The following is a 55,807-nucleotide window of genomic DNA, read 5'->3' on the forward strand; positions in this document are numbered from 1 at the left end:
GCACCGTGCCCTCGGCGAAGGCCGTGGAGCTCGCCTCGATCACCTCGGGCGACGCCCCACCGACGGAATCGCAGGTCACGTCCACGGTGACGGTGCCTCCCGGCTGAACGGCCGCAGGCGCGACCTCGGCGTCCGGTTCCGCCGAGGCAAGGGGAACGCCCCCGCCCAGAGCGACCCCGGCTATGACGACCACGGACAGAACACGGACGCTGCGCCACATGAGAAGGGCTCCTTAAGACCGACGAGGAGGCACGAAAGCCGCACCCCCACAGCCATCACAGCCCGCAGCCATCACAGCCGCCCGTGCCCGGGCCCCATTAGCGGGAACCACACACCCAACCAGGTGAACAACGCCCCTCAGGGGCGCGGGGAACTGCGCGACCAGCCACAACGCACCCGCACCCGGCAACGCACAAGCACCCCCTACGCGGCCCCCCGCATCACTTCCTCCCGCACCCGATCACACGACCGACTGATCAACCGAGACACATGCATCTGCGAAATCCCCAACTGCTCCGCAATCCGACTCTGCGTCATGTCCCGAAAGAACCGCATATACAGAATCGCCCGCTCCCGCTCCGGCAACGCCGCCAGCCCAGGCTTCACCGCCTCCCGATCCACCACCGTGTCCAGCGCGGGATCGGCGGACCCGAGCGCATCGCTGAGCGAGTACCCGTCCTCACTGCCCGGCAGCTCCGCATCCAGCGACAACGCGCTGAAACTCTCCAGCGCCTCCAGCCCGGCCCGCACGTCCTCCTCACTCATGTCGGCGTACTCGGCGATCTCGGCCACACTCGGCTGCCGCCCGGAAGCACCGGCACCGGCACCCTGAACGCCCGCCGACAGCTCCTGCACAGCGATCCGCACCCGATTCCGCAGATCCTGCACCCGCCGCGGCACATGCAACGTCCACAGGTGATCCCGGAAGTGCCGCTTGATCTCGCCGGTGACCGTGGGCACGGCATAGCTCTCGAACGCGTTGCCACGCGCGGGGTCGTACCGGTCGACGGCCTTGACCAGCCCGAGGGCAGCGACCTGGCGCAGGTCGTCGTAGCTCTCGCCGCGGCTGCGGAACCGGCCGGCCAGCCGCTGAGCCATGGGCAGCCAGGCCTCGACGATCTCGTCGCGCAGTGCGTCGCGCTCGGGTCCGTCGGGCAGTTCGGCCAGGCGGCGGAAGGCGTCGGCGGTGTCGGGGGCGTCGTCGTGGGGGTGGTGCTTCGCGCTCGCTGGGGTGGTTCGCATGATGCGTCGCAACTCCCTTGGAAGTGCTCTGCTTTGGACGGTCACCGTGGGAGCGCGTGCACGGTCCGGACAGACACACGCGGGGTCGGTTCGGGCCGCTCCCACGGACGTGCCTCCTGTCCGAAGCACTGACTCGCGCCTGCCCCCACCCCCTGGGCGCAAACACCCGTACCGGGGTTTTCCGGGTGCCCGGAGGGTGACTCGGAACGGGAGCTGCCCATCTCGTTCGTCACGTCCTGGAGGTCACTCCATGAGCACCAAGGTCTCCGACCACGTCCTGCAGCGGCTGCGCGAGTGGGGGGTGGAGCACGTCTTCGGCTACCCCGGTGACGGGATCAACGGCCTGCTCGCCGCCTGGGGCCGCGCCGACGACCGGCCGCGCTTCATCCAGTCCCGGCACGAGGAGATGTCGGCGTTCCAGGCGGTCGGTTACGCCAAGTTCAGCGGCCGTCTCGGAGTGTGCGCGGCGACGTCGGGACCGGGTGCGATCCACCTGCTCAACGGGCTGTACGACGCCAAGCTCGACCATGTGCCGGTGCTGGCGATCGTCGGCCAGACGCACCGTACGGCGATGGGCGGCTCGTACCAGCAGGAGGTGGACCTGCACTCGCTGTTCAAGGACGTCGCCTCGGACTTCCTGGAGACGGTGACGGTGCCCGAGCAGCTGCCGAACGTGCTGGACCGGGCGATCCGCACCGCGTACGCGCGTCGCGCCCCCACCGCCGTCATCATCCCGGGGGACGTGCAGGAGCTCGACTACTCGCCGCCGACGCACGAGTTCAAGATGGTGCCCTCCAGCCTGAACCGCAGCGCCTGGACGGCGATTCCCTCCGAGGACGCCCTACGCCGGGCGGCGGAGGTCCTCAACGCCGGTGACAAGGTGGCGATCCTGATCGGTCAGGGCGCTGCCGGGGCGCGCACGGAGGTGGAGCGGATCGCCGAGCTGCTCGGCGCGGGCGTGGCCAAGGCGCTGCTCGGCAAGGACGCGCTGAGCGACGAACTGCCGTACGTCACCGGCTCGATCGGCCTGCTGGGCACCCGTCCGTCGTACGAGCTGATGCGCGACTGCGACACGCTGCTGACCATCGGCTCCTCGTTCCCGTACACGCAGTTCCTGCCGGAGTTCGGGAAGGCGCGCGGGGTGCAGATCGACATCGACCCGCACATGGTCGGGATGCGTTATCCGTACGAGGTGAATCTCATCGGCGACGCCAAGGAGACCCTCCAGCGGCTCATCCCGCTGCTGGACACCGACCGTGGGCGCGAGTGGTACGAGACGGTGTGCGACAACGTGCAGCACTGGCGGCAGGTGATGGAGCGCCGGGCGGAGCTGTCGGCTGACCCGATCAACCCGGAGTACGTGGCCCACGCCCTGGACCCGCTGCTGCCCGAGAACGCGATCGTCACGTCCGACTCGGGTTCGGCGGCCAACTGGTACGCCCGCCATCTGACGATGCGTGGCAGCATGCGCTCCTCGCTGTCCGGGACGCTTGCGACGATGGGCTGCGGGGTGCCGTACGCGATCGGCGCGAAGTTCGCCCACCCGGACCGGCCCGCGATCGCGCTGGTCGGCGACGGGGCGATGCAGATGAACGGGCTGGCGGAGCTGATCACGGCGGCGAAGTACCAGGGCCGCTGGCAGGATCCGCGGCTGGTGGTCGCCGTGTGGAACAACCAGGACCTGAACCAGGTCACCTGGGAGATGCGGGCCATGGAGGGCGCGCCGTCCTTCCTGCCCTCGCAAGCGCTGCCGGACGTGCAGTACGCCGCTTTCGCCCGCTCGCTCGGCCTGACCGGGGTCCGGGTGGAGAAGCCGGAGGACGTCGAGGCGGGCTGGCGGGCCGGTCTGGAGGCCGACGGTCCGGCGGTGATCGAGTTCCTGACCGACCCTGCGGTGCCGCCGATCCCGCCGCACGCCACGTGGGAGCAGATGGAGGCGACGGCCGCGTCGATCCTGAAGGGCGACGCCGACCGGGGCTCCATGGTCAAGCAGGGGTTCAAGGCGAAGGTGCAGGAGTTCCTGCCCGGACGGGAGAAGAAGTAGCCCTGTGTCGCCGCCCGCCCTTCGGGTACGCGGTGCGCGACCCCGAAGATCTGGAGCACAACATGCAGCGAGGCAGTGACCGGCTCAGCGTCCACCGGGACGAGGAGATGAAGCACGAACTGCAGGGGCTGCTCAGGTCGGGCCACCCCACCCGCACGGAGGAGTGGCACGACCCCGAGCCCACCGCCGAGGACGACCCGCGCATCGCGGGCGGCCCGGTCATGCCGGGCTCGCTGGCGGAGGTCCGGCTGGAGCTGGGCCGGATCCTGGGGCGCAGCGCGTTCCCCGCGGGCCCGGGCGAACTGATGAGCGCCCTGCGCCGGCGCAACACGCCCGACGCCCTGATCGAGCCGTTGCGGCGGCTGCCCCGCTCGGCCCGCTACGTCAACGTTCAGGAGCTGGCCGAGGCCCTGACCCGCGGTGAGCGGGGGAGGGAGACGTGATGATGGCCGACTATGTGCGCGAAGTGATGACACCGGGGGTGGTGGCCGTCCGTCCGGACGCCTCGCTGGTGGAGGCGGCGCAGCTGATGCGCTCCCAGGACATCGGCGATGTCGTGGTGGCCGACGGGCAGCACGTGGTCGGGGTGCTGACCGACCGGGACATCACCGTGCGGGCGATCGCCGAGGGCATCGACCCGCTCACGGTGAGCGCCGCGTCGGTGTGCACGCCTGATCCGGTGGTGGTCGGGCCCCAGGACCCGGTGTCGACGGCGGTGGCGCTGATGCGCGAGAAGGCCGTACGCCGCCTCCCGGTCGTCGAGGACGGCCTGCCCGTCGGGATGGTGAGCCTCGGGGACCTGGCGATGGCCCAGGACCCGGACAGCGCCCTCGCCGACATCAGCAGGGCCGCACCGGACGCCGCCACACGCCCCGCACCCGACATCCGGGGCCCGGTGTGAGGCCCGTCAAGCACACGGAAGGACGCTGAGGCATCATGCGTATCGCGTTTCTGACCGCGCCCGAGGGAGTCGAGCAGGTCGAGCTGACCGACCCCTGGAAGGCGGCCGCCGACGCCGGGCACGAACCCGTGCTGGTGTCGACGAAGAGCGGCGAGATCCAGGCCTTCGACCACCTCGACAAGGCGGACAGGTTCCCAGTCGACGAGGTGGTGGGCGAGACCTCCGCGGACTCCTTCGGCGGCCTGGTGCTGCCGGGCGGGGTCGCCAATCCCGACTTCCTGCGGATGGACCCTAAGGCCGTGGCGTTCGTCCGGGACTTCTTCGAGCAGGGCCGCCCGGTGGCGGCGATCTGCCACGCGCCGTGGACGCTGGTGGAGGCCGACGTCGTAAGGGGCCGGGAGCTGACCTCCTGGCCGAGCGTGCGGACCGACATCCGCAACGCGGGCGGCACCTGGGTGGACGAGCAGGTGAAGGTGTGCGAGCACGGCACCAACAAGCTCGTCACCAGCCGTAAGCCGGGCGACCTGAAGGCGTTCTGCGAGACGTTCCTGGAGGTGTTCGCGAAGGAGACCGCCGCGTAATCGGGCAACCGGACGGACCGGGCCGGGTTCCGCGGCGCGGAACCCGGCCCGAGCCGTGTCAAGCGCGCGGGGCTGCCGTCCGGGCCGGACTCACGGGCCGCCTGCGCGACCCGAGCCCCACTTGCCCACAGGAGTCTGCTCACCGCGGGAGCCGCGTGAGCCACGTGAGTCGGTGGAATCACGGGAGTCGTGGGAGTCGCAGACCCCGTCCCCGGCGCGCTCCCGGGCGCCGTCGCGGGTGCGGCCGGGGGCGACGAAGCGGCGCGGGTTGCGACGCAGGTACTCGCCCTCCAGCTGGGCCATGCGTTCGTTGTGCGCGCGCAGCGCGTCGTTCGAGCCGTACAGCAGGGTGTCGTGGCGCGTGCGGTGGATGGTCTCCAGCTCTTTCATGAGCTGCTGGTCATCCAGCCGGCCCGGGTCGACTCCGGTCATCGTGGTGCCCCGCTCGTCGTGTTCTCTCATGCGGTACGGGTACCCGCCCGGCAAGCAAAACCCCCAAGCGGCAACCGGGAGGGAGCCATGGATCTCGCGTTCCTGCATCCACTCTACGAACATCCGGGCCCCTGGGCCTCCGTGTACGTGGACTTGTCACGGCACACGGAGGACACGCCCCACGAGCGGCATCTGACGGCCGAGGCGATGTCCCGGGAGCTCGCGGGGCAGGGCGGCGACGAGGCGACCTGCCGTGCCGTGCTGGACGCGATCGAGGAGCTGAAGCACTCGCCGGAGCCGCACGGCCGGGCCCTGTTCGCCCGTGCGGGTCACGTGGTCCTCGACCCGCCGCTGGCCCGCGCCCCGCAGGGCGGCTGGGCCGAGTGGACGTCGCTGCCCCGGGCCACCCCGCTGCTGGACCTGACCGGCGAGGACGCGGTGGCCGTGGTGGCGTACATCGACCGTCGGGGCGCCGAGTTCGAGCTGCGCAGCGCGCTGGCCCGGGAGACGGCCGGTTCGGTCACCGGACGCCAGTGGCCCGTGCACCGAACCAGCACCGTCGACTGGTCGGAGCGGCACTTCCAGCTGCGGGTGGAGAACACCTGGGAGCACAACGCGGCGGAGATCGCCGACGCGCTCGCCGTCTGCCAGGAGGAAACCCGCGCCGACCTGCTGATTCTCGTCGGGGAGGACCGGGAGCGGCGGGCCGTGCACGAGCGGCTGCCCAAGCGGCTGCACGACCGTGTGGTGGAGGCGCCGCACGGCGCGGGCAGCCGGCTGCTCGACGCGGACGTGGAGGAGGCCCGCGCCACCCATGTGCGCCGGCATGCCGAGGCGGAGCTGGAGCGGTTCCTTGCCGCCCGCGCACCGGACGACGAGGGCCGCGCCGGGGCGGCGGAGGGCGTGCCCGCGCTGATCGAGGCGGCGCGCGAGCACCGTATCGACGAGCTGGTGGTCCGCCCGGACGGCGGCGACACGCACCGCGAGGTGTGGATCGGCGAGGACCCCGACCAGCTGGCGGTCCGCCGTACGGACCTGAAGATCCTCGGCGAGCAGCACTCGTGGTCCGCCCGCGCGGACGACGCCCTGATCAGGTCGGCGGTCGCGACGAACGCCCCGGCGATCTCCCTGGCCCCCGCCGAGGCGGCCCGGGAGCAGGACGTGCCGACGGGCGGCCTTGGCGCGCTGCTGCGCTGGACCGAGCCGGACTAGCGCCGCGGCGCTAGCGCGCCCGCTCCACCCGCCGCTCGTCCCACACCGGCTCCGGGGTCTCCCGGACCCGGCCGTCGCTGCCGAAGACCAGGAAGCGGTCGAAGGAGCGGGCGAACCAGCGGTCGTGCGTGACCGCGAGGACCGTGCCGTCGAACGCCTCCAGGCCCTCCTGGAGCGCCTCGGCGGACTCCAGGTCGAGGTTGTCGGTCGGCTCGTCGAGGAGCAGGGCGGTGACGCCCTGGAGTTCCAGCAGCAGGATCTGGAAGCGGGCCTGCTGGCCGCCGGAGAGCCGGTCGAAGCTCTGTTCGGCCTGGCCGGTCAGCTCGTAGCGCCGCAGCCTGGACATGGCGGCGCCGCGGTCCTGGGCGTGCTCCCGCCACAGGATGTCGAGCAGGGAGCGGTCCATGAGCTCCGGGTGGGCGTGCGTCTGCGCGAAGTGGCCGGCCACGACCCGCGCCCCGAGCTTCCACTCGCCCGTGTGGGACACGTCGTCCCCGGCGAGCAGCCGCAGGAAGTGCGACTTGCCGGAGCCGTTGGAACCGAGGACGGCGACCCGTTCGCCGTAGAAGACCTCCAGGTCGAACGGCTTCATCAGCCCGGTGAGTTCGAGTCCCGCGCAGGTGATGGCCCGTACGCCGGTACGGCCGCCCTTGAGCCGCATGGTGATGTCCTGCTCGCGCGGCGGCTCCGGCGGCGGTCCGGCCTCCTCGAACTTGCGCAGCCGGGTCTGGGCCGCCGCGTACCGGGACGCCATCTCGTGGCTCACCGACGCGGCCTGACGGAGGTTCAGCACCAGCTTCTTCAGCTGGGCGTGCTTCTCGTCCCAGCGTCTGCGCAACTCCTCGAAACGGGCGAAGCGTTCCCGCCGGGCCTCGTGGTAGGTGGCGAAGCCGCCGCCGTGCACCCAGGCGTCGGCGCCGGCCGGGCCGGGTTCGACGGAAACGATCTTCTCCGCGGTGCGGGCGAGCAGTTCGCGGTCGTGGGAGACGAAGAGCACCGTCTTGCGGGTCTCGGTGAGGCGCTCCTCCAGCCAGCGTTTGCCGGGTACGTCGAGGTAGTTGTCGGGCTCGTCGAGCAGCAGCACCTCGTCGGTGCCGCGCAGCAGCGCCTCCAGGACGAGCCGCTTCTGCTCGCCGCCGGAGAGCGTCCGCACCTGCCGCCACTGCGCCTTGTCGTACGGCACCCCGAGCGCGGCCGTGGTGCACATGTCCCACAGCGTCTCCGCCTCGTAGCCGCGCGCCTCGGCCCAGTCGGCGAGCGCCTGCGCGTACGTCAGCTGGGCGGCCTCGTCGTCGACCGTCATGATGGCGTGCTCGGCCGCGTCGACGGCCTTTGCGGCCTCGCGGATGCGGGGCGGCGCCACCGACACCAGCAGGTCGCGTACGGTCGTGTCGTCCCGTACGGATCCCACGAACTGCCGCATCACGCCGAGCCCACCGCTCACGGTGACGGTGCCGCCGTGCGGTTTCAGCTCACCGGAGAGCAGCCGGAGCAGAGTGGTCTTGCCGGCGCCGTTGGGCCCGACGAGGGCGACGACGGCGCCCTCGCCCACCCGGAAGGACACATCGCCGAGCAGGGTCCTCCCGTCGGGGAGGTGGTACCCGATGTGCGCGGCTTCCAGATGTCCCATGGGGCCGCATTCTGCGGGCGGGCGGCGAAGCGCGGCAAACCGTTATCGCGCCGGGCGCGCTCCGGGGCGGCTACTGGGGGTGTCCCGTCTCGTCCACCCGGTGCCCCGTGGGTCCGCCCTCGCCCGTCGGTGTGACCGTTGCGCCCGCCCAGGTCAGGGCCTTCCAGCCGTCGGTCGGGGAGCCTTCGAGGATCACGACGCCGGTGTTGTCGAGGGGGTGGGCGGCGGCGAAGGCGACGTCGACGTTGTCGGCGCGGGCGGCCGTCCACATACGGATCGCGGCGCCGTGGCTGACCATGGCGACGGCCCCGGCGCCGCTGCCTGCGACCTCCGCGACCACGGCGTCGTACCGCGCGAGTGCCTCCACGCCGCTCTCCCCGCCCGGCATCCGCAGATCGGTCTCCCCGGCCGCCGAGGCGAACACGATCCGCATGTACTCCTCGCCGCGCTCCGAGTCGCCCCGCAGCATCTCCAGCTCGCCCGCCGACACCTCACGGATGCCGTCGCGGACGATCACGTCGAGGCCGCGGGCCGCCGCGAGCGGCGCGGCGGTGAGCTGGGTGCGCACGAGCGTGGAGGCGTAGACGGCCTCGATGTCCTCGTCGGCGAGCGCGGCCGGCAGGGCGGCGGCCTGGCGTTCGCCCAGCTCGGTCAGGCCGGGGCCGGGGACGGCGGTGTCCAGCACGTAGGCGACGTTGGACGGGATCTGGCCGTGACGGACGAGCAGCAGGCGCATCTATGGATTCCTCCGAGAGCCGGTCACCACCGGACAGAAACGGCCACTTCAGGGTACCCACCCCTACATGAGCCCAGACGTCGACCTCACCGCCCCGAAACCCGGCCGCCACGCCCTGCGCGACCGGCTGCTCGCACTGGACTACCGGCTGTTCGAGTTCGCCGCCGTACGGAACTGGCCGGCCGCCGAACCCGTCCTGCCTCGGCTGAGCCGCAGCGCGAACCACGGTCTGCTGTGGTTCGCGACCGCCGGCGTCATCGCGGCGAGCCGCACCCCGAGGGGCCGCCGGGCCGCCGCACGCGGTGTGGCCTCCCTCGCCCTGGCCTCGGCCACCATCAACACCCTCGGCAAGCGCAGCGTGCGCCGCCCCCGCCCGGTCCTCGACCCGGTGCCGGCCGTCCGCCATCTGAAGCGACAGCCGATCACCACGTCCTTCCCGTCCGGCCACTCCGCCTCCGCCGCGGCCTTCGCGACCGGCGTGGCCATGGAGTCCCCCACCTGGGGTGCCGTTGTAGCCCCGGTCGCGTTCTCGGTGGCGATGTCGCGCGTCTACACCGGCGTCCACTTCCCCAGCGACGTGCTGGCGGGCGCGGCCCTCGGCGTGGGTGCCGCGTTCGCCGTTCGAGGGCTGGTGCCGACCCGCGACCAGGTCACGCTGCCGCCCCGGCCGCGCGCCGACGCCCCGGCGCTGCCCGAGGGCGAGGGGCTGGTTGTCGTCGCCAACACGGCGGCGGGCAGCTCCGACCGGGTGCGGGCGCTGCGGGACGCGCTGCCCCGGGCGGAGGTCGTCGAGTGCGTGCCGGAGGACATGCCGGACGAGTTGGAGAAGGCGGCCGCCCGGGCCCGGGTGCTCGGCGTGTGCGGGGGCGACGGCACGGTGAACGCGGCCGCCGAGATCGCCGTGCGCCGCCGTCTGCCGCTCGCCGTGCTGCCCGGCGGCACCCTGAACCACTTCGCCCACGACCTCGGCGTGGAGGACGTCCGGGCGCTGGGCCGGGCCGTCCAGCAGGGCGACGCGGTCCGCGTCGACGTGGGCCTCTTCGTGTGCGGCGAGAAGCAGGGCGTCTTCGTCAATACGTGCAGCCTGGGCGTCTATCCGGAGCTGGTGCGCGAGCGGGACCGCTGGTCGCACCGGATCGGCAGCTGGCCCGCCGGGGTGCTCGCGGCGCTGCGTGTCCTGCGCGCCGACCGGCATCCACTGGAGGCCGAACTGGGCGGCAGGGCAAGGCCGTTGTGGCTGCTGTTCGCCGGGAACGGCACCTACCACCGGATGGGGCTCGCACCGGCCCGCCGCAAGGACCTCGCGGACGGCCAGCTCGACGTACGGGTCGTGCACGGCGGACGGCGGCCCGCGCTGCGGCTGCTCGCCGCCGCCCTCGCCGGTCCGCTGACCCGCTCCCCCGCCCACGCGGCCGTCCAGGTCCGCCGGTTGCGGCTGTCCGGCGTCGCCCCGGGCACGCTCCTCGCCTACGACGGTGAGGTCATCGAGGTGGCGGGCGAGGTGACGCTGCAGAAGGTACCGGAGGCGCTGGTGGTGTACCGCCCGCTTCCCTGATGCAAGCTGACACCCCGTCAGTCCATATGGCAGAACCATCTGTCTCATCATTCGGCCGACGCGTACGGTGGCGGAGGACGCCGACCGGTCGGACAAAAGGGGTACCGCCATGCCGAAAGCGCAGGAGACCGCCGTCTACACGCACGGGCACCACGAGTCCGTGCTGCGTTCGCACACCTGGCGGACCGCCGCCAACTCGGCGGCCTACCTCCTCGGCTCGCTGAAGCCGCACATGCGGATCCTGGACATCGGCTGCGGGCCCGGCACGATCACCGCCGATCTGGCCGCGCTGGTCCCGGACGGGCACGTCACCGGCGTCGACCGGGCGCCGGAGATCCTGGACCGGGCGCGCGCCACGGCCGCCGACCGGGGACTGACCAACGTGGACTTCGCGGTCGGCGACGTGCACGCCCTGGACTTCCCCGACGACACGTTCTGCGTGGTCCACGCCCATCAGGTGCTCCAGCACGTCGGTGATCCGGTGCAGGCGCTGCGCGAGATGACACGGGTGACCAGACCGGGCGGTCTGATCGCCGCCCGCGACGCGGACTACGCCGCGATGACCTGGTATCCAGCCTCACCCGGCCTGGACGACTGGCTGGAGCTGTACCGGCGGGTGGCCCGCGCCAACGGGGGCGAGCCGGACGCGGGGCGGCGGCTGAAGGCCTGGGCGCTGCGGGCGGGCATCGGCGACATCACGGCCACGTCGAGCACCTGGACCTTCGCGACGCCACAGGAGCGGGAGTGGTGGAGCGGCCTGTGGGCGGACCGGACGCTGGCGTCCGCCTACGCGCGACAGGCCACCGAGGGCGGTCACGCGACCGAGGAGCAGTTGCGGGCCATGGCTCGGGCCTGGCGGGAGTGGGGGAAAGCGGCCGACGGCTGGTTCGGCGTTCTGCACGGAGAAATTCTGTGCCGCAAGGAAGGCTGAAAAAGCGATTTAGGGAAACTCGGACGGCAGGAGGTTCATTATGGTTCCCATCCTGCTCGTACTGCTTCTCGTGCTGATTCTCTTCGGTGCCGGGTTCGCCGTCGAGGTGCTCTGGTGGATCGCCATCGCCGTGCTGGTCCTGTGGCTCCTGGGATTCCTGCTCCGTGGCACGACCGCGGCGGGAGGCAGGGGACGCTGGTACCGGTGGTGAACTGACCCGGGGGGTCACTCCCGGGGCAGCAGAGGTCCGAGCGGCCCGAGGTCCAGATTCAGGTCCTCGGGCCGCAGTCCGTAGCGCTCACGCAGCTCGGTCATACGGTCGTCGAGCAGCATCAGCGTGAGCCCGATCCGCTCCTCCTGCTCCTCGCTCAGGTCACCTTCGTCGAAGCGGCGCAGCGCCTGCCGTTCCATCAGCCGGCGCAGCAGTTCCACCACGGTCAGGACGAGCTTGACCAGGTCGCGTTCGACCGTGTCGGGCTCCAGGTCGAGTCGCTTGCGGGGAGCTGTCACGTCGAATCACCCCAGGGGGCCGGGACCTGCGCGTTCACGGAGCTGATCAGTGCGTTGAGGTCGATGCGGACGAGGTCGACGTCCGCGATGCGCAGGGTGATGTCGCCGGTGATCACCACGCCGCCGGCCAGCAGCCGGTCGAGCAGGTCCACCAGGGCGATCTCACGGCGTTCGATCACCGTCACGGCTTTTCCCCCGCGAAGGAATAGGCCGCCCAGGGGCCGGTGAGTTCCACTCGGATTCCCGGCATCTCGCCTTTCGTGCGGTCCACGATTTCCACGAACTCCTCGGACTGCGCGCGCGGCACCAGATAGGCCGCGTTCAGCACATTACGGCCCGAGGTACCGGACAGCTGGGCGCTCTGGGGCGCGTGCAGCCGGGAGTCCTCGGCGTGCGCGGCAAGCATTTCGTGCAGCCGCTCCGCGAACTCCTCGGCTTTCCTCAGTCCCGACTCGTGTTCTTTGACGCGCTGGCTGCGGCGCCGCAAATAGTCCCGCCCGGACATGGCCTTTCCGGCCGCCCAGCCGTTTTCTGTATCCGGGCCCTGTGGGGACTCCGCGGATTCCCCGGCCGCCGATTCGACGTACACCTTCACGCCCCATTCCACCCGGCCCGCCAGCCGGTCCAGAGTGCGCAGGAAATCGCCCTCGCGGGCCTCCAGCATCATCCGCACGCCGCTGTCGTCCCGGAAGACCGTGCCCAGCCGGAGCGGCAGCGGCGTCGTCACCGTGGTGAGCGCGTCGATCACGCCCTGGTGGGCCCTGGCGGTGGCGGTGAGCCAGTCGAGGTCCTCCAGATGGGCGCGCAGCGGCTCCTCGGCGAAGTCCCGCTCCGGCACCGCGCTGACGACCGCGACCAGGCCGCGGTGGTGCAGCAGCTTGGGCGGCGCGCCCGCCACGCCCGTCAGCTGGGACTGCAGGGCCGCGTCGAAGGGGCGGCAGACGGCGTACACGTACCGCAGTCCGGTCATGGGCTCTCCTCCTGTGCGCGGCCGGTCTCCAGCGCCGCCAGTCGCTCGCGCAACTCGGCGTTCTCCCGGGCGAGTTCGTTGCGGCGAGCGCCCGACGACAGGGCCGGGTCGTCCTCCCACCAGTCGATACCCATCTCCTTCGCCTTGTCGACGGAGGCGACGATGAGCCGCAGCTTGATGGTGAGCAGTTCGATGTCGAGCAGGTTGATCCGGATGTCGCCGGCGATGACGACGCCCTTGTCGAGCACCCGCTCCAAGATGTCGGCGAGGTTGGCGCCCCCGCCGTTGCCGTAGGGCTCGGGCAGGCGAGTCGGTGACGTCATCGACGGCTCCGGGTGTCGGCGTACTCGTCCCGGTACTCGTCGTCGATCTCCACGGGCTCCTCGGTGTGATCGGTTTCCTTCTGCGGTCCGGGTTCCCCTTCCGCGCGGGGTTCCTCGTGGTCTTGCGGGGTCAGGTTCAGCCGCTTGCCGGCGACTGTCCCGTTGCCCGTTCCCGCGCTGCTGCGCGAAGCGATCTCCAGCCGGTCGAGGAGTTCGTCCTCCGCCCGGTCGAACTCCTCCTCGCTGATCTCCCCGGCCTCCAGCCGCCCCTCCAGCCGGGCCAGCTCGGCCCGGATCGTGGCGGGGTCGTAGTAGATCCGCTCCGCCTCGTGGAGCACCTGCCCGATGACCCAAGCGCTGCCGCGCACCGGCGCGAACGGCAGCAGCAGCACCTCCGAGATCAGGCCCATGCCCTCACCCGGCCCCGGTGTCCACGCCGCCCGCCGTACTGCCCGCCGGCTCGGTGGGGCCGGGCTCGACGAAGCTGTACGGGGGCAGCGGACCGTTCACCCGGATCTCCAGGTGCGGCAGGTCCTTGCGGGCCCGCTCCACGGCGGCCAGGAAGTTCTCCGCTGACCGCCGGTCCACCAGGAACGACACGTTGGCGAGCCAGCCGGTGGACTCCGGGCCCACGCCGACCGCGTCCGCGTCCGGCTCCAGGGCCCGTCGCAGCGCGAGCGCGTCCTCGGCCTCCTTGGCCTTGACCGCGGCCGCGACCATCTCGCCGAGCCGGATCTTGTCCTCGTAACCGCCCCCGTCCGCCTTCCGGTTGGCCTCCGCGAGCGTGCGGATCTCGGGGCTCTCGGCCATCACATGGTGCAGGACGGCTTCCTCGACGTGGTTGGCCTTGACGTTGTACTCGATCCGGCCGTCCAGCGCCGTCAGGCGTTCCTCGTAGTGCTCGGCGCGCTCGGCCAGCACGCCCATGACCGCCGCGTCGTCCGGGGCGACGCTGCCGAACCGCATCGGCAGCACACACCCGGTCGATCCGGCCTCGGCGAGCACGTTCTGGTGGGCCAGCAGATCCTTGCGCTTGGGGCGCAGCCCTTCAGGCGCGTCGCTGACGATCGCCGCCAGGTCGCCCTCCTTCAGGATGCGCACGGGCCGGGCCGGGTCGCCGACGCCGCCCATGCCGTCGGGGAGGGCGGGATGCGAGCGCGCGGCGATGCCGTAGACGTACGTGCTCACTCCTGCTCCTCCTTCCGGCGCGTGGACGTGGCCTTGCGGGCGCGCGGCCGGGACTCGCCCTCGCCTTCCCCACGCGCCTGCTTGAAGGCGTCGGAGACGGTCTGCGCGGCGCCGGCCAGCGCGCCCTTGGACTTTCCGCGCGCGCCGGACTCGGTGACCTCGCCGACGACGTCGGGCAGGCCGGGGCTCTTGCGCGGCCCGGCCTCCAGGTCGAGCCGGTTGCACGCCTCGGCGAAGCGCAGATAGGTGTCGACGCTGGCGACGACGACCCGGACATCGATCTTCAGGATCTCGATGCCGACCAGGGAGACGCGGACGAACGCGTCGATCACGAGCCCCCTGTCGAGAACAAGTTCAAGCACGTCGTAGAGGCCGCTGCTGCCGCCTCCACCGCCGGTCTGCTGTGCCGGTACAACGGTCATGCCGGCTGTTCCTCCTTGTCGGTGGGTGTGGCTCCGGGTGGGCGGCCTAACGGCCGCCCGGCCTGTGTGAGTCGGCCCGCCCGCGTTCGTAACGGCGAACGCGCCGGTAGCCGGTCAGTTGTCCGTCGGGGTCGAGATCGACCTGGTAGCTCGCCATCAGGCTCATCGTGTCGGGCACGCGGGCGAGTTCGAGGACCTCGACCTCCAGGGACCAGCCGTCCTCGGTCTGTTCGAAGGACGACACAGTCTCGGCGGCCATACCGGTGAGCTCCGCCAGCTGGGTGCGCGCCTGGCGCAGCACCTGCATGGGGCTCGGCCGGTCGTCCGCCGTACTTTCTTCCGCGTTGCGGGAGTTACGTGAATCCTGTGAATCGGACGGGTTCTGTGTGTTCGTCATGGCCACCTCGAACTCCGGGTGGCCTGACGGCCCTTGGCCAAACCTTCAGCCACGCAAAGCGTTGAGCCGGCGCCGGGCCGGGCCGAGGGCGCGGCCGCGGCTCAGCACGCCGGCCCAGGGGTTGGTGCGGGCCTGGTCGACGGCGTCGGCGATGGTCCAGCGGCGCGGCCCGAAGTCGGGGTGGTCGAGCTGGTCCCAGGCGACGGGCACGGCGACGGGCGCGCCGGGCCTGGCCCGTACGGTGAAGGGGGCGACGGCGGTCTGGGCGTAGGCGTTGCGCTGTACGTCGAGGTAGAGCCGGTCGCCGCGGTCCTTCTTGCGGGCGGCGGTGGTGAGCCGGTCGGGGTGCGCGGCGGCGAGGGTGTCGGCGACGTCCCTGGCGAACTCGCGCACCTCGTCGAAGTCGTGGTGCCCGTTGAGCGGCACGACGATGTGCAGGCCGCGCGAGCCGGTGGTCATCAGCGCCGAGGGCAGCTTCAGTTCGTCGAGCAGTTCCCCGAGCTGCCAGGCCGCCTCGCGCACGGGCGCGAAGGAGTCGCCGGACGGGTCGAGGTCGAACACCATCCGGTCCGGCCGGTCGAGCCGGCCGGTCCGGGAGAGCCAGCGGTGCAGGGTGAGGCACGCCTGGTCGGCGAGGTAGACGAGGGTGGCGGCGTTGTCGCAGACGGTGTGGCAGACGGTGCCGCCCTCCTTGGGGACCTCGACGCGGGTGATCCACTCCGGATAGTTCTCCGGCGTGTTCTTCTGCATGAACTCGGGGCCGTCGAGGCCGTCCGGATGCCGCTGGAGCATCAGCGGACGGCCGCGCAGGTGCGGCAGCATGAACGGCGCGACGGCCCGGTAGTAGTCGACGAGGTCCCGTTTGGTGTACTCCTTGGCGTCCCCGCCGCCGGGGAAGAGCACCTTGTCCGGCCGATGCACCTCCACCGTGCGCCGCCCGGCCCGCACGGTGTGGACGTCGTCACCGCTCACCGTACGACCGCCTGTTCGACCAGCAGTTGTACGGCGGCGGCGATCGACTCGGCGTCGATGCCCGCGGCGTGCAGCTGCTGGTCGGGCGCCGCCGAACCCGGCATCGTACGCACCGCGAGACGCACCAGGCGCGGCATGGGGCGCCCGTCGAGGAAGGGTTCGAGGACCGCGTCCCCGAGACCGCCCTCCTGGTGGTGGTCCTCGACGGTCACCAGGCAGCCGGTCTCCTCGGCGGCCTGGCGCAGCGTCAGCCGGTCGACGGGCTTGACCGAGTACAGGTCGATCACCCGCACCTGGATGCCCTCGCGGTCCAGCGCGTCGGCGGCGGCCAGCGCCTCCGGCACGGTGACGCCTGCGGCGACGAGGGTCAGCCGGTCGGTCCCGGACGACCGCAGCACCTTGCAGCCGCCCACCGGGAACTCCTCGTCGGGGCCGTAGATCACCTGGCTCTTGCCGCGCGAGGTGCGCAGATAGCGGATGCCGTCCAGGTCGGCCATGGCGGCGACGAGATGCGCGGTCTGGTTGGCGTCGCACGGGTACAGCACGGTCGAGCCGTGCACCGCCCGGAACATCGCCAGGTCCTCCAGGCCCATCTGCGAGGGCCCGTCCTGGCCGATGGCGACGCCCGCGTGCGAGCCGACCAGATTGATCCCGGCCCCGCTGATCGAGGCCATGCGGATGAAATCGTACGCACGTGTGAGGAAGGCCGCGAACGTCGAGGCGTACGGCACCCAGCCGCGTGAGGCGATGCCCACCGCGCCCGCGACCATCTGCTGCTCGGCGATGTAGCACTCGAAGAACCGCTCGGGGTGCTCCTTGGCGAAGGCCTCCGACCGCGTGGAGTCGCTCACCTCGCCGTCGAGGGCGACGACATCGCCGCGTCCGGTGCCGAGTGCGGCGAGCGCCTTGCCGTAGGCGTCCCGGGTCGCGACCTCGTCGCCCCTGTCGAAGCGGGGCAGCTCGACGTGCTCCTCACGGACGGCGTGCAGCAGGCGTGCGGTCGGCGGCTCCTGCACATAAACACGCAGGTTCCGGGGGCCGCCGAGTTCGGCGATGGCCTCGTCGGCGTCGGGCAGCGGCTTGCCGTGCAGCCCCTCGCGGTCCTGGACGCCCTCGACGCCCTTGCCCTTGAGGGTGCGGGCGAGGACGGCGGTCGGCTGTCCCCTGGTCGACAGGGCCTCCCCGTACGCCCGGTCGATCGCGTCCACGTCGTGCCCGTCGACCTCGATGGTGTGCCAGCCGAACGCCTGGAAGCGGCGGGCGTAGGCGTCGAGGTCGTGGCCGTGCCGGGTGGGGCCGCGCTGGCCCAGCCGGTTGACGTCGACGATCGCGGTGAGGTTGTCGAGATGCTCGTACGAGGCGTGCTCGGCGGCCTCCCACACGGAGCCCTCGGCGAGCTCGCTGTCCCCGCACAGCACGTACACGCGGTAGTCCGTCCGGTCGAGCCGCTTCCCGGCGAGCGCGATCCCGACGCCGACCGGCAGTCCCTGCCCCAGCGATCCGGTGGCCGTCTCGACCCACGGCAGCCGCGGTGTGGGGTGCCCTTCGAGCCGGCTGCCCAGCTTGCGGAAGGTGAGCAGCTCGGCGTCGTCGATGGCACCGGCCGCCTTGTAGGCGGAGTACAGCAGGGGGGAGGCGTGTCCCTTGGACAGCACGAAGCGGTCGTTGCCCGGGTGGTCCGGGCGGTCGAAGTCGTAGCGCAGGTGGTTGGCCAGGAGTACGGCCATCAGATCGGCGGCGGACATCGACGACGTCGGATGCCCGGAGCCTGCGGCGGCGGAGGCCCGCACGCTGTCCACGCGCAACTGCTGGGCCAGCTCGACGAGTTCGCGGCTGTTCATCGGTCTCCTTCGTCGGGGATGTCGCTGCGCTTCACGGGGCCTGGGGAGGGGTGGTGCTCGCCGGACTGGGGGGCGGGTTGGTTCTTGGCGGGTTCACCGCCGGGCTGGTTCTTCGCGGGCTCACCGCCGGGCTGGTTCTTCGCGGGCTCACCGCCGGGCTGGTTCTTCGCGGGTTCGCCACCGGGTTGGTTCTTGGCCGGTTCCCCGCCCGGCTGATTCTTCGCGGGCTCGCCACCGGGTTGGTTCTTGGCCGGTTCACCACCCGGCTGATTCTTCGCGGGCTCGGCACCCGCATCGGAGGCGGCGGCAGCCCCCGGGCCGCTCCTCGCCCCGGGTCCCGTATCCGCCGCCCCTGCACGCGCATCCGTCTCCGCCCCCGCCTGCGCCTCCGCCCCACCCGGCACCCGCGCCAGCTCCGGCGACGCCGTGTCCAGCGGTACCGACCAGGACCGTACGAGCCCCAACTGCACGGCCTGCCGCGGCAGTACGGCGTCCAGCAGCCAGTCGGCCGCCACCCGCACCCGGTTCCCCGGCATGGCGGCGAGGTGGTAGCCGCGGGTGACCGCCCCGGCGGCGATCCCGGACAGCGGCACACCCAGCGGATTCGCCGCCGCCTTGGTGCCGCCCAGGTCCACCACGAACCCCATGTCCCGGTGCCGGTAGGCCCGCCGCTCCCCCGCGCCGAACGACGCGGCGATGTTGTGGGCGCACACCTTGCCGTGCCGCCAGGCGTGCTGCGCGGTCATCGGCGTGTACTGCCCGGGACGGTCGAGGTCGGGCACGGCGGCGGCGTCCCCGCAGGCGAACACCTCGGGGCGGCCCGGCACCTGGAGGTGCGGGTCGACGAGCAGCCGCCCGCGTTCCATGGGCATCCCGAGGGAATCGACGAGGGGATCGGGCCGTACGCCCACGCACCACACCAGCGTGCGGGTGTCGACGTACTCCCCGTCGGTCAGCAGCACCCCGCCGTGCATGGCCTCCTTCACGGAGGTCCCCATCCGCACGTCGACGCCCCGCTGCCGCAGCACCCGGTCGGCGGTGCGGGACAGCCGTTCGTCCAGCTCGGGCAGGACCCGCTCGGCGATGTCCAGCAGCATCCAGCGCGGCCGCATGCCCTCGCGCAGAGGGTGCTTGCGCACCTGGGAGTCGGTGAACATCTGCCCGTGCGCGGCCACCTCGGTCCCGGTGTAACCGGCGCCGACCACCACAAAGGTGCAGCGCGCGGCGCAGCTCTTCGGGTCGTCGGCGGCGGCCGCCAGCTCCACTTGCCGGGTCACGTGGTCGCGCAGGTAGAGCGCCTCGGGCAGGCCGCGGAAGCCGTGGGCGTGCTCGGCGACGCCGGGGATGGGCAGCAGCTTGTTGACGCTGCCTGCGGCGAGCACCAGCCGGTCGTACTGCAGCGTGCCGCCCCCGCCCTCGGGGTCGGAGTAGTGCACGGTCCGCGTGTCGAGGTCGATGCCGTCGGCCTCGCCGAGGACGAGCCGCACCCGGGGCAGGGTGCCGGAGAGGGAGACGGTGACCCGGCGTGGCTCCAGGATCCCGGCGGCCACCTGGGGCAGCAGCGGCAGATACAGAAAGTAGTCGGTCGGGTTGAGCAGGGTGATGTGGGCCTTGTCCCGGGCCAGCCGCGACAGGACGCGGGCCGTCCGGTAGCCGGCGAAGCCGGCACCGACGATCACGATGCGGGGTCGACTCACGGTTTCGCCTCCGGCGGTCGTCTCGTACGAGGTTTACGAGGTTTTCCGCGTCCCCCTGGTCAGGGCGCCCAAACCCGGACGGACCCCGTTCGGCCCGGCGTTTGGTGCCCGGGCGGCCGGATACCCGGCCGATGACCCACCCCCACCCCCCGGACGCGGAGGTGTCCCCCATGCCCGAGTACGGCTATTTCCTGGCCTGTGAGGAGTTCGGGCCCGCGGATCTCGTCGAGCAGGCGAGGATGGCCGAACAGGCCGGATTCCAGACCCTGTGGATCTCGGACCACTACCACCCCTGGAACGACGCCCAGGGACAGAGTCCCTTCGTGTGGTCGGTGATCGGCGCGATCTCCCAGGCGGTGTCCCTGCCGATCGAGACCGCGGTGACCTGCCCGACGGTCCGGATCCACCCGGCGGTGGTGGCGCAGGCCGCCGCGACCAGCGCGGTGATGACGAACGGCCGTTTCCGCCTCGGTGTGGGCACGGGTGAGGCACTCAACGAGCACATCGTCGGCCACACCTGGCCGCCCGCCTCCGTCCGGATGGACATGCTGGAGGAGGCCATCCAGGTGATGCGCAAGCTGTTCACGGGCGAGGAGATCAGCCACTACGGCACGCACTACAAGGTGGAGAACGCCCGCCTGTACACCGTGCCCGACGAGCCGGTCCCGATCGACATCTCCGGCTTCGGCCCGCAGGCGACGGCACTCGCGGCCCGCGTCGGCGACGGCTACATCACGATGACGCCCGAGCAGTCGATGGTGGAGCAGTTCCGCAAGGGCGGCGGTGGCGCGAAGCCGGTGGGCGGCGGCACGAAGGTCTGCTACGGCGCCGACCGCGACGAGGCGGTCCGTACCGTCCGCCGGTTGTGGTCGAACCAGCTGCTGCCCGGCGAGATGGGCCAGGTCCTGCCCTCGCCGCGGCACTTCGAGCAGCTGGAGCCGCTGATCACCGAGGAGATGATCCGCGAGAACACCGTCTGCGGCGACGACGTCGACGAACACGTCTCCGCGCTCAGCGCCTTCGCCGAGGCGGGCTTCGACCGGATCTACGTCAACCAGATCGGCCCCGACCAGCGCGCCTTCTTCGACTTCTACCGCACGAAGGTGCTGCCCCAGCTCACGACGTAGAGGTACGGGTCAGTCTGCGTGCGGCCAGGACGCCGACGCCGGCACCGACGGTGAGCGCCTTGGCCACACGTCCGCGATTCCGCGATGCCCACCCCTGCGAGCTGGCAGGATACGCCTCCCCGTCGAAACGCCCGTGCGCGCCGAAGTCCCGTCCGCGCGGCCCGTCCGCCGGGCTCCACAGGTTCCCGGTCCCACCGTGCTCCCCGGGATCCTGCTGGGCGTCGAACCCAGTGCGGGCGAGATACCGCTCCAGCAACCCGGGGGCGACGGCGTTGGCGATCAGGGTGCCGACCGTCGAACCCCCCACCCAGTACTCCCGTCGCCGCCCGTGCCCCGCCGCGTGCACGATCGCCCGCGCCGCGACCTCGGGCTGATACACGGGCGGCATCGGCCGGGCCCGCCCCGGCATCCGGTTCAGCACCCAGTCGAACTGCGGAGTGTTGAGCGCGGGCAGCTGCACCATCGTCGTCCGCACCCCGCTGCCCTGGTGCAGCAGCTCGCAGCGCAGTGACTCGTTGAACCCCTGGATCGCGTGCTTGGCCCCGCAGTACGCCGACTGCAGGGGGAGCCCCCGGTACGCCAGCGCCGAGCCGACCTGCACGATCGTGCCCCGGTCCCGGGGCAGCATGTGCCGCAGCGCCGCCCGCGTACCGAACACATAGCCGAGATACGTCACTTCCGTCACCCGCCGGTACTCGTCCGGCGTGATCTCGGTGAACGGCGCGAACACTCCGGCGAAGGCATTGTTGACCCACACGTCGATCCGCCCGAAGGCGTCCACGACCTGCTCGGCGGCGTTGTCGACGGCCTTGGCGTCGGCCATGTCGACCGGCACGACGAGCGCCTCACCGCCGGCGCGCTGCACCGCGTCCGCAGCCGCGGCGAGCCCCTCGCGCCCGCGGGCCAGCAGAGCGACCCGGTCACCCCGCGCGGCGAAGGCCACCGCCGCGGCCCGGCCCACGCCGCCGCTGGCGCCGGTCACGACGACGGCCCTGCCCCGTCCGATCGATGTGCGCACCCCGCATCACGCCCGGTGGTGCGGGTTCTCGGGGTCGATACGGTCCGGCCGCGGCAGCGTGCCCGGCGGGGGTTCGCCCGGCCCCGGCATGCCCGCGCCCGGTGCCTCGGTCGGTTCGGTGGCCTGTCCGGGCGGCGTCGGCGGAACGGGCGGCACCGACGGGTACGGCGCGTTGCTGAGTCCGCCGGGCGGTCCGGCGGCCGGGGCGGCGCCGTGCGCGCGGTCCTGCTCCGCCGCGAGCTCGGCGCGCCCGTGCGGCGTCCCTGCGGCGTGCGGATGGGCGGCGCCGCGCAGCAGGTAGGCGACGACACCGAGGATCGCCGCGGTGATCAGCGCGGCGGCCCAGCCCGGCAGGACGAGGGCGAGCGCCAGGCCGACCGCGAGGGCGACGGCCGCGCCCGCGTACAGGGCGACGGCTCCGGACGCGGCGTACAGCGTGGCCTTGCGGCGCTGCTTGCGCGTCTGCTGCCGCAGTTCGTCGCGGATCGTCTCCCGCGCGACCTGTGCCAGCTCGTCGACCAGATGCTTGTCCAGGTGCTCCAGATGATCCATGCGGTCCATGCCCGCCGGGTACCCGTGCGCAACCCCGCATAACGCCACGTCCCGCCGCGTCTCCGTCAGGATGACGCGAAGGCGTCCACGACGATGTCCGCGAGCAGCGCGCCCGCCGTGCCCTCGGGGTCGAGGTCGGGGTCGTAGATGGTGACGTTCAGGCCGACGCAGTGCGGTGAGGCGAGCAACGGGTGCAGCAGGGCGACGAGTTCGGCGGGGAGCAGCCCGTCCGGGTCGGGGCTGTCGACGGCGGGCATCACACTCGGGTCGAGCACATCGGCGTCCAGGTGTACCCAGAAGCCCCGCACTTCGGCGACCTGGAAGGCCTCGGCGGTGGCCCGTGCGAGCGCCTCCGCGCCCCACTCGCGCACGTCCCCGACGGTCACGACCGGGATCTTCAGCGCGGCCAGCTCCGTACGCTCCGGATCGGCGTCGCGAATCCCGAAGAGCCGCACGTCCTCGTCCCGCAGATACGGCTTCAGCCCCTCCAGGTTCGTCAGGTCCTCCTGTCCCCGCCCGGTGGCCAGCGCCAGCTCCTCGCCGCCCGCCGCGCCCACGTGGTCGGAGTTCCCGGGGTGCCGGAAGTCCGCGGAGGCGTCGACGGCCGCCAGCCCGTACCGGCCGATGCGGCGCAGCGCAAGGGACGCGCCGAGCTGGATGGAGCAGTCGCCGCCGAGCACGAGGGGAAAGTCCCCAGCGCGCACATGGTGCTCGATCCGGTCGGCCAGCCTGCGGGTGTACGAGGCGATGGCGGCGGCGTTGAACACCCCGTCGCCCTCCTTCCAGTCCCCCCGGTCGTAGCGCGGCGGCACGACCACCCCGCCCTCCAGCGCCCGCAGCCGCTGCACGATCCGCTGCTCGCGCAGCGCCCCGGCGAGCTTGTAGCAGCCGGGCACGGTGCCGGGAGCGGGCGGGCGCAGGCCCAGGTTGGAGGGGGCGTCGATCACCACGATATTCCGCATGCGCGGCATCCTTCCCGACGTAGAGTCGGGCCTTCAACGGCTTTGACACAAGGATGAGACGAACAGATGAGCGAGCAGCACACGTACCGGGTCATCGTCCGGGGCACCTGGGACGGGCTGACCGACGAGGCCCGGGCCCGGCTGCTGGCGGAGGCCACCGACCACGGGATGCCGAGCATGCGGTTCACCGAGGAGGGCACGCTGTCGTACGAGGCGGCGCCGCTGAAGCACTTCTCGATGCGGTACGTGGTCGTGTCCGACGCGGAGGACGGCGAGGAGATGGCGGCCGCGCTCGCGGAGGAACGGGCCGAGGCGACCCTGCGCGGGCTCGGCTACGGCTTCCGGGAGCTGCGCTCGACGGTCACCGACCTCGACACCATGAAGATCAACTACAAGCCCGCATCTCGACGGTGAGCGCCCAGCGCTCGTGGTCCCGCCAGGCGCCGTCGATGTAGAGCATGTTCGGCGAGAACCCCTCCAGGCGGAATCCGCAGGCGCGGGCCAGGGCGATGGAGGCGGCGTTGCCGGGCTGCACGTTGATCTCCAGCCGGTGCAGCCGCATCGGCCCGAAGGCGTGGTCGATCACCAGGTTCAGCCCTTCGCGCATCAGGCCCCGCCCGGCGGCGTGCGCGAAGGCGCCGTATCCGAGGGCACCACTCTGGAAGGCGCCGCCGACGATGTTGTTGATGTTGATGTATCCGGCGAGGGCGTCCGTGGCCGTCTCGCAGACCAGGAACCCCGCCTTCGTCGGGTCCTCGATCAGCCGGCCCGCATAGCGGGCGTACGCCGCGGCGGTGTCCGGCGGGAACAGCCACGGGTGGTGCAGATCCTTGCTCTCCCTGACCCGCGCCGTGAACTCGGCGCCGTCCTCGTGGGTGAAGTGGCGTATGCCCACGCGGGGGCCCTCGGCGAGGTAGCGGGACGCGATGTGCGGCATCCCGCCACCCTACGACCGGCCGCGACCGGCGTCAGTCGCGGACCACCGGCAGCTGGAGCACCCCGGTGTCGCCGGGCGCGCTCACCACGGTCACCGGCTTGATCCCCCGGTTGCCGAAGTACGCCCCGTCACTCGCCGCGATCACGAACCGCAGCCGGTGCCCCTGCTCGTAGCGGTGCACGATCCCCGGCAGCGTCACGGTGAACGGCCTGCGCACATCCGGCACCCGGACCGGCGCGACGAGCCGGTGCGCCAGCGTCTGTGTGCCGTCGGGGGCGACGTCGTACAGCTTGGCGAACAGCACCAGCTTGTCGGCGGCGTCCCCAGAGCCCTGCGTCCGCGCGGCCTTCGGCGAGACGACCTTCAGCGTGGCCCGGGGCTCGCCCACGACGTCCACGGCCCGCGCGAGCGGCTCACTGGTCCAGCCCAGGTGGGTGCCCTTGGTGTCGTACGGCGCCGGGTCCGCCAGCCCCAGCGTTCCGGCCAGGGAACTCTCCGAATGGCTCGTGGGGAACAGCCAGTTGGTGTACGTCCGGCTGCCCCGCGCCACCTTCCTGCGGTTGTCGACGAGTTTGCCGTCGCCGGAGAGATACAGCTTCTGCCCGAGCGCGGGCAGCCGGTCGGCGGTGGCGTACCGGCTGCCGGGATCGCTGACCCAGTCCCGGTAGTAGGCGAAGGCGGGCCCGGTGTCGACGCCGGTCTGCTTGTGCAGATAGCGGTCGAACCAGGCCAGGATCCGCCTGCCGACGTAGCTGGTCTCCAGGTTGCCCGCGCCGAGGTTGAGCTCGCCGTCCGCCGGGTCGCTGGTGCCGCCGCTGTGCCCCCACGACTGCCAGATCATCTTCACCGGCGTGCCCTGGGACTTGAGCGTCTTGTACGTCTTCGTCGCCTCGTTGAGATTGAACAGGCTGTCGGCCTGTCCCTGCACCAGCAGCGTCGGGGCCTGGACCCGGTGCAGATACGACACCGGGGAGACGCTGTGGGCGTAGTCGAGCAGCTCCTCGGTCCGGTCGGCCGGGTAGCGGCCGGAGTTGAGGGTGCGCACGGTGGCGCAGGCCTTGGTGACGAAGTGCAGGCAGGCCAGGGAGTTGATGCGGGACGGGTCGAGGCTCGGCTGGAGCAGCGGCTGGCTCTCGCCGATGAGGTAGAAGCCGTTGGTCCACTGCCACTTGAAGGCGCCCGGCACCCGGCCCGCGCCGACGGCGTTGTTCGGGTCGAGCGAGTACGCCAGGTCGTGCCAGGTGATCATCGGCACGAGCGCGTCGACGCGGTGGTCGACGGACGCCGTGGCGAGCTGGATGGCCCCGCCGTAGGAGCCGCCGATCATCCCGACACGCGGGTCGCCCGGCCGGTCCAGGGTGACGAAGTCGGCGCTGGTCCCGTCGTCGGCGGCGCGTTTGCCCGCGAGGAAGTCCAGCAGCCGGGAGGCGGCGTGGCCGTCGATGGCCGGGTCGTCGAGCGAGATGAGACAGCCCGTGCGGCCGAAGCCGAGTCCGGAGTAGACGAGCCCGACATAGCCGCGCTGCGCGAAGTTCCTGCCGATGGCGTCGGTGGAGCCGTCGTTCTTGCTGCCGCCGAAGCCGTTGGTGGCGAGGACGGCGGGAGCGGGATGGGCGCTGTCCACGCCCGCGGGCCGGTAGAGGTCGGCGTCGATCGTGCAGGTGCGGCCGCCCGCCTGGACGGTGAACTTCAGGCCGGTGACGGTGTACTGGCCGGTCGCGGCGGTGGCGGGGGCGGTGAGGGCGAGGGGTGCGGTGAGCGCGGCGCCGAGAGCGGCGGCGAGGACGGCACGGGATCTGGGCACACGTCGGGACACAGGACCTCCACGCTGAGGACAACCCGGATACCGGCCAGTAAGTACTGGCCGGTTGTCATGCTGTGACCTGTGTCATGCGCGGTCAATCACTCCGAGGGAGGTTTCTTGACGGAGATTCAGTGCAACTCTCTCAGCGCAGGGCCGGAGCATCCAGCGTCAGCGTCCCCGCCTCCGCGTCCAGCTCCGCCCGCACCCCGAACGGAATCGTCAACGCCCCTTCGCAGTGCCCGAACCCGAACTCCTCCACCACCGGCACCCCGAGCCCGCCCAGCCGGTCGGCGAACACCCGGCGCAGCTTGTCGTACGAACCGCAGTCGAGCCACGAGCCGAGGGCGATCCCGGCGACCCCGTCGAGCCAAACGGCGCGCAGCAGTTGGGTCAGGATCCGGTCGAGGCGGTACGCCTCCTCCCCCACGTCCTCAATCATCAGCAGCCCACCACGGGCCCCGCCGCGGGCGTACGGCGTGCCGAGGTCGGCCGCGAGCAGGCTCACACAGCCCCCGAGCGTGACGCCCCGCGCCCGCCCGGGCACCAGCGCACCGCCACCGGAGGCGATCGTGCGGACCGTCTCCGGCGCGAACAGGGTGGCCTTCAGATGGTCCTGTGCCCGGGCGTTCTTGATGAAGTCGACACCGGCCGCCATCGGCCCGTGCAGGGTGACCAGGCCGAGCCGGGTGGCGAAGGCCTCGTGCAGCGCGGTGATGTCGCTGAAGCCGACGAGCACCTTCGGCCCGGCCGCCCGCAGCGCGTCCCAGTCGAGCAGATCGACCATCCGCTGCGCCCCGTACCCGCCGCGGGCGCACAGCACGGCGGCCACGGACGGATCGCACCATGCGGCCTGGAAGTCGGCAGCCCGGTCGGCGTCCGTGCCCGCCAGGTAGTCGAACTCGCCGTGCCGGTCCAGCACATGGGGCGCCACCACCGGGTCGAGGTCCCAGCCGCGCAGCACGTCGAGCCCGGTCTGCAACCGCTCCTCGGGCACCGGCCCGCTCGGCGCGACGACGGCCACCCTGGCCCCGGGGGCCAGCCGGGGCGGTCGAACCAGCTCTTTCACTTGGCCAGCTCCAACGTCGGGACACCGGGCGCATTGAGCCCGAACACCTGGGCGTACAGGGAGAGTTCCGCCTCCAGCGCGCGGATCATGGTGTCGGCCCGCCGGAACCCGTGCCCCTCGCCCTCGAACGCGATGTACGCGTGCGGCACGCGCCGCCCCTCCATCCGTGCGAGGAACCGCTCGCACTGGGTGGGCGGACAGATCACGTCGTCCAGGCCCTGGAGCAGCAGGAAGGGCGCGGTGATCCGGTCGGCGTGCTCGGCGGGCGAGCGCTCCGCGTACCGGCCGGGCACCTCGGCGAGCGGTCCGACCAGGCTCTCCAGGTACTGCGACTCGAAGTCGTGGGTCTCGCCCGACGCCCAGCCGGTGAGGTCGAGGATCGGGTAGATGATCGTGCCGCAGGCGTAGACGTCGGTCATGGCGAGCGACGCGGCCGTGGTCCAGCCGCCCGCGCTGCCGCCGCGCACGGCGAGCCGGTCTCGGTCGGCGGTGCCCTCCTCGGCGAGGGCCAGCGCGACGGCCGCACAGTCCTCGACGTCGACGACGCCCCAGTGCTCGCGCAGCCGGTTCCGGTACTCCCGCCCGTAGCCGGTCGAGCCGCCGTAGTTGACCTCGGCGACCCCGATGCCGCGCGAGGTGAAGTAGGCGATCTGGAGGTCGAGGACGAGCGGGGCGCGGCCGGTCGGGCCGCCGTGCGCCCAGACGACGTACGGCGGCAGCTCGGCGCCGGGCGGGGTGCAGCCGGGGTGGTGCGGCGGGTAGACGTGGGCGTGGATCTCGCGTCCGGCGGGTCCGGTGAAGGTGCGGATCTGCGGTTCGGGGTAGTACGCCGGGTCCACCGCGTCGTCGTGCTCGGCGCCGATCACCCTCGCGCGGCCGGTACGGGCGTCCAGTTCGACCACCTCGTAGTCGCTGCGCGGGCTGGCCCCGACGGCCACGACCCGCTCGCCGTGCACGGCGAGGGCGGGCGCGAACTCGGTCCAGGGACCGGCCGCGTCGACGACCTCGCCGGTCTCGGGGTCGAGTATGCCGAGGGCGGTGGCACCCCGGCCGTGCACGACGGCGATGAGGCCGCTGTCCAGCGGCGCGAACCAGCGGGAGCCGATGCGCCACAGCGGCCCACCGAACTCCTCCTCGCGCGGGCACAGCGGCTCACCGTCGCGGTACAGGTTCCACCAGCCGGTGCGGTCGCTGACGTACAGCAGGGAGCCGTCGGCGGCGAACTCCGCCTGCGCGATGGCCTCCTCGGGGCCGCCGGCGACCGTGCGGGGCGCGGTGAGCGTGCCGTCGTCCGTCACCTCGGCGCGCACCAGTTCCGTACCGTCCCACGGCATCCGGGGATGGTCCCAGGCGAGCCACGCCGCGTGCCGCCCGTCGGGCGAGAGGCGGGGCCCGGTGACGAACCGGTGCCGGGCGCCGGTGAGTTCCCGCACGGCGTCCCGGTCCTCGGCGGCGGAGCCGTCCAGCGGTACGGCGGCCAGGACGCGCCGCAGGTCGGTGGGTCCCTCGCCGGTGAACTCCTCCAGCACGCACCACACTTCGCCGCGCTCCACCCGCAGCTGCGGATCCACCCACCGCAGCCCGCCGCCCACCGGCGACACGGGCGTCAGCGGACGCGGCTCGGCGCCCTCCTCGTACCGGTACAGCCGCTGGTCGGCGAAGTGCACGAACACCACGACCGGGCGCCCGTCGACGAGGGCACCGGCCCAGGGCTGTCCGCCGTACTCGATGACCCGGCTGCGCACGTTCCACGGCGCGGGCAGCACGGACTCCTCCCGGCCGTCGGCGTGCCGCCGCACCAGCGTGCGCCGGCCGCCCTCGGTGGGCCGTGGCTCGGTCCACCACGCCTCGTCGCCGACGAAGCCCACGAACTCCGGGTGCCCGTCGTGCGCGGCGGCGAGGGCCGCGTCGATGGGCGACGGCCAGGAACCGTACGGCAGGGTCTGCACGTTCTCCCCCATGTGGTCAGGCGTCCCGCAGGAAACGGTCGAGGACGCGGACGCCGAAGTGCAGCGCCTCGACGGGCACGCGCTCGTCGACGCCGTGGAAGAGGGCCTGGTAGTCGAGGCCCTCGGGCAGCTTCAGCGGCGCGAAGCCGTAGCCGGTGATGCCGAGCCGTGAGAACTGCTTGGCGTCGGTGCCGCCGGACATGCAGTACGGCACGACGTGCCCCTCGGGCGCGAACGCCTCGACGGCGGCCCGCATCCTGGCGTACGTCGGCGAGTCCACCGGCGCCTGCAGCGCCACCTCGCGATGGTCGAACTCCCAGTCCACGTCCGGCCCGGTGAGCAGGTCGAGGGTGTCGCGGAACTCCTGCTCCCCGCCCGGCAGATAGCGCCCGTCGACGTACGCCACGGCCTCGCCCGGAATGACGTTGATCTTGTAACCGGCGTCCAGCATGGTCGGGTTGGCGCTGTTGCGGACGGTGGCCTCGACGAGCTTGGCGGCCGGGCCGAGCTTCTCCAGCAGCCGGTCGACGTCCGCGAGGTCGGTGTCGATGCCGTACAGCGCGGCGAGTTCGGTGAGCGCCGCCCGTACGGTCGGGGTGAGCCTCAGCGGCCACTCGTGCGCGCCGATCCGCGCGACGGCGGCGGCCAGCCGGGTCACCGCGTTCTCGCGGTTGACCTTGGAGCCGTGCCCGGCCCGGCCGCGCGCGGTCAGCTTCAGCCAGCCCGTGCCGCGCTCACCGGCCGCGATCGGGTAGATCTCGCGGCCCGCACCGTCGTGGAAGGTGAACGCCCCGGACTCGCTGATGCCTTCGGTGCAGCCCTCGAACAGCGCGGCGTGCCGGTCGGCGAGGAAGCCGGAGCCGTCCTCGGCGCTGGCCTCCTCGTCGGCGGTGAACGCGATGACGAGGTCCCGCCGGGGCCGTACGCCCTCCCGGGCCCAGGACCGCACGACGGCGAGGATCATCGCGTCCATGTTCTTCATGTCGACCGCGCCCCGGCCCCAGACGACCCCGTCGCGGACCTCTCCGGAGAACGGGTGCACGCTCCAGTCGGCGGCCTCGGCGGGCACGACGTCGAGATGCCCGTGCACGAGCAGCGCGTCGGCGGCGGGGTCGGTGCCCTCGATACGGGCGACCACGTTGGTGCGGCCCTTGGTGCGCTCCAGGAGCGTGGGCTCAAGGCCCGCCTCGGCGAGCCGCTCCGCCGCGTACTCGGCGGCGGGCCGCTCCTGGCAGTCGCCGCCACCCCGGTTGGTGGTGTCGATGCGGATGAGATCGGAAGTGAACTCAACGACCTCGTCCAGCGCGCGCTGATCAGCCATACTGCTCCTCCACGGCGGCCGAGACGACAGTGGTGACCGCCTTGAAGGTGCGGATCCCCTCGTACATGGTCGCGCAGGTGTACGCCACCTTCCGCTCCCCGGTCCGGTCGACGCCCGGCACCACGGTCGCCGCCATGGCCAGGTGCTCGGCGTCGAACTCGACGGCGACGGTGTGCGGGCCGGCGGCGACCGGCTCGTACCGCACCGCCAGCGAGGCCGCCTCCTTCGCGGCGGCCCGGATGTCGGCGGAGGTCCTGGCCGGCGTACGGCACACGGCCGCGTACCGCGACACATGGTCCTTGACGGCGACCTTCAGCGCCTCGGGCGCGTACCCGAGCGCGTCCTCGCAGGCGATGTCGTCGCCGGTCACCAGCACCACGGGCACCCCGTACTCGGCGACGACATGGGCGTTGAGCAGCCCCTCGCTGGCCCGTACGTCGTTCAGCCAGACGCCGGTGATGGAGTTGGCGAGGTAGGTGTGCGCGAGGACGCCCTCCGCGCCGGCGCCCGCGTGGTAGCCGACGAATGCGATCCCGTCCACGTCCCCGTGCTGCACGCCCTCGACCATCGACAGCGATTTGTGCCGCCCGGTGAGCATCTGCACCCGCTCGTCGAGCTCCTCCAGCAGCAGGTTGCGCATGGTCCAGTGCGCCTCGTTGACGAGGACCTCGTCGGCGCCGCCGTCGTAGAACCCGAGCGCGGCGGCGTTCACGTCCGAGGTGAACATCGACCGGCAGCGCTCCCACTGGGGTGTCCCGGGCAGTACGTCGGCCGGCCAGGTGACACCGGTGGCGCCCTCCATGTCGGCACTGATGAGGATCTTCATGGTGCGCCACGTTACGCGGAGATACTACGGCCGACCAGGATACGGGACACGCACCGGCCGCTCCGTCGGTGCCGGTCGCCGCGACCCCAGTCAGGCTCGCCCGCGTGGCCGCCCCCGTAACGGCGCGAGCAGGCCCGCAATGTCGTGATGCGGCGTAAGTGGGCGGGCGCGTCCCCGCCGGAGACGGGCCGCGTCAGCTACTCGACGCGGCCCACCCCGGGGTCGCGGCATCCGCCATGTCCGGCACGCCAGCGTACTGGCACACGCGCCCCAGCCCGCTGCCGTGCGGAGCCCGCGTCACCCGGTGCGGCCCGCCACCAGCCACTTCGACGGCAGCTCGATCGGGGTGCCGTCCGGACCGGACTCCGTGGTCGTCAGCGGCAGCTCGCCGCTCGCCAGCACGGTGAGGCCCGCCGCGGTCAGGAACTCGGGCACCGCGGCGTCGGCGACCTCGCCGGGCGCGATGCCGTGCCGGAAGACCGGGGCGAGCTTGGCGGGCGGGCCGTCCGGGCTCTGCGCCAGGCCGCGCAGGACGAGCCCGGCGGCCTCCGCGAGCTCGACGAGGAAGACCCGGCCGCGCTCGCCGACCAGTGTCGCGATCCCGTCCACCAGAGGCTGCCGGTCGGCGGGCTCGCACTGGTGCAGTACGCCGCGCATGTACACGTTGGCGTCGCCGAGCTGCGCGTGCAGGGCCTCCGTCTCGGTCTTGTCGGCGGCGTCCAGCACGCGGTACGTCGCCTGTCCCGCCGGGTCCGCCTGCTCGGCGTGCGCGAGCGCCGCCGCGGCCAGGTCGGCGCCGAGGACGCGCGGGAAGTGACCGGCGAGGAAACGGGTCTGGGTGCCGTTGCCGCAGCCCAGGTCGACCATGGGCAGCCCGGGGTCGGCCAGGTGCGGCTCGAACAGGGCGACATGCCGTCCGGCGGTCAGCGCGGGCTCGGCGTCCCAGAACACGGAGCCCTGCTCGCCGGGCGCCTCGCGCCAGAACCCCTCCCAGGCCTCCCGGTACCGACTCGTCACGCTCATGGCCAACTCCCCAGGTCCGACGCCGTTCCCGCCACAGGTGACGGGCCAGTACGGTCTATCGCGTTCCGTGGCGCGGTCACAAGCAACACGGCGCACACACCGCGCATTCCTTCACGGCTCGTTCGACCGGCGTACGCCGCCCCGGCCGGGCGAATCAGCGGCGCGGCAGCGTGAGTTCGAACCAGACGGTCTTGCCCGCCCCGGTACGGCTGGCGCCCCACTCGCGCGCCAAGGTGCTCACCACACGCAGTCCGCGCCCGCTCTCGTCGCCGGGCCCGGCGCTGAGCAGCGTCGGCAGGTCGTGATCGTCGTCGTCCACCTCGCACAGCAGGGTGTCGCCACGCACGAGGCGCAGTTCGACCGGCCCGCGGTGGGAGTGCCGTACGGCGTTGGTGACCAGCTCACTGACCATCAGCTCGGCATTGTCGGCCAGCTTCACCAGACCCCACTCGTGCAGCTGCTCGCGGACCACGGCGCGGGCCCGGCCCACCTCGGCCGCATCGCGGGTGAACCGCCATTCGGCGACGTCGTCGGGCTCAATGCCGTTGAGGCGGGCCATCAGCAGGGCCACGTCGTCCTTGCGGCCGCCGCGGGGGTTGAGGGCGCGGATGATCGTGTCGCAGGCGTCGTCCATGGACGCGGCCGGGTGAGCGGCCGACTCGCACAGCGTGGCCAGTCCGACGCCGATGTCCTCGCCGCGCACCTCGACCAGCCCGTCGGTGCACATCACCAGCCGGTCACCGGGCTCCACGCGCACGCGTACCGCCTCGAACGGCACCCCGCCGACGCCGATCGGCGCACCCGTGGGCAGGTCGAGCAGGTCGCTGCGCCCGTCCTCGGCACGGACCAGCACCGGCGGAATGTGGCCCGCGTTGGCGATGCGCAGTTCGCTCGCGATCGGGTCGTACACGGCGTACAGACAGGTCGCGAGGTAGGTGTCGCCGAGCCGCTGGGCGAGGTCGTCGAGGTTGCGCAGCAGCTGGGCGGGCGGCAGGTCGAGCGCGCCCATGGTCTGTACGGCCGTACGCAACTGGCCCATCATGGCGGCCGAGTTGAGGCCGTGACCCATGACGTCGCCGACGACGAACGCGGTGCGCGCGCCAGGCAGCTTCACCGAGTCGAACCAGTCGCCGCCGACCCGCCCGAGCAGGGTGCCGGGCAGATAGCGGGTGGCGATGTCGCAGCCCGCCATGCGCGGCGGGATGTGCGGCAGCATGCTGTCCTGGAGGGTCTCGGCGACGCTCTCCTGGAAGGTGTACATGCGCGCGTTGTCGAGCACGAGACCTGCGCGGGCGGCGAGTTCGGCGCCGGTGACGCGGTCCATGTCGTTGAATTCGACGCGCTCCGGATGCCGCAGCAGGACCATGAAGCCGAGCACCACATTGCGCGCCTTCAGCGGTACGACGAGCATGCTGCGGCCCGTGATCAGCGGCCGGATGTCCCGCTTCTCGAACTGCGAGGCGATGGCATGGCCCATCTGCTCGCTGATCCGGGGCACGAGGACGGGTTCGCCGGTGGTCATGCACTGGAAGAACGGCGTGTGCGCCGGGAACGGCATGGCCTCGCCGACCGGGACGACGTCGTCCCAGCGGCCGGGTTCGTCGGTGTGCTCGACGGCCACCCGGTGCCACATGGTGGTGGTGTCCGGCACACCGTCCGGGAAGCCCTCACCGGCGACGACCTGTTCGCGCAGATAGGTGCCGGCGACATCGGTGAAGCGCGGTACGACCGCCTTGCTGACCTCGACGATCGTCCGCGCCAGATCGAGCGAGGTGCCGATCTTCCCGCTGACCTCGTTGAGGAACTCGAGACGCTCCCGTACGGCCGCGTACTCGAGGTCCTCGCCCTCGTCCTGGAGTTCCTCCGGTACGGGCTCACCGGCGGCCCTGGCCTGGACGAGCCGCTCGCGCCGTGCCTTGCGCTCGGCACGCCGGGGCACACCCCAGTCGGGGGTGACCGGCACGCGGTCGTTCTGGCTGAACTCCAGGATGGGGTAGCCCAGTTCGAGGACCTGCCCGACGATCCGGGCGCTCTCCTCGACGCTCATGCTGGGAAGGATCTCGGGGAGCCTGCGGGCCAGTTCTTCGGCGCCGGGGAAGTCGGTGTGCAGGGCGAAGGCGGGCGCGATCCGCTCGACGGCCGGGTCATCGCCCGTCCGGTGCAGGCGCAGCGCGGCCGCGTCGGCGGCGAGCACCAGCAGCCGCTGACCGCCGGGACCCACCAGCGGGTACGCCCACCACAGCACGTCGACCCGGCCGCCGTCGAGCACGGTGATGCGGGCGCTGCCCGCCGCCGGGTAGGACAGCCCACCGTCGATGGAGGCCCCGAGGTCCGGGCCGAGACCGTCGTGCGTCCCGTAGGGCCCGTACGGCGAGTCCTCCTGGTCCGCGGGCAGCGCACCGGAGACGGGCAGCAGGTCGCTCACCGGGCGTCCTATCGCGGACTCCTTGGCGGTGCCGAACAACCGCCGCGCGCCGGTGCTCCAGTGGGAGACCAGGCCCTCACGGTCCACCACGACCACGGCCAGCGGGACACGTCCCGCCGGCGCACCGCTCCCGGCCAGGTGGCTGTGAGGTGCTTCCCGGTCGGCGCCACGCTCCATGGCCCAGGCCCTCTCTCCCCACGACTGTGCAAGATCTGTGCCCCGGGTCACCACCGTACGGGGCTGCCCGTACGCGATGTGCGGCAATGAGGGAATTGCTGCCCCCGGGCGCGCGGGCGCACGGTTGCGCGCCCCCCGGCAGGGCTCAGTCCTCGTGGCCCAGCAGGAGGTCCCGTTCGGTGCGCCTCCCGCCCGCCACTTGGAGCACGGTGGCCACGGGCGGATACCCGGCGGCGATGACGGTGTACTCGCCGGAGGACAGGTCGACGAACCGGAACGTGCCGTCGGGCCCGGTGGTGAGGGTGTCGACGACGTTGCCTGCCGCGTCCAGCAGGGTCACCCGGGCGTCCTCCACGGGCCGTCCGCCGCCGGCCCGGACCGTGCCGCGCAGCACGGCTCCGCCGGCGAGTTCGATGTCCTGCCGGGTCTCGCGGGCGGCCTGGACGGTGACGGGGAGGGCGGTGGGGCGGAACGCGGGCGCGCTGGCGGCGAGGGTGTACTCACCGGCCACCAGTTCGGTGATGACGTAGCCGCCCTCGCGTCCGCTGCGGGTACTGGCGACGACCTCGCCGTGCACGTTGGTGAGGGTGACCGTGGCGTCCCGTACGGGCGTGCCGTCGGCGGTGCGGACGCTCCCGGCGAGGCGTCCGGCGCCGCCCAGGACGACGTCCAGTTCGACGGGGCGCTCGCCGACGGTCACGGAGACGGCCTGCGGCTGGTGGCCGCCCGCGGCCGCGATCAGGACGTAGGAGCCGGAGCCGGGCGTGGCCAGCGCGTAGCGCCCGTCGTCGCCGCTGGCGCCCCGCCCGATCTGCTGTCCGGCGACGTCGATGAGGGTGAGCGCCGCGCGCGGGACGACGGTCCCGTCGGGGTGCTGCACCGTGCCGCAGACGGCGATTCCGGCGGCGTACGGCGAACGGGCCTGCGGGATCGGGGCGTTCACCGGCGCGGTGTCCGTCTCGGGGATGTGCTGGGTCACCAGGGGTTTCTCCTTGAGGAAGAACGACAGGACCAGGCCGACGGCGAGCACGGGCACGAGGTACAGGAAGATCCTCGGCATGGCGTCGGCGTAGGCCTGGACGTAGCCGTCGCGCAGCGCCGGCGGCAGTGCGTGGACGGCCTGCGGGGTGATGGACTCGGCGTCGGGCAGGGCGGCACCCGCGCGCGCGGGGAGCTGCTCGGCGAGGGCGTCGGTGAGCCGGTCGGCGAAGAGGGTGCCGAAGACGGCGGCGCCGACGCTGCCGCCGATCTGCCGGAAGTAGTTGTTGGCGCTGGTGGCGGTGCCGAGGTCGGCGGGGCGCACGGAGTTCTGCACGGCGAGGATCAGCACCGGCATCACCATGCCGATCCCGGCGCCGAGGACGGCCATCCAGAGGCTGTAGTGCAGCCGGGGTGTGTCGGCTTCGAGCCGGGAGAGCAGCCACATGCCGGCGACGGAGAGGGCGCTGCCGAGGATCGGGTGGGCCTTGTAGCGGCCGGTGGCGCTGATGAGTTGCCCGGAGATGATCGACGCGCCGACGATGCCGCCCATCATCGGCAGCATCAGCAGACCGGACTCGGTGGCACTGGCCCCGTCCACCATCTGCAGAAAGGTCGGCAGATAGCTGGCGGCGCCGAACAGCGCGACGCCGACCACCAGGCCCACCAGGCCGGTGACGTTGAAGACGGAGTCGCGGAACAGCCTGAGCGGGATGAGGGGTTCGGCGGCGAAGTGCTCGGCGACGAGGAACAGCACGGTGGCGGCCACGGCCGCGGCGGCCAGGCCGAGGATGACGCGGGAACTCCAGGCGTACTCGGTGCCGCCCCAACTGGTCAGCAGCACCAGGCAGGTGGAGGCCACGGTGAGCAGCAGCGCGCCGAGGATGTCGAGCCGGGGCTTGACCTCGGGTTTGGGGAGTTTGAGGACGACGGCGACGACGGCCATGGTGACCAGGCCGAAGGGCACGTTGATGTAGAAGCACCAGCGCCAGGTGAGGTGGTCGGTGAAGTAGCCGCCGAGCAGCGGTCCGGCGACGGAGGCGAGGCCGAAGGCGGCACCGATCAGCCCCATGAACTTGCCGCGCTGCCGGGGCGGCACGATGTCCGCGATGATCGCCTGGACGCCGATCATGAGCCCGCCAGCGCCGACGCCCTGCACCGCGCGGAAGGCGATCAGCTGGTCCATGGTCTGGGCGCGGCCCGCGAGGGCGGAGCCGACGACGAAGACGACGATGGCGAACTGGAAGACGCTCTTGCGGCCGAGCAGGTCGCCCAGTTTGCCGTAGATCGGCAGTCCGACGGTGGCCGTGAGCAGATAGGCGGTGATCGCCCAGGACATCTTGTCCAGGCCGTGCAGTTCGCCGACGATCTTCGGCAGCGCGGTGGCGACGATCATCTGCTCCAGGGCGGCGAGGAGCAGGGCGAGCATCAGCCCGAAGAAGACCAACCGCACGCGGCGCGGGCCGAGTTCGACGGTCTGGGTGGGCGGTGGCGCCGGGAGCCGCGGGGGCGCCGCCGCGACCGGTTCGTCCTTTACCAGAGTGGTCCCGCCCACGTAACGCTCCCCTCGTCGCGCTGCTGCACAATTCCCGCGTAAAAGCGACAACCATCAACAAGCGCGACGAGTTACGGCATCATGCCGCCCGGCGCGGAGGTCCACTCGAACCGGTGAGAGACCAACAGCCTTTCGAAACGGGCCTCTTGGGTCACCCCGTGCGCTACTTCTCCACCTCGGCGGCGAGCTTGGCCAGGATCGCGTCGTAGATCCGGCCGAGCCCCTTGGGCGCGAAGGTCTTCTCGAAGAAGCCGCCGATACCACCGGCACCGGTCCAGGTGGTGGTCACCACGACCCGGGACTTGCCCTCGCCGGCCGGGGTGACCCGCCAGGTGGTGACCATGGAGGAGTTGCGGTCCTTCTCGACCAGCTCGCCGTCGGTCGGCTCGGTGACCTCCAGGAGGCAGTCGCGGACGCGCTTGCTGGTGGCCTGCAGCTTCCAGTGGACGAGGGTGCCCTCGCCGTCGCCACCCTCGCGCACCTCGTACTCGCTGAAGTGCTCGGGCAGCAGCGTCGCGCGTGTGCCGCTGTAGTCGGCGAGGGTGTCGAACACCTTCTCCGGGTCCGCCGCGACGACCCGTTCCGTAGTGGCCTCGACCTGCGCCATTGAGTTCCTCCAGCACCTGAGTTCTCGGGGTTGGGGCAAGCCAACCACCCCGGTCCCCGGCCGCCAAATCGGGGGCTCGGAAGTGATCGATCGGGTTTCGTTCACGCGATCGGAGGTGACGCTCGCACGATCATGGGAACACATGTTCTATTGTGGGGCCAGTGCTACCGAGGAGGCCTCATGCGCTGGGAGAACCTCACCCTGGGATCCGGCGACAGCCCGGCCGACGCCGCGTTGTTCGGCGCGGACGCGGTGATCACTCGTACCTTCGACACCCCCGAGTTCGCCGGCATCACGTTCCACGAGGTGCGGGCCCGATCGATCATCAACCGGGTGCCGGGGGCCTCCCGCATGCCCTTCGAGTGGACGGTGAACCCCTATCGGGGCTGCACGCACGCGTGCGTGTACTGCTTCGCCCGCAAGACCCACAGCTATCTGGACCTCGACACCGGTCTCGGCTTCGACTCCCAGATCGTGGTGAAGGTCAACGCACCGGACCTGCTGCGCCGCCAGCTCGGCTCGCGCCGCTGGCAGGGCGAGCACATCGCGATGGGCACCAACGTCGACTGTTACCAGCGCGCCGAGGGCCGCTACCGGCTGATGCCGGGCATCCTGGCCGCCCTGCGCGACCATGCGAACCCCTTCTCGATCCTGACCAAGGGCACGCTGATCCTGCGCGACCTGGAGCTGCTGACGCAGGCGGCCCAGGTGACGGACGTCGGCATCTCGGTCTCGGTCGGCTTCACCGACCCCCAGCTGTGGCGCACCGTGGAGCCGGGCACGCCCGCGCCGGAGCGGCGCCTGGACGTCGTACGGACGCTCGGCGAGCACGGCATCGGCTGCGGGGTGCTGATGGCGCCGGTGATCCCGTTCCTGAGCGACCACCCGGCCCAACTGCGGGACACCGTGCGGGCGATCGCGGCCTCCGGGGCCACCTCCGTCACCCCGCTGGTGCTGCATCTACGTCCGGGGGCGCGCGAGTGGTTCATGGCCTGGCTCGGCCGTGAGCACCCGCACCTGGTGGGCCGCTACGAGCGGCTGTACGCCGACGGCGCCTACGCCCCGAAGTGGTACCAGCGCCGGATCACCCGTCAGGTGCACGAGCTGGCCCAGGAGTACGGCATCGGCCCCACGCGCGCGGGGATGCCCCGCCGGATCCGGGAGCCGGAGCCTGCCCCACCGGCGATGCCCGAGCAGACCCAACTGTCGCTGATCTGAGAGCGTTCGAGCGCACCTCGCGACCCAATCGGGTCAAGAACTGGCAGAACGCATTCCTCAGGGGGCTCTTTCCGGGACGATGCGGCGAGGACCGCGGGACTCGCGGTCCGCGACCCTCCGTCCTGGGAGGACCCCATGAAGAAACGTGCAGCCGCGCTGTGCGGCGCCGCCCTCGTGGTGGCCGGGACGTTCACGGCCGTCCCCGCTCAGGCGAGCACCCCGCACCTCGCGAAGCCGACCTGGAAGAAGTGCGGCACCGCCGACTATCCGACACTCCAGTGCGCGTCCGTGCAGGTACCGCTCGACCACGCGAAACCCGACGGGCGGAAGATCACCCTCGCCCTGTCCCGCGTCCCGCACACCGCGAAGGAGTACCAGGGCCCGCTGCTGGTCAACCCCGGCGGCCCCGGCGGCAGCGGTCTGACTCTCGCCGGGTTCGTCGCCGCCACGCTGCCCAAGGCGGTGGCGGCCCAGTACGACGTCATCGGCTTCGACCCGCGCGGCGTCGGCGCGAGCAAGCCGGCACTGAACTGCGATCCCGGCTACGTCAACCCCGTACGCCCCGACTCCCTGCCGTCCACCCCGGCCGTCGAGCAGGCCAACCTCACGCGCGCGAAGACCTTCGCCGAGGCCTGCGGCAAGAAGTACGCGCGCGAGCTGCCGCACCTCAACACACTGAGCGCCGCGCAGGACATCGACTGGATCCGGCGCGCCCTCGGCGCACCGCGGATCAACTACTTCGGCTACTCGTACGGCACCTACCTCGGCGCGGTCTACGCCAAGCTGCACCCGGACCGGGTGCGGCGCATGGTCCTCGACTCGGTCGTCGACCCCACCGGCGTCTGGTACGACAACAACCTCGCGCAGGACCACGCCTTCAACGACCGGCACCGGGCCTTCATGGCGTGGGTCGCGAAGCACGACGCGACGTACCGGTTGGGAAGCGCCCCGGAGATGGTCGAGGCCAAGTGGTACGCGATGCGGGCGGCCCTGGCGAAGCGGCCCGCGGACGGCACGGTGGGCGCGGCCGAGCTGGAGGACACCTTCCTGCCCGGCGGCTACTACAACGGCTACTGGCCGTACCTCGCCGAGGCGTTCGCCGCCTACGTCAACGACAAGGACCCCGCCCCGCTGGTCGAGGCGTACGAGAACTTCGGTGCGGTCGACGCCGCCGGGGAGAACGGCTACAGCATCTACACCTCGGTGCAGTGCCGGGACACCGGCTGGCCGCGTGACTGGCGGCAGTGGCGCAAGGACAACTGGGCGGCGCACGCCGAGGCGCCGTTCATGACCTGGAACAACGCCTGGTACAACGCGCCGTGCGCGTTCTGGCCGACCAGCTCGCTGCGGCCGGTGAACGTGGCCAACGGCAAGTTGCCGCCGGTCCTGCTGTTCCAGGCGACGCACGACGCGGCCACGCCGTACCAGGGCGGAGCGACGCTCCACCGGCTGCTGCGCGGCTCCAGCCTGGTGGTCGAGGAGAACGGCGGCAACCACGGCATCACCCTGAGCGGCAACGCCTGCCTGGACCAGCACCTGGCGGCCTACCTCACCGACGGCACGGTGCCGCGCGGTCACGGCGAGGCCGACGCGGTGTGCGCGGCGCTGCCCGACCCGAAGCCGCTGACCGCGAAGGTGGCCGGGGACTCGCGGGGTGCGACGCTGCACGGGCTGCTGGGCTTCCGTGGCTGACCGTGAGGTGACGGCCCGTCGGGGGCGTTGTCAGACCCATGGTCCACCATGGACGCATGAGTCAGCCGACCAGGATCCCCGCCCCCGACGGGGTCGCCGCCGCCGCGCAGTACGCGCACGTCGTCATGGGCACCGGCCGCCTCGTCGCCGTCGCCGGGCAGCTCCCGCTCGACGAGCGCGGCGAGCTGGTCGGCGCGGGCGACCCGGCCGCCCAGGCCCGCCAGGTCTTCGAGAACCTGCGCCGCTGCCTGGCGGCGGCCGACGCCACGTTCGACGACGTCGTCAAGCTCACCTACTTCGTCACGGACATGGCCCACATGCCCGCGATCCGTGCGGCCCGTGCCGAGCACATACCCGACGACCGTCTCCCGGCCGCCTCGGCCGTGCAGGTCGCCGGGCTGGTCCGCCCCGAGTTCCTGATGGAGATCGAGGCGTTCGCGGTGGTGGCCGCATGACCGGGCCGCACATCCGGGAGCTGGCCCTCGCCGACTGCGACCGGGTGGCCGAAATCCGCGTCGGCGGCTGGCGGACCGCGTACCGGGGGCTGATGCCGCAGCCCTACCTCGACGCACTGAGCGTCCCGGAGGACGCCGCACGCCACCGCGCCCGCTTCGGGCAGGGCGACGGCAGCGTGGTGAACCTGGTCGCCGAGCGGGACGGCGAGGTCGTCGGATGGGCCTGCCACGGCCCCTACCGGGACGGCGAAGTGCGCACGGCCGACGCCGAGTTGTACGCGATCTACGTGGCCCCCGAGCGGTACGGCGAGGGCATCGGGCAGGCCCTGCTGAAGGAGTCGATACGCCGCTGCCGGGCCGCCGGTCACCCGCGCATGCTGCTGTGGGTCCTGAGGGACAACGCCCCCGCGCGGCGCTTCTACGAACGGGCGGGCTTCGCGGCGGACGGGGCGGAGGAGCCGTTCGAGGTGGAGGGGGTGGAGGTGCCGGAGGTGCGGTACGCACGGGAGTTGAGGGACGCCGGGGAGGGCATCCAGCACTGACGTACCTCCCTCGCCCCGCCGCTGCCCCTCACCCCGGCCGCTGTCCAGGAATCCGCCCCAGTGCCGCCACCGCGGCCTCCGCCAGGGCCGGATGGGCGAGGGCCTCGTTCAGTACCGGCCCGGCCCGGGTGTCCCCCAGCTCCCCCAGCCCCTCCACGCACGCGAGGGCCACGCGGCGGTACGGGTCGTGTGGGCGGAGGCGGCGTTGCAGTGTCGTGATCAGGGCGGGGACGGACTCCGGGGCCCGGAGCTCGACGAGCAGACGGACGGGGTGGAGGGCATAAGCCACCCGCAGTTCGTTCGTCGCGAGCGCGGCCGCCGCGCGGGCGGTGCGTGGGTCGCCGAGCCGGGCGAGCGCGTGGGCGGCGGAGGCGCAGCGCGGTGGATCGCGGTGGTTGAGCAGGAGGACGAGGGATTCGAAGGCCCGCCGGTCACCGGCGAGGCCCAGCCGGAACGCGGCCAACTCCCTGGCCCACAGCGGCTGCCCGGGCGCGGTGAGCACTCCGGCCAGTTCGTCGTGATCCTCGGTCGCCACCAGCCGCTCGTACTCCGCGGAACCCCGGGACTCCCGCCGTAAGCGCTCCGTGAGCGATCGCAACTCTTCGTCCATGACGCGAGCGTACAAACGATCTCGGCCCGAGGGACCTACATCACAAAGACAAAGGACTGGCGCGCTCGTTACCCGCGGGTTAAGCTCAGACGAGCGAGTTACCCGCTCGCATTCCTGCTCGCGACGGCCTGGTGACGCAGCCGTTGTGAGAGCAGTCGGTTCGGTACACCAGGTACCGCAGTACGACTCGGCCACGGGACAGGGCCGGTCGGTCATCACCGTTCCTCGGACGTGTGCACGTCCGCCGCGACGGCACCGGGCGTGTGCGCTTGCAGCCCGGCATCACCCGCACTCCTCACGCACCCGGTGCGCCCCCTGGCGCACCCGGGCGCGTTTCCAGTCGTCACCCTCAATTCCAGGAGTCCCGCGATGGCCACTCCCCTGTCCGACAGCCCTCTGTCCCCGCTCAAGACCATTGCCGTCGTCGGCCTCGGCACCATGGGCACCGGCATCGCCGAAGTCCTGGCCAAGGCAGGCCGCGAGGTCGTCGGCATCGACATCAGCGAGGCCCAGGCGGTGCGCTGCGTCGCCACCCTGGAGTCCTCCACCGCCCGCGCCGTCGAGCGCGGCCGCCTCACCGAGGAGGAGCGCGCGGAGGCACTCGCCCGCGTCCGCACCTCCACCGACCTGCGGGCGGCGGCCGACGCCGACCTGGTGATCGAGGTGGCGCCGGAGTCGTACGAGCTCAAGCAGCAGATCTTCCGCGAACTGGACGGCATCGTGCGCCCGGAGACGATCCTGGCGACCGGCACCAACGCCCTGTCCGTCACGCGGCTGGCCGCCGACTCGGCCCGCCCGGAGCGCGTGCTGGGCCTGCACTTCTTCAACCCGGCGCCCGCGATGCGGCTGGTCGAGGTGGTCTCCTCGGTGCTCACCGCGCCGCAGGCCGTCGCCGCGGTCACGGACCTCGCGATCCAGCTGGGCAAGGAGCCCGTGGCGGTCGGCGACCGGCCCGGATTCGTCGCCGACGGGCTGCTGTTCGGCTACCTCAACCAGGCCGCCGCGATGTACGAGGCGAAGTACGCCTCCCGCGAGGACATCGACGCCGCGATGCGGCTCGGCTGCGGTCTGCCCATGGGCCCGCTCGCCCTGCTCGACCTGATCGGCATCGACACCGCGCGCACCGTCCTGGACGCCATGTACGCCGCGTCGCACGACCGGCTGCACGCCCCCGCGCCGATCCTGAAGCAGCTCAGCGAGGCGGGCCTGACGGGGCGCAAGTCGGGCCGCGGCTTCTACACCTACGAGGCTCCGGGCAGCGCCACCGTCGTCCGGGACGCCCAGACCCCGCTGTCCGGTGACCTTCAGGTCCCCGGCCGCCCGGTCCGCTCGGTCGGTGTCGCGGGCTCCGGCACCATGGCGTCCGGCATCGCCGAGGTGTTCGCCAAGGCCGGGTACGACGTCGTGCTCGCCGCCCGCAGCGAGGAGAAGGCGCAGGCCGCCAAGGCCCGGATCGGCAAGTCGCTGTCGCGCTCCGTCGACAAGGGCCGGCTGACCGCCGAGGCGGCGGCGCAGACGCTGGACCGGATCACCCCGGCGGGCTCGTACGACGCCTTCGCCGACGTCGATCTGGCGGTCGAGGCGGTCGCCGAGGACCTGGAGATCAAGCGGCAGCTGTTCGCGGCGCTGGACAAGGTGTGCAAGCCGGGCGCGGTGCTGGCCACGACCACCTCGTCACTGCCGGTCGTCGCCTGTGCCCGCGCCACCTCGCGTCCTCAGGACGTGATCGGGATGCACTTCTTCAACCCGGCGCCGGCGATGAAGCTGGTCGAGGTCGTCCGCACGGTGCTGACCGCCGACGACGTCCACGCCACGGTCCGCGAGGTCTGCGGCAAGATCAGGAAGCATGCCGTCGACTGCGGCGACCGGGCGGGATTCATCGTCAACGCCCTGCTCTTCCCGTACCTGAACAACGCGATCAAGATGGTCCAGGACCACTACGCGTCCCTCGACGACATCGACGCCGCGATGAAGCTGGGCGGCGGCTACCCGATGGGCCCCTTCGAGCTGCTGGACGTGGTCGGTCTGGACGTCTCGCTGGCCATCGAGAAGGTCCTGCACCGCGAGTTCCGCGACCCGGGCCTGGCCCCGGCGCCGCTTCTGGAGCACCTGGTGGCCGCGGGCTGCCTCGGCCGCAAGACGGGCCGCGGCTTCCGCGAATATGCCCGGCGCTGACCGGCCGGGCGACTGGTTCAGGGCAGGTGCGGAGTGGGGCGGACTGCTCGACCCCGCTGGTTCTCCCCCGCCCGTCAGGGGCGGGGGAAACCCCCGACCTGCGCATCGAGCTGCGCACATGCAGTACGTTCGGGGCATGCCCCAGCCCGCCAAGTCCTCACGTACATCAGCCGCACCCGACGCGCCGGAGAGCGCCGCGGGCAGTCGCGCCGCCGCCCAACGGCTCAAAATGCGCCGGGAACTGGCGGCCGCGGCCATGGAGCTGTTCGCGACCAAGGGCTACGAGGCGACCACCGTCGACGAGATCGCGGCCCAGGCCGGGGTCGCCCGCCGCACCTTCTTCCGCCACTTCCGCTCCAAGGAAGAGGCGATCTTCCCCGACCACGACGACACCCTGATCCGGGCCGAGGCGGTGCTGAACGCGGCACCCGCACACGAGCACCCGCTCGACACGGTGTGCCGCGGGATCAAGGAAGTCATGAAGATGTACGCGGCCCGGCCGGAGATCTCGGTCGCCCGCTACAAGCTCACCCGTGAGGTGCCCACCCTGCGCGAGGCCGAGATCGCCTCGGTGGCCCGCTACGAGCGCCTGTTCACCCGCTATCTGCTCGGCCACTTCGACGAGCACGCGCACGACGACGACGCCAACGACGACCCGCTGCTCGCCGAGGTCGCCGCCTCCGCCGTCGTCACCGCCCACAACCACGTGCTGCGGCGCTGGTTGCGCGCGGGCGGCCAGGGGGACGTGGAGGCGCAGCTGGACCACGCCTTCGCGATCGTGCGCAAGACGTTCGGGGCGGGCATCGGGATAGGGCGTTCCGCGGCGCCGAAGCCGGCCCCCGCGTCGGTCTCCACGCGGGGCGAGGTGCTGGTGACGGTCGCCCGCACGGATGTCCCGCTGGACGAGGTCATGCGCACCATCGAGGAGGCGCTCAAGGACCGCTGAGCGCCGCCGCACCTTGTGAGAACGGCCACCCGCCCGGGTGGCCGTTTTGGCATGTCAGAGCCCTTTTTCGACGCCTTCTGAGACGGCATTCGATCGATCATCGCTCATTTGTTACGTAAAGATTTCATCTGAGAGCAAGTTCTGGCACTCAGTGCCTTGTCAGCTGACACGCGGTGTCATACGTTGAAGGAGTCCGGGCGGCCGGCGTGCAGCGACCTTTCGTACGCCGGCTGTCCCCGCAAGCCAATGGCCTGCGCGCCCGGACGCCTGCGTCACAGGCAACCTCCCGCGCCACAAAGCGCTGCCGAACCAAGCACCACCCGCCGAACCGACGGCAACCCTCATCCCTCAGCAGCACCGACGTAACCCTCAGCGCCCTCCCCTCAAGGACGCTCACCGCCGGAGGCAACACCGTGACCGTGAAGGACATCCTCGACGCGATCCAGTCGCCCGACTCCACGCCGGCCGACTTCGCCGCTCTGCCGCTCCCCGAGTCGTACCGCGCGATCACCGTGCACAAGGACGAGACGGAGATGTTCGCGGGCCTCGCGACCCGCGACAAGGACCCCCGCAAGTCGATCCACCTGGACGAGGTGCCGGTGCCGGAACTCGGCCCCGGCGAGGCCCTGGTGGCCGTCATGGCCTCCTCGGTGAACTACAACTCGGTGTGGACCTCGATCTTCGAGCCGCTGTCCACCTTCGGGTTCCTGGAGCGCTACGGCAGGCTCAGCGAGCTCACCAAGCGCCACGACCTGCCGTACCACATCATCGGCTCCGACCTCGCGGGCGTCGTCCTGCGCACCGGCCCGGGCGTCAACTCCTGGAAGCCCGGCGACGAGGTCGTCGCGCACTGCCTGTCGGTCGAGCTGGAGTCCAGCGACGGCCACAACGACACCATGCTCGACCCCGAGCAGCGCATCTGGGGCTTCGAGACCAACTTCGGCGGCCTCGCCGAGATCGCGCTGGTGAAGTCCAACCAGCTGATGCCCAAGCCCGCCCACCTGTCGTGGGAGGAGGCCGCCGCACCGGGCCTGGTCAACTCCACCGCGTACCGCCAGCTGGTCTCCCGCAACGGCGCCCAGATGAAGCAGGGCGACAACGTCCTCATCTGGGGCGCGAGCGGCGGACTCGGCTCCTACGCCACGCAGTTCGCGCTCGCGGGCGGGGCGACCCCCATCTGTGTCGTCTCCAGCGAGCAGAAGGCCGATATCTGCCGGAAGATGGGCGCCGAGCTGATCATCGACCGCACCGCCGAGGACTACAAGTTCTGGAAGGACGAGCACACCCAGGACCCCAAGGAGTGGAAGCGGTTCGGCAAGCGCATCCGTGAGCTGACCGGTGGCGAGGACGTCGACATCGTCTTCGAGCACCCGGGCCGCGAGACGTTCGGCGCCAGCGTGTACGTCACCCGCAAGGGCGGCACCATCGTCACCTGCGCCTCCACCTCCGGATACGACCACCAGTACGACAACCGCTACCTGTGGATGTCCCTGAAGCGGATCATCGGCTCCCACTTCGCCAACTACCGCGAGGCCTGGGAGGCCAACCGCCTCATCGCCAAGGGCAAGATCCACCCGACCCTGTCGAAGGTCTACCCGCTGGAGCAGACCGGCCAGGCCGCCCACGACGTCCACCGCAACGCCCACCAGGGCAAGGTCGGTGTGCTGTGCCTGGCGCCCGAGGAGGGTCTCGGTGTGCGCGACCACGAGATGCGCGCCCAGCACCTCGACGCCATCAACCGCTTCCGGAACATCTGAGGAGCGGTGCATGACTGAGCGTCAGAAGGACCGGCCGTGGCTCATGCGCACCTACGCCGGTCACTCCACGGCCGAGGCGTCCAACGAGTTGTACCGGCGCAACCTCGCCAAGGGTCAGACGGGTCTGTCGGTGGCGTTCGACCTGCCGACGCAGACCGGCTACGACTCCGACCACATCCTCGCCCGCGGCGAGGTCGGCCGGGTCGGCGTGCCGATCGGGCACCTCGGTGACATGCGCCGGCTGTTCCAGGACATCCCCCTGGAGCAGATGAACACCTCGATGACCATCAATGCCACGGCCATGTGGCTGCTGGCGCTCTACCAGGTCGTCGCGGAGGAGCAGGGCGCGGACATCACCAAGCTCCAGGGCACGACGCAGAACGACATCGTCAAGGAGTACCTCTCGCGCGGGACGCATGTGTTCCCGCCGGGGCCCTCACTCCGGCTGACGACGGACATGATCGCGTACACGGTCAACAACATCCCGAAGTGGAACCCGATCAACATCTGCAGCTACCACCTGCAGGAGGCGGGCGCCACTCCGGTTCAGGAGATCGCGTACGCGATGTCCACCGCGATCGCCGTGCTCGACGCGGTGTTCGCCTCCGGCCAGGTTCCCGAGGACCGCAAGGGCGATGTCGTCGCCCGCATCTCGTTCTTCGTCAACGCGGGTGTCCGGTTCATCGAGGAGATGTGCAAGATGCGGGCGTTCGGCCGCATCTGGGACAAGGTCACACGCGAGCGGTACGGCATCGAGAACCCCAAGCACCGCCGCTTCCGCTACGGCGTCCAGGTCAACTCCCTCGGCCTGACCGAGGCGCAGCCGGAGAACAACGTCCAGCGGATCGTCCTCGAAATGCTGGCCGTGACCCTCTCGAAGGACGCACGCGCGCGTGCCGTGCAGCTGCCCGCCTGGAACGAGGCGCTGGGCCTGCCGCGCCCCTGGGACCAGCAGTGGTCCCTGCGCATCCAGCAGGTGCTCGCGCACGAGAGCGACCTGCTGGAGTACGACGACATCTTCGAGGGCTCGAAGGTGATCGAGGCGAAGGTGAGCGAACTCGTCGAGGAGTCCCTCGCCGAGATCGACCGCATCCAGGAGATGGGCGGCGCGATGGCCGCCGTCGAGTCCGGCTACCTCAAGTCGCAGCTGGTCGCCTCGCACGCCGAGCGCCGGGCGCGGATCGAGTCCGGCGACGAGAAGATCGTCGGCGTCAACATCTTCGAGACGACCGAGCCGAACCCGCTGACCGCCGACCTGGACACCGCGATCCAGACGGTCGACCCGGCGGTCGAGGCCCGGGTCATCGCCTCGCTGCAGAACTGGCGCGACACCCGCTACCAGCCGCCCTTCAACCACCCCCGCCCCTGCAAGGCGCTGGACCGGCTGAAGGAGGCCGCCAAGGGCACCGGCAACCTCATGGAGGCCACCCTGGAGTGCGCCCGCGCCGGGGTCACGACCGGCGAGTGGGCGGGGGCCCTGCGCGAGGTGTTCGGCGAGTTCCGCGCGCCGACGGGCGTGTCGTCGGCGCCGGTGGCCGTCCCCGCCGAGGAGGGCAGCGCCATGTCCCAGGTGCGCCGCAAGGTCGAGGTGACGGCCCAGGACCTCGGCGTCGGCAAGCTGCGCTTCCTGGTCGGCAAGCCGGGCCTGGACGGGCACTCCAACGGCGCCGAACAGATCGCCGTCCGTGCGCGTGACGCCGGCTTCGAGGTCGTCTACCAGGGCATCCGGCTGACGCCCGAGCAGATCGTGGACGCCGCCCTCGCCGAGGACGTGCACGCGGTCGGCCTGTCGATCCTCTCCGGCTCGCACGCCCAGCTGGTCCCGGACGTACTGGACCGGCTGCGCGAGGCCGGTGCGACCGACATCCCGGTGATCGCCGGCGGGATCATCCCGAACGGCGACGCCGAGCAGCTCAGGGCCGCCGGAGTGGCCGCGGTCTTCACCCCGAAGGACTTCGACATCACCGGGATCATCGGCCGTATCGTCGACGAGATCCGCACAGCGAACAAGCTCGACCCCCTGGAGGTCCCCGCATGACCACGGTCAACCGCCTTCGTCCCCGGCGTTCCTGCCTGGCGGTACCGGGCTCGAACCCCCGCTTCCTGGAGAAGGCGCAGGGCCTCCCGGCCGACCAGGTCTTCCTGGACCTGGAGGACGCGTGCGCGCCGCTCGCCAAGCCGGAGGCGCGGCACACCATCGTCAAGTTCCTCAACGAGGGCGACTGGACGGGCAAGACGAGGGTCGTGCGCGTCAACGACTGGACGACCGAGTGGACGTATCGAGATGTCGTCACGGTCGTCGAGGGTGCGGGCCCGAACCTGGACTGCATCATGCTGCCGAAGGTCCAGGACGCCCAGCAGATCGTCGCTCTGGACCTGCTCCTGACCCAGATCGAGAAGACCATGGGCTTCGAGGTCGGCCGGATCGGCATCGAGGCGCAGATCGAGAACGCGCAGGGCCTGAACAACGTCAACGAGATCGCGCAGGCCTCGCCACGCATCGAGACGATCATCTTCGGCCCGGCCGACTTCATGGCGTCGATCAACATGAAGTCGCTGGTCGTGGGCGAGCAGCCGCCCGGCTACCCGGCGGACGCCTACCACTACATCCTGATGAAGATCCTGATGGCCGCCCGCGCCAACAACCTCCAGGCGATCGACGGCCCCTACCTCCAGATCCGCAACATCGACGGCTACCGCGAGGTCGCGCAGCGCGCCGCGGCGCTCGGCTTCGACGGCAAGTGGGTGCTGCACCCGGGCCAGGTCGAGGCGTCCAACGAGATCTTCTCGCCCTCGCAGGAGGACTACGACCACGCCGAGCTGATCCTGGACGCGTACGACTACTACACGTCCGAGGCGGGCGGCAAGAAGGGCTCCGCGATGCTCGGCGACGAGATGATCGACGAGGCCAGCCGCAAGATGGCGCTGGTCATCGCGGGCAAGGGACGCGCCGCCGGCATGCAGCGCACCAGCCAGTTCGAGATTCCGGAGGCGTGAGCGCGATGCAGTTCGGGCGCACCTACGAGGAGTTCGAGGTCGGGGCGACGTACAAGCACTGGCCGGGCAAGACGGTCACCGAGTACGACGACCACCTGTTCTGTCTCCTCACCATGAACCACCACCCGCTCCACATGGACACCAACTATGCGGAGAAGACGACGGACTTCGGCAAGAACGTCGTCGTCGGGAACTACATCTACTCGCTGCTGCTCGGTATGTCCGTCCCGGACATCTCCGGCAAGGCGATCGCCAACCTGGAGATCGAGTCGCTCAAGCACGTGGCGCCGACCTTCCACGGCGACACGATCTACGGCGAGACGACCGTGCTGGACAAGTGGCCGTCGAAGTCGAAGAACGACCGCGGGATCGTCTACGTCGAGACCAAGGGCTACAAGCAGGACGGCACGCTGGTGTGCGTGTTCCGCCGCAAGGTGATGGTGCCGACCGAGACGTACATCAAGGAGCGCGGCGGCGAGCAGCCGGGCCGCCCGGAGCTGAAGCAGCAGGAGAAGTAGCCATGGCCCGTCTCGCCCAGACCGCTGGTCTGACGGACATCCAGCAGGAGATCCTCTCCACCGTCCGCGACTTCGTGGACAAGGAGATCATCCCGGTCGCGACCGAGCTGGAGCACCGCGACGAGTACCCGCAGCAGATCGTCGACGGCCTCAAGGAGCTGGGCCTGTTCGGCCTGATGATCCCGGAGGAGTACGGCGGCCTGGGCGAGTCCCTCCTGACGTACGCCCTCTGCGTCGAGGAGATCGCCCGCGGCTGGATGTCGGTGTCCGGCATCATCAACACGCACTTCATCGTGGCGTACATGCTCAAGCAGCACGGCACGCAGGAGCAGAAGGACTACTTCCTGCCGAAGATGGCGGCCGGTGAGATCCGTGGCGCCTTCTCGATGTCGGAGCCGGGGCTGGGCTCCGATGTGTCGGCGATCACGTCGAAGGCGGTCCGTGACGGGGATGAATTCATCCTGAACGGTCAGAAGATGTGGCTGACCAACGGGGGTACGTCGTCCCTGGTCGCCGTTCTGGTGCGAAGTGACGAAGGTCACCCCGAGGGCACCGCGCCGCACAAGTCGATGACCACGTTCCTGGTCGAGAAGGAGCCCGGCTTCGGTGAGGTCCGTCCCGGTCTGACCATCCCGGGCAAGATCGACAAGATGGGCTACAAGGGCGTCGACACCACCGAGCTCATCATGGACGGCCTGCGGATTCCGGCCGATCGCGTGCTCGGCGGGGTCACCGGCCGCGGCTTCTACCAGATGATGGACGGCGTCGAGGTCGGCCGCGTCAATGTGGCGGCGCGTGGCTGTGGCGTCGCTCAGCGTGCGTTCGAACTCGGTGTCCGGTACGCCCAGCAGCGTCACACCTTCGGCAAGCCGATCGCCCAGCACCAGGCGATCCAGTTCAAGCTCGCCGAGATGGCTACCAAGGTCGAGGCCGCGCATGCCATGATGGTCAACGCGGCACGCAAAAAGGACTCCGGGGAGCGAAACGACCTTGAGGCCGGGATGGCGAAGTACCTCGCCTCCGAGTACTGCAAGGAGGTCGTGGAGGATGCCTTCCGGATCCACGGCGGCTACGGCTTCTCCAAGGAGTACGAGATCGAGCGCCTCTACCGCGAGGCCCCGATGCTGCTGATCGGTGAAGGTACCGCCGAGATCCAGAAAATGATCATCGGCCGAAGGTTGCTCGAAGAGTATCGGTTCCAGGGCTGAATGTCTGGAAACGGGGTGTTTTCTTCGAGAAGAAGATCACACCCCGTAGGCACTCTTCGGCCGTCGACTCGGCTTCCTGACTTACCCAGTTGTGGCGCTTAGCCGCTACGATCGCCGGAAAGCCGCCGTCCCCCGTCAGAGCGCGGCATCATCCGCTACGAAGGTCATCCATGCCCCACAGCCAAACCTCTGCACATCGCGACAGCCTGGTCGGCGTACGCCTCGCGCGCGGAGCATCGCCGTGGCTTCTGCCGACCGTCGCCACCGCAGCCCTCAGCCTGGCCCGCGCGCGCCGCTCCGGCGCAGCGAAGGCCGTCGCCGTCCCCGCCACCGCGCTCGCGGCGGGGATGCTGTGGTTCTTCCGCGACCCCGAGCGTGAGATCGCCCAGGGCCGGGTCATCTCGCCGGCCGACGGTGTGGTGCAGAGCATCATGCCGTGGAAGGACGGACGCACCCGGGTCGCGATCTTCATGAGCCCGCTCAACGTCCACGTCAACCGCGCTCCCCTGGCCGGCACCGTGACGTCGGTCGAGCACGTCCCCGGCGGTTTCGTTCCTGCTTTCAACAAGGAGAGCGAGAACAACGAGCGGGTCGTGTGGCACTTCGACACCGAGCTCGGTGACATCGAGATGATCCAGATCGCCGGCGCCGTGGCCCGCCGTATCGTCCCCTACGTCCCGCAGGGCACCAAGGTCGAGCAGGGGGAGCGGATCGGCCTGATCCGCTTCGGCTCGCGCGTCGACCTGTACCTGCCGGAGGGCGTCGAGGTCGCGGTGGAGGTCGGCCAGAAGACCGTGGCTGGGGTGACTCGCATTGACCGTGACTGATCCCGGGACGCAGCCGGGCTGGGTCCCGGAGGCGGATGCGGAGGACGAAGAGGAGGAGATGCCCCTCTCTCTGCGCCTCTCGATAGCGGACACCCTCACCCTGGGCAACGCCACCTGCGGCTTCATGGCGGTGTACTTCACCACCACCGGCATCCTGATCCCGCACCTCACCGGCAGCCAGGAAACCGGCATGGCCCGCCACAGCGCGGCCACGGCGGTCATCCTCATGCTCTGCGCCGCGGTCTTCGACCTGTTCGACGGCCTGGTCGCGCGCAAGCTGCGCTCCTCCCCCATGGGCGCCGAACTGGACAACCTCTCGGACCTGATCAGCTTCGGCCTGGCCCCGGCGTACTTCGTCCTGGTCTACGGCATGGTCGCCGACGACGCGCACCAGCGGGTGGCGGCGGTCGGCGCGATCGTCGTCCTGCTCGCCGTGGTGCTGAGACTCGCGAGATTCTCCTGTGTGACGCCGACGAACGGCATGTTCCAGGGCATGCCGAGCCCCTTCGGCGCGCTGACGGTCGTCGCGATCGTGCTGCTTGAGCTGCCGTTCGTGGCGACGCTGCTGGCGATCCTGGGCACCGCGTGGCTGATGGTGAGCCGCGTCGAGTACCCCAAGCCGCGGGGCCGCCTGGCCGGCGCGATGCTCACCTGGATCGTGCTGAGCATGGGTCTGCTGGTGGCCTGGGCCTTCGGCGCCCCCAGCGGGCAGCTGCTGCTGCAGACGGGCTGCGCGCTGCAGCTGGTCATGGGCGCGGTGATCCCGCTGTTCGCCACGGCCCGCCGGGTGAACAACTTCCGCGACAACCGGCGCGAGGCGCGGGCGGCCCAGCCGTAGCGCTCCGCTGGGTGGGGCCCCGGACCGGGTTGGGTTCGGGGCCCTTCGCTTGTCCGGAACCCGGCGTTGGTGCGGACCTCGCTGGGGGCTGCCGCCCCCAGACCCCCGCTTCGGCCCTGAACGGGCCTCGTCCTCAAACGCCGGACGGGCTGGTTGTTGCCGACCGGCGCTGAAAGGTTCGAGCGGCGGGGGCGAGGAAACCCGAGCTCAGCCCAGGAAGTCCCGCGCGATCCGCTCCGCCGTCCGCTCCAGGATCGGACCGGCGTCCGCGATGCACTTCGCCACGTCCGGCTCGACCTCCGTCAGCGGGTACGCCCGCCGGATCCCCGCCTGCCCCAGCGCCTGAGGCGTCAGCGCAAGCCGCCCGCACACCGCGACGACCTCCTTGCCCGCCGCCCGTGCCGCCGCGGCAACCCCCGCCGGAGCCTTGCCGTGCAGGGTCTGCTCGTCCAGCGACCCCTCGCCGGTGATCACCAGATCCGCCCGCTCCAGCGCGGGCGCGAAGCCCAGTACGTCGAGCATGACCTCGATGCCGGGCCGGAAGCGCGCGCCGATCAGCAGGGCGCCGTACCCGATGCCACCCGCCGCACCGGCCCCCGGCGCCCCGGCGTACTCGCCCGCCTTCGGCCCCACGGCCTCCTCCAGCACCTTCGCGAAGTGCCCCAGCGCCGCGTCCAGCGTCGCCACGTCGTCCGGCGAGGCCCCCTTCTGCGGCCCGTACACCGCGGGCGCACCCTTCGGCCCGGTCAGCGGATTGTCGACATCGCTGGCCAGCACCAGCTCCACCGAGGAAAGCCGCGCGTCCAGCCCCGACAGGTCGGCGGACGCCAGCTCGCCCAGCCCCCCGCCGCCCGGCGTCACCGGCTCCCCGTCGGCCGTCAGGAACCGCGCCCCGAGCGCGGACAGCATCCCCGCGCCGCCGTCCGTGGTCGCACTGCCCCCGACCCCGAAGACGATCGTGCGCGCCCCGGCGTCGAGGGCGGCCCGCAGCAGCTCCCCGGACCCGTACGTGGACGCCGTCAGCGGCGCGAAGACCCCGGCCGGCAGCCGCTGCAACCCGCTCGCCTCGGCCATCTCCACCACCGCGGTGTCGCCGCGCAGCGCGAACGCGGCCGTCACCTCGTGCCCAAGGGGCCCCGCGACCCGTACCTCACGCCGCTCGAACCCGGCCGCGACCGCCGCGTCCACGGTCCCGTCGCCGCCGTCGGCCACGGGCAGCGCCTCCACGGCGAGGTCCGGCACGACGCGGCGCAGCCCGGCCGTCACCCGCTCGGCGACCTGTACGGCCGTCAGCGACCCCTTGAACTTGTCCGCGGCGATGAGCACCCCGCGGGCGCCGTCCACAGCGTCAGCCACCTTGTCTTCCCCTTGCTCTCCGGGCCCCGCGCACGTCAGGGCCAGTCGCGCCGCTGCGACCTTAACCGCAGGACACCCCCCACGTCATGCCCCTGCCCGGTCCCCGGAATCCCCCGGCTACCGGCTGAGGAGGGCCTGTGACGGTGGCCGGAAGTGGGTAAACCGGAACCATGACCCCTGTGGGCAGCGAGCCAGAGCTCGCCGACCGCGTCCTGGGGGGCTGGCTGGGCCGGATCGCGGGCAACATGCTGGGCAAACCGGTCGAGCAGGGCGACCTGTGGACGCGGGACCGTATCGACGACTACCTGCGGCAGGCCTCCGCCCTGCCCCTCACCGACTACTTCCCCGAGCCGCCGCCCGGCGGTTCCGCCATCGAACTGCGTCCCGAGTGGCGTCAGTGCGTCCGGGGCCGTATCCACGGCAGCTGCCGCGACGACGACGTCGACTACGCGATCCTCGGCCTGGACCTGCTGGAGACCCACGGCTTCGGCTTCAGCACCGAGCAGGTCGGCGACCTGTGGCTGCTGCGGCTGCCGTATCTGCAGACCTTCACGGCCGAGCGGGCGGCGTACCGGAACCTCGCGAGCGGGCTGAAGCCGCCGCTGACGGCGACGTACGACAACCCGTACCAGGAGTGGATCGGCGCTCTGATCCGCGCCGACATCTACGGCTGGACCTGCCCCGGCGCGCCCCGCCGCGCGGCCGCGCGGGCCCGCCGGGACGCGGTGCTCTCGCACACCGGCAACGGCGTCTACGG

General features: G+C 71.5%; 53 protein-coding genes and 2 pseudogenes (2 of these 55 only partly in view). 24 read left to right on the forward strand and 31 right to left on the reverse strand.

Annotated features, from left to right (window positions below; translation table 11 throughout):
- A protein-coding gene (locus SSP24_RS04930) for a hypothetical protein (protein ID WP_141307533.1) crosses the window boundary here: on the reverse strand, window positions 1-220 show its 5' portion. The gene continues 377 nt to the left of window position 1, outside the view; 220 of the gene's 597 nt are visible here — the first part of the coding sequence; it begins with the start codon at window positions 218-220; the stop codon falls past the left edge of the window.
- Between the two features lie 203 nt (window positions 221-423).
- The gene (locus SSP24_RS04935; RefSeq protein ID WP_141307534.1) at window positions 424-1,242 is read right to left on the reverse strand and encodes a SigB/SigF/SigG family RNA polymerase sigma factor; all 819 of its coding nucleotides are present in this window, start codon (window positions 1,240-1,242) and stop codon (window positions 424-426) included.
- Between the two features lie 250 nt (window positions 1,243-1,492).
- Between SSP24_RS04935 and SSP24_RS04940 the strand changes: the two genes are divergently transcribed.
- The 4 genes from SSP24_RS04940 (at window position 1,493) to SSP24_RS04955 (ending at window position 4,768) form a co-directional block, all read left to right on the forward strand.
- On the forward strand, window positions 1,493-3,286 hold the full coding sequence (locus SSP24_RS04940) for a thiamine pyrophosphate-requiring protein (RefSeq protein ID WP_141307535.1): 1,794 nt from the start codon (window positions 1,493-1,495) through the stop codon (window positions 3,284-3,286).
- A gap of 62 nt (window positions 3,287-3,348) precedes the next feature.
- Window positions 3,349-3,729 carry a DUF2795 domain-containing protein gene (locus SSP24_RS04945; RefSeq protein WP_141307536.1) on the forward strand — a complete coding sequence of 127 codons (381 nt, stop codon included), beginning with the start codon at window positions 3,349-3,351 and terminating at the stop codon, window positions 3,727-3,729.
- Window positions 3,730-3,731: 2 nt separating this feature from the next.
- The gene (locus SSP24_RS04950) at window positions 3,732-4,187 is read left to right on the forward strand and encodes a CBS domain-containing protein (protein WP_141307751.1); all 456 of its coding nucleotides are present in this window, start codon (window positions 3,732-3,734) and stop codon (window positions 4,185-4,187) included.
- A gap of 35 nt (window positions 4,188-4,222) precedes the next feature.
- The gene (locus SSP24_RS04955) at window positions 4,223-4,768 is read left to right on the forward strand and encodes a type 1 glutamine amidotransferase domain-containing protein (protein WP_141307537.1); all 546 of its coding nucleotides are present in this window, start codon (window positions 4,223-4,225) and stop codon (window positions 4,766-4,768) included.
- 216 nt (window positions 4,769-4,984) lie between these two features.
- Here SSP24_RS04955 and SSP24_RS04960 read toward each other — a convergent pair.
- Window positions 4,985-5,230, reverse strand: a pseudogene (locus SSP24_RS04960) (DUF6158 family protein); the annotation flags it as partial.
- Window positions 5,231-5,287: 57 nt separating this feature from the next.
- Here SSP24_RS04960 and SSP24_RS04965 point away from each other — a divergent pair.
- Entirely contained in the window at window positions 5,288-6,412 is a 1,125-nt protein-coding gene (locus tag SSP24_RS04965) for a baeRF2 domain-containing protein (protein WP_141307538.1), read from the forward strand.
- A gap of 10 nt (window positions 6,413-6,422) precedes the next feature.
- Here the strand turns inward: SSP24_RS04965 and SSP24_RS04970 are convergent, their stop codons facing one another.
- Both SSP24_RS04970 and SSP24_RS04975 read right to left on the reverse strand, forming a co-directional pair.
- Window positions 6,423-8,042 (reverse strand): ABC-F family ATP-binding cassette domain-containing protein, encoded by a 1,620-nt coding sequence (locus tag SSP24_RS04970; protein ID WP_141307539.1) that lies wholly within the window; start codon window positions 8,040-8,042, stop codon window positions 6,423-6,425.
- A 70-nt stretch (window positions 8,043-8,112) separates the two neighbouring features.
- The gene (locus SSP24_RS04975) at window positions 8,113-8,778 is read right to left on the reverse strand and encodes a histidine phosphatase family protein (RefSeq protein ID WP_141307540.1); all 666 of its coding nucleotides are present in this window, start codon (window positions 8,776-8,778) and stop codon (window positions 8,113-8,115) included.
- 67 nt (window positions 8,779-8,845) lie between these two features.
- Here SSP24_RS04975 and SSP24_RS04980 point away from each other — a divergent pair, with 67 nt between their 5' ends.
- From SSP24_RS04980 to SSP24_RS04990, 3 genes are all read left to right on the forward strand, one after another.
- A complete protein-coding gene (locus tag SSP24_RS04980) occupies window positions 8,846-10,333 on the forward strand; it encodes a bifunctional phosphatase PAP2/diacylglycerol kinase family protein (protein ID WP_141307541.1) in 1,488 nt (495 codons plus the stop codon).
- Window positions 10,334-10,442: 109 nt separating this feature from the next.
- Window positions 10,443-11,264, forward strand: coding sequence for a class I SAM-dependent methyltransferase (locus SSP24_RS04985; protein WP_141307542.1), 822 nt, complete (start codon window positions 10,443-10,445; stop codon window positions 11,262-11,264).
- Between the two features lie 40 nt (window positions 11,265-11,304).
- A complete protein-coding gene (locus SSP24_RS04990; RefSeq protein ID WP_141307543.1) occupies window positions 11,305-11,475 on the forward strand; it encodes a hydrophobic protein in 171 nt (56 codons plus the stop codon).
- A 14-nt stretch (window positions 11,476-11,489) separates the two neighbouring features.
- Here SSP24_RS04990 and SSP24_RS04995 read toward each other — a convergent pair whose 3' ends face one another.
- From SSP24_RS04995 to SSP24_RS05045, 11 genes and pseudogenes are all read right to left on the reverse strand, one after another.
- On the reverse strand, window positions 11,490-11,774 hold the full coding sequence (locus SSP24_RS04995; RefSeq protein ID WP_141307544.1) for a gas vesicle protein K: 285 nt from the start codon (window positions 11,772-11,774) through the stop codon (window positions 11,490-11,492).
- Window positions 11,771-11,959 carry a gas vesicle protein gene (locus tag SSP24_RS05000; protein ID WP_141307545.1) on the reverse strand — a complete coding sequence of 63 codons (189 nt, stop codon included), beginning with the start codon at window positions 11,957-11,959 and terminating at the stop codon, window positions 11,771-11,773. The genes SSP24_RS04995 and SSP24_RS05000 overlap by 4 nt, the downstream gene beginning before the upstream one ends.
- Window positions 11,956-12,744: a GvpL/GvpF family gas vesicle protein gene (locus tag SSP24_RS05005; RefSeq protein ID WP_141307546.1), complete on the reverse strand. Its 789-nt coding sequence runs from the start codon at window positions 12,742-12,744 to the stop codon at window positions 11,956-11,958. Before SSP24_RS05005 ends, SSP24_RS05000 begins: the two co-directional genes overlap by 4 nt.
- Window positions 12,741-13,067, reverse strand: coding sequence for a gas vesicle protein (locus tag SSP24_RS05010; protein ID WP_141307547.1), 327 nt, complete (start codon window positions 13,065-13,067; stop codon window positions 12,741-12,743). Before SSP24_RS05010 ends, SSP24_RS05005 begins: the two co-directional genes overlap by 4 nt.
- A 155-nt stretch (window positions 13,068-13,222) precedes the next feature.
- A pseudogene (locus SSP24_RS43840) lies at window positions 13,223-13,477 on the reverse strand (gas vesicle protein GvpG); the annotation flags it as partial.
- Window positions 13,478-13,481: 4 nt separating this feature from the next.
- The gene (locus SSP24_RS05020) at window positions 13,482-14,255 is read right to left on the reverse strand and encodes a GvpL/GvpF family gas vesicle protein (RefSeq protein WP_141307549.1); all 774 of its coding nucleotides are present in this window, start codon (window positions 14,253-14,255) and stop codon (window positions 13,482-13,484) included.
- A complete protein-coding gene (locus SSP24_RS05025; RefSeq protein ID WP_141307550.1) occupies window positions 14,252-14,677 on the reverse strand; it encodes a gas vesicle structural protein GvpA in 426 nt (141 codons plus the stop codon). Before SSP24_RS05025 ends, SSP24_RS05020 begins: the two co-directional genes overlap by 4 nt.
- 46 nt (window positions 14,678-14,723) lie before the next feature.
- Complete coding sequence (locus SSP24_RS05030; protein WP_141307551.1) at window positions 14,724-15,074, reverse strand: gas vesicle protein GvpO; 351 nt, start codon at window positions 15,072-15,074, stop codon at window positions 14,724-14,726.
- Between the two features lie 45 nt (window positions 15,075-15,119).
- On the reverse strand, window positions 15,120-16,046 hold the full coding sequence (ligD, locus tag SSP24_RS05035; RefSeq protein ID WP_174864594.1) for a non-homologous end-joining DNA ligase: 927 nt from the start codon (window positions 16,044-16,046) through the stop codon (window positions 15,120-15,122).
- Window positions 16,043-17,887 carry a transketolase gene (locus SSP24_RS05040; protein WP_141307552.1) on the reverse strand — a complete coding sequence of 615 codons (1,845 nt, stop codon included), beginning with the start codon at window positions 17,885-17,887 and terminating at the stop codon, window positions 16,043-16,045. Before SSP24_RS05040 ends, ligD begins: the two co-directional genes overlap by 4 nt.
- Entirely contained in the window at window positions 17,884-19,584 is a 1,701-nt protein-coding gene (locus SSP24_RS05045) for an NAD(P)/FAD-dependent oxidoreductase (protein WP_444546195.1), read from the reverse strand. The genes SSP24_RS05040 and SSP24_RS05045 overlap by 4 nt, the downstream gene beginning before the upstream one ends.
- A gap of 170 nt (window positions 19,585-19,754) precedes the next feature.
- Between SSP24_RS05045 and SSP24_RS05050 the strand changes: the two genes are divergently transcribed.
- Window positions 19,755-20,711, forward strand: coding sequence for an LLM class F420-dependent oxidoreductase (locus SSP24_RS05050; RefSeq protein ID WP_141307754.1), 957 nt, complete (start codon window positions 19,755-19,757; stop codon window positions 20,709-20,711).
- Here the strand turns inward: SSP24_RS05050 and SSP24_RS05055 are convergent.
- From SSP24_RS05055 to SSP24_RS05065, 3 genes are read right to left on the reverse strand one after another with little or no spacing between them, the layout of a single operon-like run.
- Complete coding sequence (locus SSP24_RS05055; protein ID WP_373306636.1) at window positions 20,701-21,729, reverse strand: SDR family oxidoreductase; 1,029 nt, start codon at window positions 21,727-21,729, stop codon at window positions 20,701-20,703. The two genes, SSP24_RS05050 and SSP24_RS05055, sit on opposite strands and share 11 nt — an antisense overlap.
- Window positions 21,730-21,735: 6 nt before the next feature.
- Complete coding sequence (locus tag SSP24_RS05060; protein ID WP_141307553.1) at window positions 21,736-22,290, reverse strand: phage holin family protein; 555 nt, start codon at window positions 22,288-22,290, stop codon at window positions 21,736-21,738.
- 56 nt (window positions 22,291-22,346) lie between these two features.
- The gene (locus SSP24_RS05065) at window positions 22,347-23,243 is read right to left on the reverse strand and encodes an arginase family protein (RefSeq protein ID WP_141307554.1); all 897 of its coding nucleotides are present in this window, start codon (window positions 23,241-23,243) and stop codon (window positions 22,347-22,349) included.
- Between the two features lie 66 nt (window positions 23,244-23,309).
- Here SSP24_RS05065 and SSP24_RS05070 point away from each other — a divergent pair, with 66 nt between their 5' ends.
- A complete protein-coding gene (locus SSP24_RS05070; protein ID WP_141307555.1) occupies window positions 23,310-23,657 on the forward strand; it encodes a DUF6204 family protein in 348 nt (115 codons plus the stop codon).
- Here SSP24_RS05070 and SSP24_RS05075 read toward each other — a convergent pair.
- From SSP24_RS05075 to SSP24_RS05120, 10 genes are all read right to left on the reverse strand, one after another.
- On the reverse strand, window positions 23,629-24,180 hold the full coding sequence (locus SSP24_RS05075; protein WP_141307556.1) for a GNAT family N-acetyltransferase: 552 nt from the start codon (window positions 24,178-24,180) through the stop codon (window positions 23,629-23,631). The two genes, SSP24_RS05070 and SSP24_RS05075, sit on opposite strands and share 29 nt — an antisense overlap.
- Window positions 24,181-24,211: 31 nt before the next feature.
- On the reverse strand, window positions 24,212-25,996 hold the full coding sequence (locus tag SSP24_RS05080) for a CocE/NonD family hydrolase (protein ID WP_141307557.1): 1,785 nt from the start codon (window positions 25,994-25,996) through the stop codon (window positions 24,212-24,214).
- 130 nt (window positions 25,997-26,126) lie between these two features.
- Window positions 26,127-27,050, reverse strand: a complete 924-nt coding sequence (locus tag SSP24_RS05085) for a S66 peptidase family protein (protein ID WP_141307558.1) — start codon at window positions 27,048-27,050, stop codon at window positions 26,127-26,129.
- Entirely contained in the window at window positions 27,047-29,011 is a 1,965-nt protein-coding gene (locus tag SSP24_RS05090) for a prolyl oligopeptidase family serine peptidase (protein WP_141307559.1), read from the reverse strand. The genes SSP24_RS05085 and SSP24_RS05090 overlap by 4 nt, the downstream gene beginning before the upstream one ends.
- Before the next feature lie 4 nt (window positions 29,012-29,015).
- Window positions 29,016-30,320, reverse strand: a complete 1,305-nt coding sequence (locus SSP24_RS05095) for a M20/M25/M40 family metallo-hydrolase (RefSeq protein WP_141307560.1) — start codon at window positions 30,318-30,320, stop codon at window positions 29,016-29,018.
- Window positions 30,313-31,146, reverse strand: a complete 834-nt coding sequence (locus tag SSP24_RS05100) for a M55 family metallopeptidase (protein WP_141307561.1) — start codon at window positions 31,144-31,146, stop codon at window positions 30,313-30,315. Before SSP24_RS05100 ends, SSP24_RS05095 begins: the two co-directional genes overlap by 8 nt.
- A 297-nt stretch (window positions 31,147-31,443) precedes the next feature.
- Window positions 31,444-32,169 (reverse strand): methyltransferase domain-containing protein, encoded by a 726-nt coding sequence (locus SSP24_RS05105; protein ID WP_141307562.1) that lies wholly within the window; start codon window positions 32,167-32,169, stop codon window positions 31,444-31,446.
- A 154-nt stretch (window positions 32,170-32,323) separates the two neighbouring features.
- Window positions 32,324-34,771, reverse strand: a complete 2,448-nt coding sequence (locus tag SSP24_RS05110; RefSeq protein ID WP_167529514.1) for an ATP-binding SpoIIE family protein phosphatase — start codon at window positions 34,769-34,771, stop codon at window positions 32,324-32,326.
- 145 nt (window positions 34,772-34,916) lie between these two features.
- Window positions 34,917-37,304: an MFS transporter gene (locus SSP24_RS05115; protein WP_141307563.1), complete on the reverse strand. Its 2,388-nt coding sequence runs from the start codon at window positions 37,302-37,304 to the stop codon at window positions 34,917-34,919.
- Window positions 37,305-37,467: 163 nt separating this feature from the next.
- A complete protein-coding gene (locus SSP24_RS05120) occupies window positions 37,468-37,911 on the reverse strand; it encodes an SRPBCC family protein (RefSeq protein ID WP_141307564.1) in 444 nt (147 codons plus the stop codon).
- A gap of 180 nt (window positions 37,912-38,091) precedes the next feature.
- On the opposite strand from SSP24_RS05120, the gene SSP24_RS05125 reads away from it, so the two are divergent.
- The 4 genes from SSP24_RS05125 (at window position 38,092) to SSP24_RS05140 (ending at window position 41,818) form a co-directional block, all read left to right on the forward strand.
- Window positions 38,092-39,129 (forward strand): Rv2578c family radical SAM protein, encoded by a 1,038-nt coding sequence (locus SSP24_RS05125; protein ID WP_141307565.1) that lies wholly within the window; start codon window positions 38,092-38,094, stop codon window positions 39,127-39,129.
- 135 nt (window positions 39,130-39,264) lie between these two features.
- Window positions 39,265-40,821: an alpha/beta hydrolase gene (locus tag SSP24_RS05130; protein WP_141307566.1), complete on the forward strand. Its 1,557-nt coding sequence runs from the start codon at window positions 39,265-39,267 to the stop codon at window positions 40,819-40,821.
- A gap of 56 nt (window positions 40,822-40,877) precedes the next feature.
- On the forward strand, window positions 40,878-41,276 hold the full coding sequence (locus SSP24_RS05135) for a RidA family protein (RefSeq protein ID WP_141307567.1): 399 nt from the start codon (window positions 40,878-40,880) through the stop codon (window positions 41,274-41,276).
- A complete protein-coding gene (locus SSP24_RS05140; RefSeq protein WP_141307568.1) occupies window positions 41,273-41,818 on the forward strand; it encodes a GNAT family N-acetyltransferase in 546 nt (181 codons plus the stop codon). The genes SSP24_RS05135 and SSP24_RS05140 overlap by 4 nt, the downstream gene beginning before the upstream one ends.
- A 28-nt stretch (window positions 41,819-41,846) precedes the next feature.
- On the opposite strand, the gene SSP24_RS05145 is transcribed toward SSP24_RS05140, so the two are convergent.
- Entirely contained in the window at window positions 41,847-42,428 is a 582-nt protein-coding gene (locus SSP24_RS05145; RefSeq protein WP_141307569.1) for an adenylosuccinate lyase, read from the reverse strand.
- A 369-nt stretch (window positions 42,429-42,797) separates the two neighbouring features.
- Between SSP24_RS05145 and SSP24_RS05150 the strand changes: the two genes are divergently transcribed.
- The 9 genes from SSP24_RS05150 (at window position 42,798) to pssA (ending at window position 53,694) form a co-directional block, all read left to right on the forward strand.
- Entirely contained in the window at window positions 42,798-44,603 is a 1,806-nt protein-coding gene (locus SSP24_RS05150) for a 3-hydroxyacyl-CoA dehydrogenase family protein (RefSeq protein WP_141307570.1), read from the forward strand.
- 136 nt (window positions 44,604-44,739) lie between these two features.
- Entirely contained in the window at window positions 44,740-45,549 is an 810-nt protein-coding gene (locus SSP24_RS05155) for a TetR family transcriptional regulator (RefSeq protein WP_229864768.1), read from the forward strand.
- Between the two features lie 419 nt (window positions 45,550-45,968).
- Window positions 45,969-47,306 carry a crotonyl-CoA carboxylase/reductase gene (ccrA, locus tag SSP24_RS05160; RefSeq protein ID WP_174864604.1) on the forward strand — a complete coding sequence of 446 codons (1,338 nt, stop codon included), beginning with the start codon at window positions 45,969-45,971 and terminating at the stop codon, window positions 47,304-47,306.
- Between the two features lie 10 nt (window positions 47,307-47,316).
- Entirely contained in the window at window positions 47,317-49,344 is a 2,028-nt protein-coding gene (locus tag SSP24_RS05165; protein ID WP_141307573.1) for an ethylmalonyl-CoA mutase, read from the forward strand.
- Window positions 49,341-50,303 carry an HpcH/HpaI aldolase/citrate lyase family protein gene (locus SSP24_RS05170; protein ID WP_141307574.1) on the forward strand — a complete coding sequence of 321 codons (963 nt, stop codon included), beginning with the start codon at window positions 49,341-49,343 and terminating at the stop codon, window positions 50,301-50,303. Before SSP24_RS05165 ends, SSP24_RS05170 begins: the two co-directional genes overlap by 4 nt.
- A gap of 5 nt (window positions 50,304-50,308) precedes the next feature.
- Window positions 50,309-50,821, forward strand: coding sequence for a MaoC family dehydratase (locus SSP24_RS05175; RefSeq protein ID WP_019757884.1), 513 nt, complete (start codon window positions 50,309-50,311; stop codon window positions 50,819-50,821).
- A gap of 2 nt (window positions 50,822-50,823) precedes the next feature.
- Entirely contained in the window at window positions 50,824-52,029 is a 1,206-nt protein-coding gene (locus SSP24_RS05180) for an acyl-CoA dehydrogenase family protein (protein ID WP_141307575.1), read from the forward strand.
- Window positions 52,030-52,199: 170 nt separating this feature from the next.
- The gene (locus SSP24_RS05185) at window positions 52,200-52,856 is read left to right on the forward strand and encodes a phosphatidylserine decarboxylase (protein WP_141307576.1); all 657 of its coding nucleotides are present in this window, start codon (window positions 52,200-52,202) and stop codon (window positions 52,854-52,856) included.
- Window positions 52,843-53,694 carry a CDP-diacylglycerol--serine O-phosphatidyltransferase gene (gene pssA, locus SSP24_RS05190; protein WP_141307577.1) on the forward strand — a complete coding sequence of 284 codons (852 nt, stop codon included), beginning with the start codon at window positions 52,843-52,845 and terminating at the stop codon, window positions 53,692-53,694. Before SSP24_RS05185 ends, pssA begins: the two co-directional genes overlap by 14 nt.
- Before the next feature lie 207 nt (window positions 53,695-53,901).
- On the opposite strand, the gene SSP24_RS05195 is transcribed toward pssA, so the two are convergent.
- A complete protein-coding gene (locus SSP24_RS05195; RefSeq protein WP_373306635.1) occupies window positions 53,902-55,050 on the reverse strand; it encodes a glycerate kinase in 1,149 nt (382 codons plus the stop codon).
- Between the two features lie 170 nt (window positions 55,051-55,220).
- Between SSP24_RS05195 and SSP24_RS05200 the strand changes: the two genes are divergently transcribed.
- Window positions 55,221-55,807, forward strand: partial view of an ADP-ribosylglycohydrolase family protein gene (locus tag SSP24_RS05200; protein ID WP_141307578.1) — the 5' portion only. It continues 493 nt past the right edge of the window; only the first 587 of its 1,080 coding nucleotides appear in the window; its start codon is at window positions 55,221-55,223; its stop codon lies off the right edge, out of view.

This window comes from Streptomyces spinoverrucosus (genome assembly GCF_006539505.1).
Lineage (GTDB): Bacteria > Actinomycetota > Actinomycetes > Streptomycetales > Streptomycetaceae > Streptomyces > Streptomyces spinoverrucosus.

Bases quoted from the DNA above. Each gene is read 5' to 3' on its own strand.
- SSP24_RS04940 (WP_141307535.1), top strand. From the start codon at position 1,493: ATGAGCACCAAGGTCTCCGACCACGTCCTGCAGCGGCTGCGCGAGTGG.
- SSP24_RS05155 (WP_229864768.1), top strand. From the start codon at position 44,740: ATGCCCCAGCCCGCCAAGTCCTCACGTACATCAGCCGCACCCGACGCG.
- SSP24_RS05010 (WP_141307547.1), bottom strand. From the start codon at position 13,067: ATGACGTCACCGACTCGCCTGCCCGAGCCCTACGGCAACGGCGGGGGC.
- SSP24_RS04970 (WP_141307539.1), bottom strand. From the start codon at position 8,042: ATGGGACATCTGGAAGCCGCGCACATCGGGTACCACCTCCCCGACGGG.
- SSP24_RS05025 (WP_141307550.1), bottom strand. From the start codon at position 14,677: ATGACCGTTGTACCGGCACAGCAGACCGGCGGTGGAGGCGGCAGCAGC.
- SSP24_RS05100 (WP_141307561.1), bottom strand. From the start codon at position 31,146: ATGAAGATCCTCATCAGTGCCGACATGGAGGGCGCCACCGGTGTCACC.
- SSP24_RS05060 (WP_141307553.1), bottom strand. From the start codon at position 22,290: ATGGACCGCATGGATCATCTGGAGCACCTGGACAAGCATCTGGTCGAC.
- SSP24_RS04950 (WP_141307751.1), top strand. From the start codon at position 3,732: ATGGCCGACTATGTGCGCGAAGTGATGACACCGGGGGTGGTGGCCGTC.
- SSP24_RS04945 (WP_141307536.1), top strand. From the start codon at position 3,349: ATGCAGCGAGGCAGTGACCGGCTCAGCGTCCACCGGGACGAGGAGATG.
- SSP24_RS05110 (WP_167529514.1), bottom strand. From the start codon at position 34,771: ATGGAGCGTGGCGCCGACCGGGAAGCACCTCACAGCCACCTGGCCGGG.
- SSP24_RS05095 (WP_141307560.1), bottom strand. From the start codon at position 30,320: ATGGCTGATCAGCGCGCGCTGGACGAGGTCGTTGAGTTCACTTCCGAT.
- SSP24_RS05030 (WP_141307551.1), bottom strand. From the start codon at position 15,074: ATGACGAACACACAGAACCCGTCCGATTCACAGGATTCACGTAACTCC.
- SSP24_RS05145 (WP_141307569.1), bottom strand. From the start codon at position 42,428: ATGGACGAAGAGTTGCGATCGCTCACGGAGCGCTTACGGCGGGAGTCC.
- SSP24_RS05120 (WP_141307564.1), bottom strand. From the start codon at position 37,911: ATGGCGCAGGTCGAGGCCACTACGGAACGGGTCGTCGCGGCGGACCCG.
- SSP24_RS05180 (WP_141307575.1), top strand. From the start codon at position 50,824: ATGGCCCGTCTCGCCCAGACCGCTGGTCTGACGGACATCCAGCAGGAG.
- SSP24_RS05040 (WP_141307552.1), bottom strand. From the start codon at position 17,887: ATGAACAGCCGCGAACTCGTCGAGCTGGCCCAGCAGTTGCGCGTGGAC.
- SSP24_RS04955 (WP_141307537.1), top strand. From the start codon at position 4,223: ATGCGTATCGCGTTTCTGACCGCGCCCGAGGGAGTCGAGCAGGTCGAG.
- SSP24_RS05070 (WP_141307555.1), top strand. From the start codon at position 23,310: ATGAGCGAGCAGCACACGTACCGGGTCATCGTCCGGGGCACCTGGGAC.
- SSP24_RS05140 (WP_141307568.1), top strand. From the start codon at position 41,273: ATGACCGGGCCGCACATCCGGGAGCTGGCCCTCGCCGACTGCGACCGG.
- SSP24_RS04935 (WP_141307534.1), bottom strand. From the start codon at position 1,242: ATGCGAACCACCCCAGCGAGCGCGAAGCACCACCCCCACGACGACGCC.
- SSP24_RS05135 (WP_141307567.1), top strand. From the start codon at position 40,878: ATGAGTCAGCCGACCAGGATCCCCGCCCCCGACGGGGTCGCCGCCGCC.
- SSP24_RS05065 (WP_141307554.1), bottom strand. From the start codon at position 23,243: ATGCGGAATATCGTGGTGATCGACGCCCCCTCCAACCTGGGCCTGCGC.
- SSP24_RS05165 (WP_141307573.1), top strand. From the start codon at position 47,317: ATGACTGAGCGTCAGAAGGACCGGCCGTGGCTCATGCGCACCTACGCC.
- SSP24_RS05005 (WP_141307546.1), bottom strand. From the start codon at position 12,744: ATGACCGGACTGCGGTACGTGTACGCCGTCTGCCGCCCCTTCGACGCG.
- SSP24_RS05125 (WP_141307565.1), top strand. From the start codon at position 38,092: ATGCGCTGGGAGAACCTCACCCTGGGATCCGGCGACAGCCCGGCCGAC.
- SSP24_RS05150 (WP_141307570.1), top strand. From the start codon at position 42,798: ATGGCCACTCCCCTGTCCGACAGCCCTCTGTCCCCGCTCAAGACCATT.
- SSP24_RS04975 (WP_141307540.1), bottom strand. From the start codon at position 8,778: ATGCGCCTGCTGCTCGTCCGTCACGGCCAGATCCCGTCCAACGTCGCC.
- SSP24_RS05050 (WP_141307754.1), top strand. From the start codon at position 19,755: ATGCCCGAGTACGGCTATTTCCTGGCCTGTGAGGAGTTCGGGCCCGCG.
- SSP24_RS05185 (WP_141307576.1), top strand. From the start codon at position 52,200: ATGCCCCACAGCCAAACCTCTGCACATCGCGACAGCCTGGTCGGCGTA.
- SSP24_RS04980 (WP_141307541.1), top strand. From the start codon at position 8,846: ATGAGCCCAGACGTCGACCTCACCGCCCCGAAACCCGGCCGCCACGCC.
- SSP24_RS05170 (WP_141307574.1), top strand. From the start codon at position 49,341: ATGACCACGGTCAACCGCCTTCGTCCCCGGCGTTCCTGCCTGGCGGTA.
- SSP24_RS05175 (WP_019757884.1), top strand. From the start codon at position 50,309: ATGCAGTTCGGGCGCACCTACGAGGAGTTCGAGGTCGGGGCGACGTAC.
- SSP24_RS05075 (WP_141307556.1), bottom strand. From the start codon at position 24,180: ATGCCGCACATCGCGTCCCGCTACCTCGCCGAGGGCCCCCGCGTGGGC.
- SSP24_RS04990 (WP_141307543.1), top strand. From the start codon at position 11,305: ATGGTTCCCATCCTGCTCGTACTGCTTCTCGTGCTGATTCTCTTCGGT.
- SSP24_RS05090 (WP_141307559.1), bottom strand. From the start codon at position 29,011: ATGGGGGAGAACGTGCAGACCCTGCCGTACGGTTCCTGGCCGTCGCCC.
- SSP24_RS05130 (WP_141307566.1), top strand. From the start codon at position 39,265: ATGAAGAAACGTGCAGCCGCGCTGTGCGGCGCCGCCCTCGTGGTGGCC.
- SSP24_RS05105 (WP_141307562.1), bottom strand. From the start codon at position 32,169: ATGAGCGTGACGAGTCGGTACCGGGAGGCCTGGGAGGGGTTCTGGCGC.
- SSP24_RS04985 (WP_141307542.1), top strand. From the start codon at position 10,443: ATGCCGAAAGCGCAGGAGACCGCCGTCTACACGCACGGGCACCACGAG.
- SSP24_RS04965 (WP_141307538.1), top strand. From the start codon at position 5,288: ATGGATCTCGCGTTCCTGCATCCACTCTACGAACATCCGGGCCCCTGG.